The sequence below is a fragment of the Celerinatantimonas yamalensis genome (genome assembly GCF_046054155.1).
Lineage (GTDB): Bacteria > Pseudomonadota > Gammaproteobacteria > Enterobacterales > Celerinatantimonadaceae > Celerinatantimonas > Celerinatantimonas yamalensis.
Map to the genome: position 1 here is coordinate 1 of NZ_JBEQCT010000001.1, position 56,262 is coordinate 56,262.

Consider the following 56,262-nt stretch of genomic DNA (forward strand, 5'->3'; position numbering starts at 1 on the left):
CTCAGGTACGTTACTGATGATGGAGGCTGCCGCAATTTTTCCGATGCCAGGCATGCTTTGTAGTATTTCATTTTTGGCTCGGTAATCAGGACAAGTTTCTATGAGTTTAGCGATCCTAGCTCCTACTTTTTTAATCTGGTTTTTGAGTGCAGTTAAGATAGGTTTGATCGAAGAGACGATGGATTTTGAGAGAATTTGATGTCGATTTTTTTCCATAGTTTGCATTGCCAGTAATTGATTGCATCTGATGACTAAGTCACTCATTAAACGAATGTTTTCACTTTTTAATTGGGTGAGCTTTGGTTTGATGGTTTCGGCATAGTAAGCAATAAGCGCCGCATCTAAACGGTCATTTTAGCTCTATTCCCAAGAGCCCCAGAAAACTTTTTGATGTGTCATGGATTAGCAATGACATAAGGTAATTTGGCGTTGCCACAAGCTAAAATGAATGGCATTTCCAACCGCACAGTCGCTTCGATGACGATGCGTTCAGGTTGATATTTTTTAATGGTTCGGATGGCTTCTTTAATCCCTTTTTCGTCATTGGTGACGTTAAAGTAGATATCGAGAGGTCGGATATAGATGTCAAGTTGTGACTTACCGGTATCAACGCCGACATTAATGTTGTGAACTGTGTTTGTATTCATAATAAGCTAACTCTTGCTTGCGAAATGCGGGCTCGAGACCCAGAAGACTATTCGAGTGTGATGCTTGGAGTTCTATCTGATGTTCGTTCTTGTTATCGGTCTCTCAATAGAGGAGCCAGCGTTCAATCGAACTATCAGATAGAGAACTTTAGTTGCTGCTAAAGTCTGGGTCTCACTTTACCCTTATTCGCTAGTTATTATCCATACAAAGCATTTAAGAGTGATTCCCAACGCTTGGCATTTTTCATTCTACCGTTGGGTTTTGTGTTTACGGTGTGATGGTTTAGTTTTGTGGTAGCGTTGCTCACACATTAATGCGGAGTTATGCACCACTTGATTAAACAAGGAGGAATCGTGATAACTGGGATTAATCATGTTCAGGTGACTATACCTTTTGGTACCGAAGAAGATGCGCGTTATTTTTATTGTGATGTTCTCGGATTGACTGAAATCGAAAAGCCAAATGTTCTTAAGAAGAATGGTGGGATTTGGCTTCAACTAGGCAGCTTGCAGGTTCATCTTGGGTGCGAAAACAATGACCACCGAGCGGATTCAAAGGCTCACATTGCATACAATGTCAGTGACTTGGACATGTTCAGAGCTAAGTTCGATAAATTAGGCGTCAAGATATATGAAAATACACAGATAGAAGGCTTTAAACGATTCGATATACGTGACCCGTTTGGAAACAGAATTGAGCTGATGCAGCCAAATGCATAACAAACCCATCAAGCCGACTCCACAACACCGCCTCTTTTTTGCTAAAAACACAGCAAAAACAGGCCACATTGCTCCTCGGCTTATGGGGGCGTTAGTAACAAAGGAGAATATATGTCCAATCCAGTAGATAGATTTTCTAGTCGTGTTGCTGATTACGATAAATACCGACCTAGTTACCCATTAGACTTGATTAATAAGCTCTTGGAGCAGTCCAACCTAAATCAACGCTCGGTTATTGCAGACATCGGCTCTGGAACAGGGATATTCAGTGAGTTACTTGTTAATCAAGGCGTAAAAGTTATAGGGATAGAACCCAATGACGCAATGAGACATTCTGCAGAAGACAAGCTTAGCCATAAAGTAAACTTTACGAGTTTAAAGGCGACAGCAGAATCGACTTGTTTGAAGGAGAGCAGTGTTGACGTAATCACAGCAGCACAATCCTTTCACTGGTTTAATAAAGACAAAACAATTCCTGAATTTAAACGAATACTTAAGCCAAATGGTATTCTTGCTTTAGTGTGGAACCAAAGGTGTGTCGAACAGGATTTTCAGATTGCGTACGATGAAATCTTAGGTGCGTATGCAAAAGACTACGATTCGGTTAATCATAAGAACCTTAAGGACAATGAAGTGCCTCAATTTTTCGACTCAAATCGAATGGAGACATATACATACAACAATGAACAACTTTTTGACTATGAAGGGCTACTGGGCAGAATGAGGTCATCGTCATACTGTCCATTGCCAGGCACAACGGAATACTCGCGTCTTGTGAAAGAGTTAGAGGTGGTATTTAACCAATTCTCTTTACATGGCCAAGTCAAGTTTAAGTACAAGTCGTCCCTTTTTATTGGGCCAATTTGTTGCTAACAAGCATGTCAACCAGACATCTTTTTGCTACGCACTTTTGTGCACTTCGCTTCGCTACATTATTGCACAAAAGCACTCCACAAAAACCAGCCGGTTACATGGGCGTTAAATTTATGGAGAAATAATGACGAAAAATAAAACTTTAAATCAAGCACTCTTTTGTAGTGCAATCATTCATCAACCGCATGCACTAAAAGCATTTTTAGCAGCTGAAAATCTATCACAGTCGATAGTGTTGACTGACGATATTTGGGTGCAAACAAGTAAGCTAGTATCAGATGGTAGCGTTCAGGTATCAGGACTATTGTCTGATTTGGTTGAAGTTCCAAAACTTTCAGACATTCGGATTCGACGTACTTTGGAGCGTGGAATTTATCCTCTTGCTTATAATGCACTTCTTCAATGGCATGATGATAAAGGATTCAATAATATTTTTAATAATTACTTAAAAATATCAGCTAGCCATCAAGAGTATTTATCACATAATGTTACGATTCTACTTGCATTTAATGCACTATATCCTCGGTTGAATGAGCTTCAGAGAAAGCCTTTTATCGAGAGGGTAACTGAATTCATTACATCTACATTTGGTTCAAAATCAGCGGACTTGGTTCTGAATCATAAAAGGTTTACTTTTAAAGACTTGTTCGATGTTTCAATTCAACAACCAGGATTCTTTGGGCATAATCTCATCACATTAGCATGGATAATGCGCTCTCATAGTATGATCGAGAAAAAGCTGTTAATTGCACTAAATTATAACCTCTATGTTCAATCTACGAGTTCTTTAGAAGATCCTGATGATGGCGTAGATATCGAAATATTTAATAAGAGTGTCGGTTTTGAAAGTAAAGAATATTTCGTTAAAAAAATTAATTCATTAATCTTTGATACACGTAGTAACCTTCATCAAATAACGTTAGCTGACGCTCTAGGGTATTTATGGGAACAATTTCCTGAAGATAGGGAAAGTATAAGTCGATTGGCTGATTATTATCGGCGCACACTGGAAAAATGAATTTAACAAATGCATCAATACGATTTGCTACATTTGGCATTGCAGGTTTGTCTATAGTTTCAGTAAATAAAGCAGTAAAATTCAGCTTAATTTGCATGGTAGCAAAGTAGCAAATGTGTTATGCACGCGTTATATGCCATTATAATTCAGGCGGTCAAATGAATATCTTGGTCGAACAGAAAATTGAAAATTGCATCAATACGACATCCGTCAGAGTGAATCAGTTATGTTTGTTTAATTCATCTTGATTTTTCGGAATTGAGTAAGTTTGGAAATAGCTATGATTTTGCATCTAGCGTCGAAATGATGAAAGCAGAAGAATTCTCTAATTTTCGTATTCACTCTCAAGGTTACGAATACATTCAACTAGAGCCATCTGTTCAGCTTCTAAAGTACAAGTCAGCATTGGTAAGCGATTCTAAACATAAAATGACCCATCTAGAGATAGGTGGGTCCTTTTACCCATATAGGCATAAAGCAGATATTTTTAGATATTAACGGCAATGTTATTTAATTTAGTAATGGCTTCACTCGGTAAAATCAATTTCGCTGCGGATAAGTTTTGTTGTAGATGCTTAGTCGAAGATGTTCCTGGTATTAATAAAATATTATCTGAACGCTGAAGCAACCAAGCCAACGCGACTTGCATTGCTGTGGCATTTAGTGATATCGCAACTTCTTCTAAAGTGGAAGACTGTAGTGGAGAGAAGCCGCCAAGTGGAAAGAAAGGTATATAGGCAATGCCTTCTTTTGCAAGCAAATCAATAAGAGCATCGTCTCTTCTGTGTACTAGATTGTATTGGTTCTGTACACAAACAATAGGGGTAATACTGCGCGCTTCCTCAATTTGATTTGCGGTAACATTACTGACTCCTAAGTGATGTATCAGACCTTCTTTTTGTAACTCGGCCAGTACGGATAATGGTTCTGCTATAGAGCCTTCGGCTGGGCCATGTACATCAAACATAGCTCGCAGATTGACTACCTCGATTTGTTCTATGCCAAGGTTGGTTAGATTATCATGCACAGCTTGAATAAGTTCAGGCTTTGAAAAAGCTGGCAACCAATCACCTTTTTCATTACGACGAGCACCAACCTTAGTTACCAATGACAGTTCTTTAGCGTAAGGGTGTAACGCCTCGCGAATGATTTGGTTCGTAATATGTGGGCCGTAAAAATCGGAGGTGTCGATATGATTGACACCACTTTCTATTGCGGCTTGAAGGACAGCAATGGCTTCTTTTTTATCTTTAGGCGGACCAAAAACACCGGCGCCAGCCAACTGCATAGCGCCGTAACCCATTCGGTTGATTGTTTTATTACCGAGCTTGAATGTACCAGCTTGTTGAATGTTAACCATGATGATTTTCCTATGTGAGATGTTGGGTAGCTGATCTATTCTAGGCCTCACTAATTTGTGCGACAATCCCATTTAATTGGAACGTATTGTGCGAGATTTAGAACAATGAAATCATCTATGAATGACATTGCTGCATTTGTTGCTGTTGCCAAAGCCGGCGGTTTTCGTGAGGCTGCAAGAGTAGAAAATATAAGTGCTTCACGTTTAAGTGATGCCATACGACGCTTAGAAGGGGCGTTGGGAGTCAGATTGTTTCATCGTAATACTCGCAGTGTTGTCCTTACAGAAGTCGGTGTGGTTTTGTTAGAACGTATGAATCCTATTATGAGTGAATTTGATTCTGCGTTGGATATGGTCAATCTATATCGTGATAAACCAGCGGGTAAACTTCGCCTTAACGTACCTGTTAGTGCCGTAAAATTAATATTGCCAGCCATTGTCCCTGCATTTTTGGAGGCCTATCCTGATATTGAACTTGAAGTGACGGCGGAGAGTAATGTTATCAATATTATTGATGCAGGTTTCGATGCTGGTATTCGTTATGACGAGCGACTAGAACAGGATATGATCGCTGTTCCTATCGGCCCACGCCAACAACGATATGCATTAGCCGCTGCACCTAAACTGTTAGATAGGTTAGGTCGACCAACTCACCCTCATGACCTATTAAATTACCCTTGTTTAACGGGGCGGTTACGATCAGGGGTAGCCAACACTTGGGAATTTGAGAAAGATAATAAAATTACAGAGATCAAAGTTTCAGGTCCTTTAGTGGTTAATATAGGTAGTGCTGTTGATCTTGCTGTTGATGCTGCGGTTGCTGGTACGGGTGTTGTTTATTTGTTTGAGGAATGGCTACAACCTTATTTTGATTCAGGGCAACTTGAACCTATTCTTGACACTTGGTGGTTGTCTTTTAGCGGGCCGTATTTGTATTACTCTGGGCGACGGTTGGTGCCTACTCCCTTACGAACGTTTATTGATTTTATAAAAGATATGAACAAAGAATGAGTCATAAGCAGTAACGAGTTTCGTGTTCTATTGTATCTTAGCTCTAAGCGTTGTTGTTTCTTAGGTTTTATTAAATGGAAGGTAGATGGCTAAAATAATACTAATTTGTGGTTTACCGGGAAGTGGTAAAAGTACCCTTGCCCATGAATTGGCTACGATACTTAAATTACCTCTGTTTTCTAAGGATAGGCTAGAAGCTTCAGTAGTGGAGAGTGGCTTGGCTACTGTAGATAATTTGAACGGTGTTGGATATTTCTTATTAAAGAACCTGATTGACGAATGCGAGAAGACGCAGCAAACTGTAATTGTTGATTTTGTTGCTGATAAAAATCGAGTTTTGCAGTTCTGGCCTTCATTGGTATCCAAAGAAGTCATACCAATTGAATGCGTTTGCTCGGATACAAATGAACACAGGCGGCGTATTGAAACTAGAAACCGTAATATTTCAGGGTGGTACGAATTGACTTGGTCAGACGTGGAATTGGCTATAAATAAGTACATTCCATTATTTGCTGAACGACTTACATTGGATTCGCTCGAAAGTATCGAATTTAACACGAAACTGGCTTTGGATTATGTATTACTTCGAATGTAACAATCCATTGCGACTGACTCGGAAAAGACCCTCGCCGTTGAACCGGGGCGTTATCTCAGAGGAGCTCAGTGGTGGATTTAGAGTTAGACCACTTTTTTATACTGACTGACAAACCCAAAGAAGCGGGTGATCTTTTGGTTTCCGTGGGGCTTAATGAAAGTTTCAGTAGGGACCATAAGGGTCAGGGTACTTCAAATCGTCGATTTGCGTTTTCTAATGGAATGCTCGAAATACTATACGTACGTGATAGTGAAGAGTCTAATAATGGCCCAGCTAAAAATTTGAGATTTCTTGAACGGATACAAAAAGAAAATGCCTCACCGTTTGGAATCGTTCTGACTCGAACTAATGATTCAAAACTAGGAATGCCGTTTAGCGGTTGGAAATATCAACCAGATTATTTTGAGCCACCCAATGCATTTCATGTTGGAGATAATTCTGAAATTTTGGAAGAACCTTTATGCATTTACGTGCCTTTTGTTGGTCCAGTTAGCAGAATTGAAGAAATAGGAACATTTAAGTCTATTAGTAACGTTCAAGTATCTGTCCCACTAGGGAAAATGTCAGATACACTGCGTACACTACAAACGGTTGATAGACTTCAAATTGAGCTTGGTAGTGAGCATATGGTAATGGTTACGTTGGACAATGAACGTAGTGGATTATCTAAAGACTTGCGTCCAGTTTTGCCATTAATCATCAATTGGTAGGCATTAAAATATAACAAGTGGCTGCTAGGGACTGCAATACGCTTCGCTCCGTACAGCCCAAGAGCCAATTGTTAGTTGTTAGTCGAAATTGACACGGAAAATCATGCAATTAGAAATAAAAAATTACTATTTACGCTCATTGGAACTAGATGATAGCGAACAATTTTATAAGTGGTCTTGTGACCGTGAAGTTACGTTGTATAGCCTATCTTCATATGCATATCCACAATCAAAGTCAGACATAGGAAAGTGGCTTTTAACCATTAATTCAAGTCCTAAAAATGTGTCGTTTGGCATATGTTGTAAGAAAAAAAATCAACTTATTGGTTATACCGGAATATCAGCAATAAGCACTTTAAATCGTAGTGGTGAATACTTTATTCTTATTGGTGAAAAAGAGTTCTGGGGAAAAGGTGTTGGAACATTAGTCACGAAAGTAGTTACTGATTATGCTATAAGAACACTTGGCTTGCACAGGATACAACTTACAGCTAGTGCCCTGAATTTAGGGGCTGTAAAGGCTTATGAAAATGCTGGCTACAAACATGAAGGTCTGATGCGGCAGTCTGGTTTTCGTAATGGTCAGTTCGTCGATAAAGTATTAATGTCCGTTCTTTCTACAGAGTGGAAAGGCATATAACAAAAAGCTCAATCGGGACACCCACCGTTTGCGACTCATGCGTTGGCTTCTCATTAGCAATGGCGTTAACTGGAAAAAGGAGAGGTAAATGTATCTCGGAAGAATTGTAGCAGTTGGAATAACAAAAACAAATCGTATATCTTTGATGTATCGTGTGTCTTCACGCTCATTTCCAAACAGAGTAATCAAAAAAATTAATGGAGCTTTATCTGTTATTCCAACTCCAGGATCTGAATCAGATATCTATCAAAACCCTTACATCAGTTACAATTGTCTTCGGCACAATTCTGAATTTGCGGTTGTTGGCAACGGTACACATACTGATCCTATATTTGAAAAATTGGAATCAGGTATGAGTATCAGAGATTCATTAACATCAGTTTTATTCGGTATGGATTTCGAACATGATGACTATTCAACCCCTCGAATAGCGGCGGTTGCGTCTAGGATGTCTAAATCATTGGCGTTAGGAATTATTCGATCGGATGGAGTAGAGGTTAAAGTATTCGGATTAGAACCAGATAATTATCGTTATTTATCAACTTATGAGAAAAATCAGATATCAGTACATAATAGTGGTTCTGGATTCGATTTATCCTCATCAGAGGAAGCATCACGGTTTATCGTAGATCAGGGCGAATTCTCAAATTTCATTAATCCTGTTTCTTCAGCGTCAGCAATTGAAACAGATACAGGATTTGAAATAAGTTTCAATAATTTGCAGAAAACCAGTTAACAAATGGATGCAGCCGATTTTACCCGCCAAAAGCGGCGACTAAAACGGCTGGTCCAGGTGTTAGTTGTTTAATTAAGTCACGGAGAAGTCATTGGATATAGTATTTACTCAATCGCCAAGTTCAGATGATATCGATTGTATATATCAGGGTTTGGGAGAGTTTAATCAGAAGTTTTTTCCGGAAATAGCTGATGAATCCTTTGCAATTTTTGCGCGGGACGAAACAGGGGAAATTATGGGTGGCTTAACAGGTTTTATCTATATAACATCAGTACAAATTCGATTCTTGTGGCTATCAAAAAATCTTCTAAATCGAGGGAGGAGTAGGTAATCAGTTAATAAAACAAGTAGAAGAAAAATGTAAAGAGAGAAAAATAAGTAACATTGCAGTTGATACGTATACATTTCAGGCACCAAGATTTTACGAATACAATGGTTTTAAAGAAATCGGGCGTTATAAAGGTTATTTGGTAAAATGAGTAGACAAAATCTTCTACCAAAATGTGTTATAAACAACTACCAAATCGTTACAATTGACAAAATACATATCACGAATTTTGGTACCCAAAATGTCGTGCCAGTACTCATCAACTCAGCTCAGTATTATGATTTTATCAACTAGAGTTAACAATGCCTGTCACTGAATTTTCAAAAATTGATTTTAAAAAGAAATGAGAAGGCGTATTTTTTAAATCTATCACAGGGATGAATTCCCAGTTGATTGTCTTTAAATATGAAAGGGGTGAAAAAACGGATCACTCTCATCCGGTTGAACAAATGGGATATGTGTTGTCTGGGAAAGCAAGTCTGTTTATTGAAGATCAAGAGTATTCATTAAAAGTAGGCGATGCATATTATATTCCTGGAGGCGCTAGACATGGGTTCAATGTGAATTCAGAGGAGGGGTTAGAACTTATTGAAGTTTATACTCCGCCAAAACCAGAAAATACATACTAACTGATAGCGTAGTCGTTCTAGCTAACGACTACGATGTAATTCTAAAAAATCAGAACAAATGCATATAGCTGGACTGCAGCAAGCTGCGCTGCTGATGCGAGGTGTCATGTCTTCAAAGGGGGTCTTATTGTGAAATTCGAGCTCGATAAGTTTAATGGCATTATTATCAGCAAAGAAAAACTGCCTTCTGATGTTGATACATTTAAAACCGAATTAGCTGAAATCGTTTCATTTGCTAAAACTGAAAATAAAAACATTATCTGGTTGACGCTGCCAATCCATTTGTCATTTTTCGTTCCTTCAGCCACTGAATTCGGTTTTGTTTTTCATAACTGTTCTGAACACGAACTCACGCTCGTTCTTAAAGCAGCAACTACGACATTTATCCCGTTTATTCCAACACATATTCTTGGTGCTGGCGCCATCATTAAAAACCAATCTGGGCCAATTGTTGGTGATTAAAGAACACGGTATGAATGGCTATAGGTTGCCTGGTGGCCATATAGAACTGGGTGAAAAAATAGAAACAGCAATCATTCGTGAGGCTCTTGAAAAAACTGGAGTTCAAGCTGAGTTTCAATCAATTCTAGGATTCACTACTTGACATCCGTTCCAATTCGGGAAAACAAATATGTATCTTGTCTGTCGACTCAATGCTGTTTCTGAAACTATACAGATCCAAGATATCGACGAAATAGCCGAAGCTAAATGGCTCGATATTTCCGATTACTTAACTGATGAGTGAAATGCTGGTTTTAATCGGCAAATGATTGAAGCATTACACGAAGCAGACGGTCTCGCAGCCCGAGGCTACTCACAACATTTGGTTGTTTCAACGAACTTTCGAGGACTAAAATTAGGAAGTAATCTCGTATCGAAAGCGGTCAATTCATTATCAAAACTTGGTATCTCTAAGACGCATTTGTTTGTGTATAACGATAACGTGAAAGCTCAGCAGTTTTATGAAAAGTTAAGTTGGCTTCCACGCGATGAAGTTCGAATGTATTCGTTTAACAGTTCGAGCAATAACAACGTTTAGCGTCAGGCGTATAGCAAGGTCGGATATAGATATCAAGTTGTAACTTACCGGTATCAACGCCGACATGAATGCTTTGAACTGTGCCAGTGTGTGGGCCTAGTCTATTTTTTCTTTTGAAAATCTTGCATGAAAAGGCGACAGTTCACCGCCTTTAGTCGTGAGCGGTTGATAGAGTTCTGGTCTGCGACCACGAATCCAACGTCGACCCGTACACATATCTAGCTCTCGCGCTTTTAGGTCTGCGATGACCATATCATCATCGACGCTATCGGTTTCAGCAATGATTTGTCCATATGCATTAAGGATCATTGCGTTTCCTGTTCTGACTTCATCCATATCGACACCAACACCATTACTGAATATTAGAAACATACCGTTGTCATGAGCCCGTGACGGTAACCAGCGCATTAACCATTCACGTCCTTTCTGTCCTTGCATTTCTTTGCGTATGGCCTCAAGGTTCTGTTTACGGTTATACCACAGTTGTGTATCAATGAGTCCCATGGCATTCGGACTGCGGGAATTACAGCCACCTGTTTGATGAGGTGCAACGAGGATATCTGCGCCTTTCAAAGCTGTGATTCTGGTATTTTCAACCAGGTTGTTATCCCAACAGATAAGTATACCTACACGGCATCCATGTGGCGTGTTAAAAACGGTATATTCATTGCCGCTTGCCATGTATTTGCTGACAAAAGTATGAAGTTTTCGATGCTTTGTTAGTCGGCCATCAGGCATCGCCATTATGTAGGAATTATAGAGTTTACCTGTATCGTCTATTTCAATTAAACCCGCACCAATACTGATTTTGTACTTAGTGGACATTGCTAATAGAGTCTGGCATGTCTCTCCCTGAGGAACAAACTCAGAGAGGGCTAGAACCTCCGACTCGCTGAGTTTTGATACATGCCAGTATCCAGTGACGCACATTTCGGGGAACACGATAATTTTCACATCTAGCTTTGCTGCTTTTTCTACATAGCGCTTAATAACTGAGAGATTATAAGGCTTGTCATTGGCTCTATGATTAAACTGGACTGAGGCAACGCGTACGTCTTTCATGGAAAGCTCCTTTTGCTGTTTTGAATTGACGTCGCCAGTATAAAAACTCAGTTACATTCCATATAATGAAAAATATTCTAAATTTAATGACACTATGGAATGGACTTCGATCAATTACGAACTTTTTGTCAGTTAGCTATAGATGGTAACTACCGAGTAGCATCTGAACATCTTTGCATTACACAATCAGCGTTAACCAAAAAGATTCAGCGTCTCGAGGCACATACTGGATTGATTCTGTTTAAAAGAGGAAGACAAGGCGCTTGTTTGACTCAGGCTGGGCTGACGCTTTTACCCGAAGCACAACGTATGGTGGATAACTTCAACGCTTTTCAGACCTTAACTCATCTGGTTGCCGAGGGAACGACAGGATACCTTAAAATAAGCTTCGGAATATCTTCTTATGATCTTGCCCCACAATATATCGCTCAGTTTAAGCAGTTGTTCCCGAATATTCATATTGTGCTCAATGACATGCCATCACAGTTACAAACTGAATCATTACTTCGTGGCGAACTCCAGCTTGGCTTCAACCGACTACCGGTCATTACCCCACTGAAAGGTATGAAGCTTTCCTCAGATCATTTAGTGGTCGCAGTCCATCGTAGCCAATTGATTGACGAAAGCGATCTTTGGGCTTCATTACGTAATTTAGATTATTTAAGACTCACCCCAGAACGTGGACAAGGGTTAGCTAAACAGATAGAAAGGTTATTGATAGAGCAAGATCAAACATTGCATCCAGTACAAGAAGCCGATGATATTCTGACACTGCTAGCACTCGTTTCAGCAAACACAGGCTTTACTATTGTTCCTGCCAGTGTTGAACATATAGCTAATGAAAGTGTTCGCTTTATTCCATTGCGTAGTTCAAGTGCTATATGGGATGTTGGTTTAATTTGGAATGAGGATCTAGATAACGCTGCGAGAGATAGCTTCATTAAATTTATCGCAACAGATGTGGTCAACTAAAATTGACCACGGTTTTAGCGTTTTCCCAAGACAACCGTTCTGATTCATTGGGTGTGTTTTAGAGCATATCTCCCAAGATACGGCCATTCTTTCAAAGTGTTATGTGTTGTCAGAGTTTCAAGGGCAGGGAATCGCTTCAAAGCTCTATGCTTCATTGCTCAATCACACTAAAACAAGTTGCTATAGCACTCTTCATTTATTCGTTTATTCGGGTAATAATCGTGCAAAGTCCTTTTACACAAAGCAGGGTTTTAAGCTTATTGGCACCGATGAATTTTCAATGGAGTCAGAGGTACACAAAGATGAAATCTATGAATTATCTGTTGTATAACAAGTCGGTGCACAGGGCACTCAACACGTTGCTTGGTATGCTATACCTTCGGCATTTTAGTAAACCTTCGCAGCTTAGTTGTTAGCCTGTGACCTAAGCGTATGCCTCTCAGGAGAGATATGAGTAAAATTTCAATAAGTGAAAAGTTTAATCTTTTCACAGAAGAATGGACCCCTAAAATTATTGCTGAGACTAATGGTCAGCTGGTAAAAATTGCGAAGGGGAGTGGCGAACTCGTTTGGCATAGGCACGAAAATGAAGATGAGCTTTTCATTGTTTTCAAAGGTCATCTTACTCTTCAACTTCGAGATGGAAATATTGAGCTCGGTGTTGGTGATATGTATGTTGTCCCAAAAGGTGTTGAGCACTGCCCACTAGCAGAGGCAGACACTCACTTTATGATGATAGAGCCTTCGAGCACAGAGCATACGGGTAAACTCGATTTAAATGTTACTGTATCAATTGAAAACCAAGAATGGATTTAATGCATAAAAAGTCCATTTATGCGGCGTCTTTGGCAGCTCATAATTGGGGCATTATACAAACCAGTGAAAATTGACATGGAGTGTAAATTGAAAGACTATGATGTGTACCTGTTTGATATGGACGGTACTTTAGTGAATTCAGAGCCCTTAAAAGGAAAGGCACTTGCGCTAGCATGTGCAGATTATGGAGTAAATGTAGATTACAACATCTACAAAGACGTAATGGGTGAAAGTTGGTCTGTAGTAACCGGTCACTTTTTTACGACAGCTAAGATTGCTCCTGATTTGGATGAGTTCAATACACACTTTCGCGCTCATTATGAGCAATTGCTCAGCAAACATCTTGAGTTGAATATAGGTGCAAAGGCGTATATTGATAGCTTGAAGAAAGCTGGAAAGTTGTGTGGTATTGTCAGTTCGGCTGCTACTTGGATGGTAGAAAATATTCTAGAATCACTAAAGTTAAGTACAGCTTTTGATATTGTAATAACCAAAGAACATGTGACTAAACATAAACCAGACCCAGAGGCTTATGAATTAGCATTATCTAAGCTATCGGTTTCACCCAGTAAGACGATCATATTTGAAGACTCGACCGCAGGAGTAAATGCCGGTAAGGCGAGTGGTTGTGACGTTATTGCAATTAAACATAATTTTAATGGCAAAAATGACTTTAGTGGGGCGGTAAAGGTTATCGACAACTACGAAGAAATGTTTGTATAAAAAATGTTATAGGCTCAAGGTGATTTCATGAGTGGCAACTGAAGCGTATATTTTTTCAAATGGGCTCATCGAGCGTTCGTTGTCATCCACCCAAATCAAAAAGCCAATCATCCCGTAACAGCCGTGCGTGTATCAACCTTCGGCAGATTGACTTTGTTCAAGTGAGAGAACCATCGTTCTTTGAGTTTGGTTGTTCAATCTACATTTTTAGATTAACAAAGGTTACTAAAAAGTTAGCTAGTTTTAAATGGTTTGTCAGGTTTGGATCGATAGCTAAAGCTGGGTTCGAGTTGATGAGCTATAACAAAAAGATCAATAAGGACACCTGCCGTTTGCGACTCATGTGCTAACTACGCCGTTATAGCGCAATGCGTGGCACGTTGGCTGCCCATTAGCAATGCCATTATACCTCACAAAGAAAAAGGAACTTTCGATGTTTCAGTTAGAAACTAGCCGTCTGGTTCTTCGGGACATGAAGTCTAGTGATGAAGGTGCGTTTGTTACTATGTCTCAGGATGCTAAATATCAGCGTTTCTATGATGAAAATGACTGTGACCCAAGCAAATATAGGGAACTTACTCAGTTGTTTATAGCTGAAGCTGCTGAAGCTCCACGTAAGTCTTATCAACTTGCCGTTGAGTATAGAGAGTCAGGACAGTTCATTGGTGCTGTATGCCTTCGTCTAGAAGCCAATCAACAAGCTTCAATGGGTTGTGCTTTCTCAAGAGCATCCCAAGGTAACAAGCTGAGTTATGAGGCTGCTCAAGCATTAGCGAACTTTGGTTTTTCTGAACTAGGTGTGCATCGAATATATGCGGAAACAATTAGTAAAAATCTCCCGGCAATAAAGCTATGTAAGTCGTTAGGTATGCGGGAAGAGGCTCATTTTAGAGAGCATCGTTTTTTTAAAGGGCAGTGGTGGAATACCATTGTTTTGGCGGTTCTTCGAAGTGAATGGGGCAAGGCATAAGTTGCTGCATGTGGAACGATACAGTTGTCGGGGTTTTTGCTAAAAGAAAAGGCAGCAAAAATAACACCAGCATACTCGCCGGCCCGGTAAGCAAGGTGTTGCGAACTTATCAAAATTCATCGAGACTGTTCATTTATACAGTTGTTGGGCGTACACTCTGAATGCAATTAAAAGAAGCGATATAGCATGAAAATCACATACGAAGAAAATGTCCCTAGTCCGAAAGAATTCTGCGAAATGCGAGTGAAAGCAGGCTTATCACCAAAGTCTTTAAAGGCTGCCGTCATTGCATTGCCAAACAGCTTGTATGGAATCTCAATACGACAGGGCGAGGCTTTGATTGCAATGGGGCGTGTAGTTGGTGATGGTGCGTGTAACTTTGAAGTCGTGGATATTGCCGTTGACCCAACTTATCAAGGGAAAGGGCTAGGACGAAAAGTCATGGAGTATATAGATAACTATTTATCATCAGTTGCTTTAGAAGGCTCGTATGTTTCAATGATCGCGGATGAACCAGCTTTTTACGAAAAGTTGGGATACAAGCTTGTTTCTCCATCTTGTCAAGGAATGACAAAAAAATTCAAGTCGCATGCATAACAAGCAATGAAGGGTGATATCAAAAATAATGTTAATCACCATATAGAACATATTAAATTATCTGCTGAGTCTGGTGCCGATATAGCTGTTTTTCCTGAGTTGTCATTAACCAGCTATGAATTAGACTTAGCAGCAGAACTGGCGATAGACAGCTCAGTATCGATTGTCATTGATTTATCGAATGCAGCTATTGATAACAATGTTGTTATTGTTTCTGGCATCCCATTGGTAAGTGACTCTGATACACCCTACATCGGTGCTTCAGTTTCATTTCCATCAGGGGAAACTAATTTTTATCGAAAACAATATCTGCACCCAGGCGAAGACAAATTTATGTCTGCTGGGTTCGAAAATTATAGTTTTGAATTCAAGCAGAGAAAGGTGTTCTTAGGTATATGTGCTGATTTCACGAATTCACAGCATTGGCTCGATGCAAATGAAGACCACGCAGATATTTATATATTGAGTGTTCTGATCTCTAAAAATAGTTTTGCTCATGACAGTGAGATCCTTAGATGCAAAACTATTGAACACAAATTAAACATTGTCATGACTAACTATATTGGTGAGACGGGTGGTTGGTTATCGCATGGCAATAGTCGAGCATGGGATACTGATGGCAATGTACCTATTTCAGCAAATGATTCTGATCAATGTATTGTTTTATGCACCATCATCGACGGTAGCATTTCAGGCAAAATCATAAATATAACAAAAAATTAATGTGAGACGGTTTTCAACCGACCCATAATTAAAAGCTATGTGACGGCATGAAATCTTCAGTATTTTTTCATTCAGTTCCGAAAGTGGCTCAATATGCTAGCCTTTCCTAAGTAGTATGTGCTTGAAACCACTATATCTACAACGATTTAAGGAAAACAGTTATGTTTAAAGAACTGCATAGAAAGGACGAGCCTCTAATTATTTGTAATGTTTGGGATGTACCTAGTGCTTTGATCGCTGAGCGCAACGCATTTTCAGCGATTGGTACTTCTAGCGCAGCCATTGCAAAAATGATTGGAAAAGAGGACGGTGAAAATGTTCTATTCGAAGAACTAATGTCAATTGTGAGTGCAATTTCTAAGGCTAGTCGTTTGCCTTTAACCGTCGATATTGAATCAGGTTATGGTGAAACGCCACGAATCATTGCTAAGAACATTATTGAACTTGTTCAAGTCGGCGTAGTTGGCGTTAACATAGAAGACAGCATAGTAGTCCAAGGAAAGAGGCAGCTATGTGATAGTACAGCGTTCTCCAAAATGCTTAAATCAGTTAGAGCTTTATTGAGTGAGGCTGGTGTTGAAGTTTTCATTAATGTGAGGAGTGACGCCTACTTACTTAGTGTTAACTGTGCTCTTGAAGTTAGCCTTGCGAGAATTGAAAAGTATCAACAATCAGGTGCTGATGGCATTTTCCTGCCGTGCATTAAAGAGCCTGACGATATAAAAGTTGTTACTGCTAGCACAGCCCTGCCCATAAATGTTATGTGTGTACCAGACCTTCCTGATTTTGTTGTACTTAAAAAACTAGGTGTAAAACGTATAAGCATGGGTAATTTTGTTCATGAAGCAATACTGGCGTCATTGTCTTCTGTTTTGACGTCCGTAGTTAAAGAACAATCGTTTAAACAATTGTTTGTTTAAAGTTGGATGGCGGTACGAGCAGTCACATAACAAGAGACTCTGGCATCAATAGTTAATTTTTAGCCGTGTTTACATCCCACATAACACCGTCTTTAAGCATGAAATTTAGTATGACTACCATCTTTCTGACGCAGGCAATAAAGGCGACTTTTTTGGGTTTTCTGGCCTCAAGAAGTCGCTGATAAGTGGCTTTAAAAACGGGGCTACTTTGAATTGCGGACATCATCGCCATGAATAAAACGGTTCGAACTTGATGACGTCCATCTTGGATAATTCGTTTGTCTTTATATCGGCCACTCGCTTTTGTCATGGGAGCGACTCCGATAAGTGAAGCTGCTTGCTCATTGGTGATGTACCCTAATTCAGGTACGTTACTGGTGATGGAAGCCGCAGCAATTTTTCCAATGCCAAGCATGCTTTGAAGAATGTCATTTTTCGCAGAGTATTTAGGGCATTTACTGATAAGTTTAATGATTAGATTTTCGCCTTTTTGTATTTGATTTTTTAGAGCTGTTAATATAGGTTTAATCGAAGAAGTAATGGACTCGGGTCAGATTTTAAGTCGATTCTTTTCCATCGTTTGCATGGCTAATAACTGATTTCGACGAGCTACTAAGTCACTCATCAGTCGAATTTTTACAGGCTTTAGTTGAGTCCGTTTGGGTTGGATAGCTTCTTAAAAATGAGCAATGAGCGGGGTATCAAGTTGGCTAGTGGCTTCGATAACGACCCGTTGAGGGGCATGTTTTTTGATGGTTGTGATGGCTTTTGAGATCCCAACTTTATTCCTGGGAACAGAAAAATAAATGTCGAGTGGACGGATATAAATTCTAGCTGCGATTTACCGGTATCAACGCCGACACGAATGTTTTGAAGTGTGTTTGTGTTCCTAATAAGCATAACTTATGTTTGCAAAATGTGGGTTCGAGACCCAGAAGACTATTCAGTGTGTTGCTTGGAGTCCTATGTAGTGTGTTCTTACTTGTTACCGGTCTCCTGATAGAGGAGCTAACGTTCAATCGAACTGCCACATAGAAAACGTTCGTTGCAGCGAAAGCTTGGGTCTCACTTTACCCTAAATTTGTTACTTATTATCCATACAAGTCGTTCAAGTTTGTTCTGGCCCTTTGGGCCTCCATTGGACGTGCTTACGCATGCCGCTTGACTCTGCGTTAAGCCTCTCCTATAAATTTGACTCGGAGTTTTATTAAATGGGAAAGAAATTTGCGGAATTGTCAGGTAAACATATTGAGTTTATTGGAGAACAAAAAATTTACTTTGTAGGTACTGCTGCCGAGACCGGTAGTGTTAACTTATCACCGAAAGGTGGCGATTCTTTACGCGTAATTAATCCTACGAAAATTGCGTGGCTAAACTTGACCGGCAGTGGAAATGAATCAGCCTCTCATATACTGAAAAATACTCGTATGACGTTAATGTTTTGTGCATTTGAAGGCTCCCCGTTAATTCTGAGAACTTATGGAGAGGCTAAAATGCTACATAACAAAGATCCTGAATGGGAGGTTTATTCTAAACTTTTTCCAGCAAGTGTCGCTGCTCGTCAGATTTTTATTTTGGATATAAACGTAGTTCAAGCTTCATGTGGTATGTCAGTGCCTTACTATAAATTCGAAGGTGACCGTGAAGATTTAGCTAAATGGTCGGAACGACAGGGACATGAAGGCATCGAGAAGTATTGGCTCAAAAAAAACCAGAAAAGTATCGATGGATTTGAAACAGAAATCGTCGAACGAGCAGGCTTAACAAGTTAATAAACAAGGATAAAATGCAGTTGGCTATTTTCGTTCCTCACATTTTAGCTAACAATATTTTACCTGTTATTAAGACGTTAGGTTTCAGTGGTGTTTGTATATTCTACTTTAGGTTGAAAATGGAAATATTACTAATCAGGCATGGGAAACCCACTGGAGCAATCAATCCAAGATTAACGGCATCAGGTTTTGCTAATTGGGTTCGAAATTATAATCGATCTAAAGTTGATCCTAAAAGTTTGCCACCGAAGCATCTTAGATGCTCATTAGATTCACATTTTATTGTAGCCAGTGATTTAGCCCGTTCCATAGATTCAGTATATTTGTGTTTAAATCGGGAACCTGATTTAAAATTGAAACACTTACGAGAAGTGAATATTCCTCGATATAAATTGCCATTTGTATTCAAAGCTTATACGTGGCTTATTATTAGTCACATTTTTTGGTTGGTAGGTTTTAGCGGGAAAGTTGAATCATTCAAAGCAGCAAAAATTAGAGCAAGGATCTCGGCAGAGCAGTTGCAAGAGTTGGCAATCAAGCATGGAAAAGTAGCATTTTTTGGTCATGGTATGTTAAATAAATACATAGCTAAAGAGTTAAATAAACTTGGTTGGGATGGTTCTCCCCAAGGTAAAAAATACTGGAGCACCATAAAATTAAAAACCTAACAAATGGCTGCACACGGCCTCGATGCAGCCCCATGAACAGTAATCATTTTCAAGGTAAATACGAAGTCGAGCTAAAGTATCGCCTTAATTCAAAATCAGAGTTTTTGGAAACCTTGGGGCTTATGCCTCATGAAGTTATGCTCGAAGAAAACATGGAATGTGATTGGTACTTTGATTTTCCTGACAAAGCACTACAGGCCCAGAATAAAAGTCTTTGCATTCGTACAATGGAACCTTCAGGTATCAAGTTGTGGATTGTAAAAGGCCCTGAATCCGACCGATGTGAGGCTACCAATATCACGGATGCTTATAACGCGCGAAGTATGTTAGAAACAATGGGATATGAAGTCGTATTAAAAGCTAAGAAAACCCGCAGTATATACTTCCTCGGAGAGTTCCATATCACGGTTGATTCTTTAGCTGGTATTGGTGAATTTGCCGAATTCGCCATCATGACAGATGATGAATCTATGTTACCAACGTATAAAATTGAACTGGAAGCGTTAGCGAGTAAGTTTGGGTTAAATCATTTAGTATTACAGACGAAGTCGTACAAACAAATGTTCATGGAAAACGGTGCATAAGAAGTCTATCTGGTGCAGATCAGTATGGAATAATACTGAAGTGAGAATGTAGGGTCACAAAGATTATCCTTTAACAGAAAATGGTAAATTGCAGGTATCTTGAGTATGTGAAGAAATCAATCATATTGACATAGCCTATTTAAGCCCAAGTTCAATGGCCTTTGATACAGCTAAATAATCCTTCAGGACGAAGAAAAACAAATAATCACGCTTCATGAATTAAAAGAAATAAATTTAGGTATTTGGGAAGGAAGATCAAAACAAGCAATAGATAGGAATTATCCAGAAGAACAAAAACTATTTTGGACAAAATCCTCATAATTTTCGATTGAAAGCGGAGAAACATTTACTGACTTTCAGCGGAGGTCTGATCGAGCGTTTGACTCCATATTAGAGAATGAAAAAGAAAAACAAGTGGTTGTGGTTACTCATGCAGCTACCATTACGGTACTATTTGCCTATATTGAGCAAAGACCGATTGATAAAATATGGAATCCCCCATATGTTGGGAATGGTTCATACAGTATTATAGAGCATTCCCCTATTGGTGGATTAAAAATTCGTTCATATCGTGGATAATCCATTTGGTAGAAAAGATAACAAATGCATGCACCGGAGGATCGCATTATGAGTTTTACTTACAGAGGGAGTTGTTTATGTGGTCAAGTCACTTTTGAAGTCTCAGGTTTCAAAGAACATATCGCAAATTGCCACTGTGCAATGTGCCGGAAATTTCATGGTGCTGCTTTTGGCACGCTATCTCAGGTAAAAAATTTAACTTGGCTATCAGGTCAAGAATTACTCAAGGACTATGTTGCGCCCAATGGAACGATCCGAACATTTTGTTCTCATTGTGGTTCAAGTATCGGATTTCGCAGTAAAGGTAATTTCTTACCGGAAATTGAGTTGTCATTGGCATTGTTTGACGAAGATATTCCGATAAAAATCGACGCACATATTTATACAGATTACCAAAGTAACTGGTATGAAATAACTGATGCTCTGCCACAATACAAAGAAGGTTGGGAGTAAAAATTGGCTACATTACAATGTGCTCCAATTGACCTTGTGCTGTCACGAATTTTGGTATCCCAAATTAACGCGAGTATTCAGCAACTGAACTCTGCGCTAATGCCTGCTTTGAAGTATCTTGAGACGGTTACTAAGCAAGTGGTGAACGGCAGGAATGGCACCAATCTGCCCTATAGCGACTAGCTGGTTCGATCGACAGCGGATCATCGATTTAGCTAATGCAAAGTTGATTGATTTTCAAAACTACGTCAAAGAGCTTGAAATAGAGCGAGGTTTTTCGGACCAACGAGTAAAGGATAAGTGCTTACTTCTTGGTGAACAGGGCGGGATCGGACTTTGTTAGCGAATATGATCTAATATCGGAAAGCCCTCATTCATTCAGCCATTTTGAACCTAATAGAACATCTATCCGTAGTCAAAGATACTCGCTCAGACATTAATCAAAAACATGACCTTATCGACGCCATGTTCCTCGTTATCAGCGCCATTGCATCGGGGTGTGAAGGTTGGCAAGATATTGAACTATATGGCGAAGAAAAACTCGACTGGTTGAGAAAGTATCGTCCATTTGAAAATGGTATTCCGCGTCGACATACCATCGCACGCATCCTGCGTTCAGTCGTTGCTGAGTCGTTACTTGAAGCGTTGGCTTGTTGGATTAACGAACAAAGAACTAGCCAAAATAAGCCTGTCATCGCATTTGATGGAAAAGTCCTACGTGGCTCGTACCGAAATGACAGCAAAACAGCGTTACAGCTGGTGACCGCTTATGACACTGAGCGTGGTCTCGTTTTAAGCCAGAAGCCGACAGCGACTAAAAATGGTGAGATCAATGTTGTGCGCCAACTGATTGATGTTATTCATGTAAAGGGCAGTATCATTACTATTGATGCGCTGCATTGTCAGCGAGAAACCCTCGATAAAATTGCAGAGAAAAAGGCCCATGTTGTGGTCCAAGTGAAACACAACCAACCGAAACTCAGAAAAGCGGTTGTGGAGAAATTTCAAGCCGTTTTCGACGCCGGAAAAGAAAAAATCGTTACTGAAATCAAAGAAAAACATCATGGTCGCCAGAAGAACGATATGTATTTCAGTTAAAAGCAAAACTACCCGAAGAACTTGCTCAAAAATGGCCGACGATACGAAGTATTATTGCCGTAGAGCGCCATCGAAGTATCAATGGAAAAGGCAGTGTAGATACTTCGTATTACGTCAGTTCGATGTCGCCTACCCATAAGTTGCTTGGTCACTCTATCCGCCAACATTGGCGGATAGAAAATAGTCAGCACTATGTATTAGAGGTTGTCTTTAAAGAAGATAGCTCAAGAATAACGCTGGATGGCGCGGTAGAAAATATCGCTTTGTTTAGGCGGTTCGTGATGAACATGCTCAAGCAGAGCGGCTGTGGAGCACCAAGCCAGAAGAGTAAACTCAAAAAAGCGGGTTGGAGCGATGACTATCGGGCACGGGTATTCTTTGGGTTATAAATTGAACAAAGTATGCTCGCCCCCTGAACCGCTGTGGGCCTTGAACTCGTTCACGTCCCAAATTTTGGCGTTATAGATCAAGAGGAAATCCATGTCAAAAGTGATATTAAAAGGCTTTATCCTAGTTCCGGAGCAGGATCGGGAAGTTGTAAAAAGTGAGTTAATTAACCATAAACGGTTAACTCTACAAGAGCAGGGTTGCATTACGTTCAGTGTTACCAAAAACTTAAATAACCCTCTCCGTTTTGATGTTTTTGAAGAGTTTGTTGATAAAGCAGCTTTCGAGGAACATCAACAAAGGGTAAAAAACTCTTACTGGGGTAAAGTTACGGCAAACGTTGAACGTTATTATGAAATCTTTGAGTAAACGCATAAAAAAGTTATAGACTCAAGGTAATTCAATCTGCGGTAACTAAAATTTGTATTTTTCAAATTGGTTCGCTGAGTGTTCGTTGTAGCTCACTCAAATCAAAAAGCCAATAATCTCGCAGTGGCCGTGCGTGTATCACCATTGGCAGATTGCCTTTTTAAGTGATTGGGCCATCGTTCTTTCGGTTCGTTGTTTAATATAAACTTGAGGGCTAACTCGATTCATCAGAAAGTTAGCAAGTTTTCACATGGCTCGTCAGCTTTCGAGCACCATCTAAAGCTGGGTTAGAGTTAACAAAAATCTCAACACCGATTGCGGTTAATGTACTTGGCTTCGCCATTTTAGCGCAACGGTGCTGCCCATTAGCTGAGTGTTAGTTTTCAAGGGGGAACAATGACACATTTCAGTACTTCAGAAGCGGCTGATAGATATGAGCAGTTTAGACCCAAAATACACAATGTTATCAAGGGGTGGTTGGCGAGCGTAGATGAATCAAAGCTATATAATAGTGCGATGGATGTTGCCTGTGGTACAGGCGATTCGATGATCCCTTTACTAGACATAGCTAAAAATGTTCAAGGGTTTGATATTTCGAATGTAATGGTTGAAAAGGCATTGCAAAAAAATTTGAATGTAAAAGTCTCTTCTTTAGAAAACATTGATTCAACCCAAAAACATGATTTAATAACAATCTGTATGGCATTTCATTGGTTAAACCCTGATGAAGCTTTTAAAAAGTTTTCAGATATTTCTGGAAGTGGAGCCACACTATTAATTTATAATTTCAACTTTGGTGGTCATGCATCCCAACATGAATTTAACGACTGGTTTGGCAGCTATTTTTTAAATAAATATCCATCGCCTAGTCGCAACAGCACTAAAAGTGAAGTCAGCTCTATGCATGGTTTTAACTTGGTTAAGAAAAGCAGCGGCCTAATCCCAATTGTTTTTTCTAAAGTCGGTTTAGTGAAATACTTAACGACTATGTCAAATGTAGAAAATAAAGTTGTATCAGGGATCAGTTATGAGGAGGTCGAAGAGGACTTGTGTCGAGAGTTGGCAGGTTATGACCTTTCGAATGACTTTGTTTATAACTTCTCATATTCTATCTACAAAAAAACAACAAGAGACTACGGCGTCAATAGTTAATTTTTAGCTGTATTTATATACCACATCACCGTTTCTAAGCATGAAATTTAGTATGCCGACCATCTTTCTGGTGCAGGCAATAAAGGCGACTTTTTTAGTTTTCCGACCTCAAGAAGTCGTTGATAAGTGGCTTTAAAAATGGGATTACTTTGAATTGCCGACATCATCGCCATGAACAATATTGTTCTAGCACATGCTTATCATTGGGAACAGAAAAATAAGTGTCGAGTGGACGGATATAGATATCTAACTGCGACTTTCTGCTATCAACGCCGACATGAATGTTTTGAAGTATGTTTGTATTCATAATAAGCTAGCTCATGCATTGCAAAATGCAGGTTCGAGACCTAGAAGACTATTCGAGTGTGTCGCTTGAAGTGCTATGTAGCGTTCTTACTTGTTACCGGTCTCTTGATAGAGAAGTCAACGTTCAATCGAACTGCTACATAGAGAGCTTTCGTTGCAGCGAAAGCCTGAATGTCACTTTACTCTAAATTTGTTACTTATTATCCATACAAGGCGCTTAAGCAAGAACGCTGCTTAGCTTGGTGTTAGGTGACTCGGAGGTTGCTATGAATTTTGGAATTCTTGTATTCAATCAGGTTGAGGAACTTGATTTTGTTGGACCGTGGGAGATGCTCACCATGTGGCGTAAAAATGCCAATGGCCCTGAGAACTGCATCATTGTGGGCCAATCGATGGAGCCAATCATTTGTGCAAAGGGGTTGTCTATTAACCCACATGCTTCGTTTGCCACGTGTCCTCCACTTGACTACTTACTCATTCCTGGAGGCCAAGGCACTCGTCTTGAAGTTAGTAATCCGGTGTTAATCGATTTTGTTACCGACCAAGCACAAAACTGCAAGGCTATCCTATCGGTCTGCACGGGTTCCTTTGTGCTGCATGCCGCAGGACTTTTATCTGGAAGAAGAGCAACGACTCACTGGGGCTCTTTAGAGCGTTTGCGTGCGCTTGGTGATGTGACGGTTGTTGAGCAAAGATACGTCCAAGATGGTCATATATGGTCATCTGCCGGTGTCTCTGCTGGCACTGATCTCATGCTCGCATTTATTGCCAGCGTTGACGGCGAAGCTGCCGCTGGGGAAGTGCAATTTGCTTCAGAGTATTATCCTTCTTCAGTTAAATACGGCGGTTTTGAAAACCACGCGCTAGCACCTGCTTATGTCAAAACCACCTAACTAAGCATTGCACCGGACGAGCCAGTGAGCGCCGCATTATGTGTCTATTATTTACTTCTGAAGGAGAGATAAACGTGAACATTGTTGTAAGAAAAGATACTGAGTCAACTTTAATCTCTCAGAAAATCCGTCATGAAGTATTTGTCCAAGAGCAAGGAATTCCTTTGTCATTAGATCTTGATGGATTAGATGATAGTTCATACCACTCTTTGGCTTATATCGATGGCATGGCAATTGGTGTCGCAAGATTAGCATTACTGGAAAACAATAATGCAGTTATGGCTCGAGTCGCTATAAAAAAAGATTATAGAGGAAAGGGGATTGCAACAAAACTTATTGAATCTTTAATATCTAAAGCGAAGAAATTAGGTATAAATAGCATTGAAATTCATGCTCATGAATACTTAAGAGAATACTATGAATCATTTGGGTTTAAGTATCATCAACAAGTTGAAAAAGTTGGTGATCATCAATTAATTCAAATGTATTTAACTCAACCAAACATGTAACACATATGAGTCTTCGACCTATCACAATAGACGAATTTAACTAATCTGGCTATTGAGAGTCAGATTCAAATCGAGAGATATCCCTGATTTCATATAAAATGGTGAGCGATAATATTTTGCCGATACTAGGAACGGTTTTGAGCAGTTCGAGATAAACGAGGTTGAGGTCTTGGCCTGATTGAAGCGCCTTGGCAAAAGCCTGAATATCAATTTCGTATTTATCGGACATTGATGTGTCACTCCCTGTTGAGAGTTAACTATGGAAGTGACACAGATTTTTGAACACTACCAACAAATGCACGTAAGGTCATCAAACGTAATTGCTCATGGACATCGGTCCAATAAAGCCACACAACCCGCATGGGGTTTGCGCCACATAGTTGCCGAGCATGCTATTGATATAACGTCAACCGGTCATGATTGAGAGGGTGGGGTAACGAGCAAATGGTTTATTCGCTTAACCGTGTGCTTCGGAGCAATATGGCCTTTGATATGCCGTCCGAATTTCGTAAGCGACAGGCGATTCCTATCAAGTAAGGATTGGGTGGCAACCATCAGACCGTGAAGACGTTTTTTATGAATGTAAGGGCATTGCTCAAGAAGTATTTGGTGTAATATTTGAATTTCGTGCATCTCAGCCGCCTCTGGACAGCGTTTGGTAGGATTATTTTTTGGCGAAATTAATTCGATTAAACCACGGGATGCGTGTCTACCTCATTGAATTCCCCAAAAATTATGAGGAGATTTGCTAGAACGCGGCATTATGTAACAAATCAGAGTGAGGAGTTTCAATGAAAAAGGAACATATAGGCGAGTTGGTATTGAGTGAACAACAGATTCAAGACGGCGTTAAAGTTGTTGCGCAAAAACTCAATGAACGATTCGATAACGCAGTTATAATCAGCGTCGTTCCGGGCGGAATTTTGTTTACGGCTGATTTAGTGCGCGAATTAACTTTTGATGTCTGTATGGATTATATTTCCTGCCCTCATACTCCTGGTGATTGTAATAATTCCTCAAAAATAGTTTATCACCAGAATATAAACATTGAAGGTAAGGATGTTATTGTAATCGACGATGCAATTGAATCTGGCGGTACAATGAAACGTTTGATTAAGCACTTCGCTGATCACTATGAGATTAAATCGTTATCAATTGCAACGTTGTTTGTTAAACCAAGTCGAGTTGATATTCCTGCACATCAATATTTTGCTTATGAAATGTCGAATGATGATTTGCTTGTTGGGTATGGCTTACCTTGGGGAGATAAATTAAGGAATATTCCTTATGTGTCAAAGCTGGTGAAGTAAGTAAAAATTACATAACAAGTTACTCCACTCGGACTTGATCCAGTTGTCGCTGAGCAAGGCTTTATACCCTTTAAAGGAAAAGGATGTATCTGATGATTTCTATAGAATTTTTACTCACTTCTCTTGTCGTAGTGTTAATTCCAGGAACTGGGGTTTTATATACCGTGGCAACGGGGCTATTTGTGGGGAAGCGAGCCAGTCTCTTTGCGGCGTTTGGCTGCACTCTAGGAATTATTCCTGCACTTTTGGCCAGTGCATTCGGTCTTGCCGCCATTTTTCACACGAGTGCACTTGCTTTTCAGATCGTAAAATATGTTGGAGCTACATATTTACTTTATCTTGCATGTCACATGTGGCGATCATCTGCGCCCCTTTCAGTGCCTGAGGGCAAAGCGAACACAAATTACTCAGGGATTATTTTAAAAGGTTTTTTGCTTAATATTTTAAATCCGAAACTTTCAATATTTTTTCTGGCCTTCTTACCACAATTCATCCCAACCACGGTTGATAGCGTTTTAATGAATATGCTTATGCTCGGTGCTGTATTTATGCTTATGACCTTCGCAGTATTTATTGTGTACGGCTTTTTATCTAGTCGTTTCAGTGAATTTATAAAAAACTCAAAAAGAGCGAGTATTGCTATGCAAAAAATCTTTGCTACAAGTTTTGCTGCACTTGGACTAAAGCTGGTTTTTAGCTAGCGAGTATAACATAACAATCGCATTAACTTATTCGCTGCACTCGCTGGGACAAAAACACTGCGCTATGCTGCGCATATTCTAGCGCAGCATTTTTGCTCCTTAAGCGGGCATTATGCCTTAGAGAGGAAATTTCAGTGAAAGGATACAAAATAAGCACAAATATCGATGAGTTAGACTTTGAGGTTATCTATCGATTTATATCTGAAAGTTACTGGGCTGCTGATATCCCCAGAAACACGTTAAAGAAAGCCATTTCAAACTCTCTTTGTTTTGGTATTTTTGATGGTAGCGAAGCTCAAGTGGGGTTCGCTCGTTTAGTCACTGACAGAGCAACATTCGCCTATTTGGCAGATGTCTTTGTTATTGAAGCACATAGAGGGCAGGGTTTAAGTAAATGGTTGGTTGAAAAAATTGTTGCGCATCCCGAATTACAGGGATTAAGACGTATGGTTTTGGCAACACGAGATGCTCACGGTTTGTATGCTCAATACGGTTTCCAACCAATTGAAAATCCGGAAATTTTGATGCAAATTTGGCAACCGAACGTTTATCGTGAGCAAAAGGCATAACAAAAAGCTCAATCGAGACAGCCACTGCTAGCGACTTATGTGCTGGCTTAGCCTTTTAGCGTAACTCGCTGCGCGTTGTCTGCCTATTAGCAGGGCTTATTGAGTAATGAATGCTGGGTTTGCGCAGAGGTACTGTAGCCCTTAAGATTTACATCGATGATTGGGCGAACTTCTTCGAAATCGAAGCTCGGTAGCGGTGTAATAAACTTGGAAGCAGGATTCTTGCTGTCGAGCACATTGGTATCGAGTTCGGTGCGCTTTGCGGGTTCAGTGGGGAACTCTTTATTGCAGGCGTTAGCTTTCAAAGAAAACGAAAGCTATATCAAAGAACTGCATTATTCATTGGATTAAGCTAGTTTTTTTATGAGTAATGACAAGGAATAGTTATGTCGGTAGAAAATGAGAAGCAAGAAGTTATCGTTGTAGACGTAAAAATGCCATTTATGTCGATGGTTATTTTTATGGTGAAATTTGCGATAGCCTCGATCCCTGCTTTTATAATTTTGAGCGTTATTTTTGGAGTTGTGACGGCTTTGTTTGGTGGGATGTTTCATGGGATGGGGCGATATTAAAGCAAACAAACTGCTTAAGTGGGATTCACAGCGCATGGCATTTCAGCATGCGGTGAATTTGGTGTTTAAGGCGGTATTCGGCATCCGTGATAATTAACGATGTGGCGTCTGTTGGCAGACTATCCGCCAGCTCGCGCAGGGAGCGGTTGTGGCTCCGAGGAGAATGGTGATCCCCCAGCGAGCGATACGCTGGATGGTGTGCTTGGCCGAGATGGTTCTCCGAATGCTTCGGCTCAACCCGGTTAGGGACACAGCGTACCCCTCGAGCAACGAAAAGGTAGCCACCATGAGTAAAGCAAGCCATTTTTTGTGAATATCGGGGCACTGCCGTGCCAGCAAATCTTGTAGGATATGGATCTCGCACATCCTGTTCCCTCCTCATTGGGGCGTTGAGAAATAATATGTTTTTGGCGAGATTCATTCGATCAAACGGCAGAGTGCGCCTATTTAATTTTAAAGGTAATCATGAGGGGATCCGCTAGACCTTGGCGTTATGTGGCTATATCAAAGCTTAGGTTTTTAACCAAATTAAGAGGGAATTTAAATTGCATCCAGATCAAGATCCTATGACGGGGTTTAAAACACTAGAATTAGCTTTTTCTCATGGTTTTAGAATGAGAAGAGTTTCATTCACTAACGATATATTTTATGTAAAAGATAAAGGTATATATAACAACCGCTACACTTATGCTCGATTAGATGGTCTAAAAGTACAACAAATAGTTGTATTGGATGAGAATCAGCCTCTTAAAGGACTCCCCTGTTTTTGTTTGTTTTATGGAACACTCGAAGAGTTACGAGGACAAAGAAATACAGTTCCATTCATAGAGCAAATATTGGAGCAATTTAAAAAAGATTTACCTAGGCGCTATAAAGAATTTTATATTGAATCACTCATAGAAGCAGATAATGATGCATCATTAGCTATCGCCGCAAAATTATTTGGTAAACCAAGTCATGACGGTGCAGACGAAAGGTCTGGTATTCCAACAAAAATATGGCAGGAAAAATTTATTAGGTAATGGTGGAGTAGCCATATAAGTTGCTACACGCAGGCTCGATTGGCAAGGGATGTTAATAACTTTCGCTGGGCTTTTGGTGAACATCTTGTGTGCGAGTGGAACTCTCATTATCGGATTTTTGAATAGTAATTTGTCCAAATACCTTTGGATTTTATTCTTTTTCTTTATATCTAGTTGGTGAACACAATTCTCCTTAGCTAGTTCGACAACAAAGCAATGGTTACCCAATTAAAGGGCAATTGTCCTCAGTTTCAGATGAAGCCCTAGCTGCAATAGACATTTTGAAGCGAGTTTATGAATCAGATGGCGACCTCAGAATTTCAACCAAGGTCGTGTGGCAAGGCCTGTTTGATATGTTAGCGAGCCATTTTTTGCATTATTCAGCGATTAATCCAGAACGGAAGGATTCTCGCGAATTATAATTGCTTTCATCTCTTCAAAATGCTGCCTTGAAAAATCGGGAATACCTTCCCAGTCCTGCGCTGTTTTCTCTGCGACTGCATCAGAGAGAACATTCAAAGGTTGCCCGGTTGAAAGGGCGGTCACTAATATCTGGCAGGCACGTTCGAGTGTCCATATGTCATCAAATGCCACACCAATGTCGGTTCCGGTAACCATGACGCCGTGGTTACCCATTATTAACCGGTGATTGTTTGCTAAAAGACCCGCTAGACGCGCCCCTTCTTCGACTGTGTCAGCCATACCGCCATACATTGTGTCAAACGATACTCGGTTAAAATAGCGAGCGGTATTTTGATCAATGGGTAAAATAGCTGGGTTTTTCATGGCAGAAATGGCGGTGGTATAGACCGGGTGCAGATGTAATACAACACGAACTTGTGGCATGCGCTGATGGATTTGTCCGTGAATTGACCAAGCTGTCGCATCGACATCATTACGCTCATTATTGCCTACATCGTCGGCGTCCAATAGCAGCAGATCGCTGGCGCGAATGCGCGAAAAATGTTTCCACTTCGGATTAAGCAGAAACTTTTTACCATCAGGAGATAGGGCTGCACTAAAGTGATTGGCAACTGCTTCATGCATTCCCAGATAAGCGACAATGCGAAAAGTCACTGCCAAGTCGATTCGAATTTGTTCTTCTGTTGAAAGTGGCATTTGGCTACTCCGGTTTCACAAATGCCCAGGAACGCCCTGGGCGGTTTGCTTAGTCTTTTGGCATCATCGTTTTAATATCGGTTTCGCTCAGATCCTGCATGTTATATTTTTTCAGCAGGGCTGCATATTCTGGGCTTTGGCTATATTTTTTAATGCCCTCGATCAGCACTTTACGCACTTCATCATTGCCTTTTTTCACACCAAAGCCATGCAATACTGGGTCAAGCAGCTTATCCGATGAAATGGTAACCCGAGATCCCATTCTCTGGACGACCCCTTGTGCAACGGCTGAATCGGTGATCTGCGCTTCAACTGCATGAGAGAGCATCGCTTGTGTTGTTTGTGGGTCGGTTGGATACATTCTGATTTTGATAGGTTTCAAACCTTTTTTCACGCAGTCGCTTTTCGATACGTTTTGCATCTGTTTGAGCCAGGCTGTTCCTGCCATTGAGCCGATGGTGTGGCCACAGAAGTCCTGCATTGTTTTTGGCTGATAACTGGCACCTTTAAGCGACAGGATCGATTCTCCACTTTTAGAGTATGGGATCATATCGATGACCTTTAAGCGTGGAGCTGTGATGTACATCGACGAGTTAATCAGATCAAACCGGCCGCCCCGTAATCCAGGGATCAGGTTTGCCCAGCGCGTATCAATATTGCTGGCTTTAAGCCCCATGATTTTGGCCAGACCATCTAGGTATTCAATATCGAATCCAGCTGGTTTGTTGTCTTTCATATATTCATAGGGGTAAAACGTCATATCTGAACCGGCAATGATTTTGCCAGGCTGTTTAAATGACGCCAGAGCACTTAATGTCGTGCATGAGAAAACAATACCGACCAGGCTCGTTGTGATTAAGCGGGCTTTAGAACGTTTAGTATGGGCTGAAAACATCATCATAATTCCTCTTTATTGATTGATAGATCAGGCACTGGCCTGGTTTGTCTCGGCTTGCTGAACAAAGAACGAAGCCCCTTCTGGTTTTTGGGGGAGTCGCAGTTGATTGGGGGTTAAGCGGATTTCACCACTTTCTTCGCCCCATACCAGCGTTTCTGCATGGATGCTGGGAAGTGGATTTTCTGCCAGCGGCAGCGCATCTTCAGCAGCATAGACGCTGATAAATAGTGTTCTTGGGGCATCGGTATGGTTCGGCGCTGAGGCATGTAACAGCCGGGTGTGCATAAAACATACAGAGCCTGCCGGACCAAAACATGATACCGGCTGCTGACAATTTTCCTGTTCGACCTGTTCACTGACGTAACCGGTGAAATGGTCGTCTTGCCAGTGTGAAAATAACGAGCCTTTGTGGCTCCCTGGAATCACTTGCAGCGGGCCATTTTCCTCGGTTACATCGCTGATCATTAACAGACTCGTCACTAGATCGTCGTTGCTGTGCGGGGTAAATAAGAAATCCTGATGCCATTTCACTTGGGTCGCAGTATTGGGTAATTTAGAATTTACCTTACTGTGATGCAGCCGAGCACCACTGCTGCCAACTAGTTGACTGGCTATTTGTGCCACAGCTGATTTCAGTGCTGTGTTTTTGAAGACCTCTGAAATTTCTGTCGGGGAGGCGACCCGTCGCAGTGATGGGTGATTGCTCGTGTGGTCGCTTTCAATATCAAACCGTGATCGGCCATCGATGGTTTTCCCCCAGGGAGATTGATGGTGACGGCTCTGTTCAACCCAACTGTCAAAATCCTTCTGAAGCGCCGTAATCTGTTCGCTTGAAAGTACATCTTCAACAATTAGATAACCCTGTTCGTTGTATTGGTCTATCTGCCATTGCTCAATCATGAGTCACTCCTGAAAATCAGTTATTAAGCTAAAGAGACATCTTTAAGAAAGGTTTCTACCCGGGTGTTGTGGCCACTGCGCAGTGCCTGCGGCGTGTCATCACAGATCACTCGTCCCTGTTCCATAAATACGATTCGATCAGAGACTTTGAAGGCAAAATTCATCTCATGGGTCACAATGACCATGGTGATTCCTTCTTTTGCTAAGTCCTCAATGACTTGCAGTACCTCGTTGACTTTTTCTGGATCCAGAGCCGAGGTGGGTTCATCAAATAACATGATTTGCGGACGCATCATCAACGCTCGGGCAATCGCAACACGCTGTTGCTGACCGCCAGATAACTGATGCGGATGTTTCCAAGCATGCTCTAACATGCCGACTTTATTTAACAGCTGATAGGCCTGCATTTTCAGCGCTTCTTTATTACCCATATGATGGTAACTTGGCGCCAGCATCAGATTATGTAATACGCTCAAATGCGGAAATAAGTTAAAGCTCTGGAAGACCATTCCGATGTTATTGCGATGTTCAGGATGTTCAATAAAGCGGGATTTATTCGGACCGTAATGCAATAGTTTTAAGAAAGGTTTCCCGTTGAGATGAATTTCACCGTTGTCCAGCTGTTCCAGCCCGTTGAGCAATCGAATTAGGGTGGTTTTCCCTGAGCCTGAAGGCCCGATCACCGAGACGACTTCACCAGAGTTAACTGTAAGGTTCACCGAACCCAACACTTCAACATTGTTATAGGCTTTGTGCAGTTTGGTTGCCTGCAGTGCCGGGCCGTCAAATTCAGTGGTCGGATTAAGCTGTACGGGGGGAGCGCTTTTAACTTTTGCGATCAGATCTTCGGGCAGCAGATGTGATTTTTTGCTCTGAGTGACATCCAGATAGGCTTCTAACCGTTTGAGTAAAAAGTCAAATATCGTTACGATCATGACGTAATAGACGGCCACAGCGGTCATTGTTTCCATGACTAAAAAGTTCTGGGTATAAAGCTGTTGGCCAACCAACAGGATCTCTGTTAATGAAATTACTGATACTAGAGAGGTGAGTTTCACGATGGCGATATATTCATTGGTCAGCGCAGGCAGGGCAACACGAATGGCCTGCGGAATTACCACCAGCCACTGAATGCCGACATAGCGGACCCCGAGAGCCTGGGCTGCTTCTTTCTGGCCTTTAGGAATGGACAGTAAACCGCCGCGGTGGATTTCTGCAACGTATGCACTTTCGCACAATACCATTGAAATCAGTCCGGACCAGAATGGATTGGAAAGGATCGAGCTGCTAAATGGCAACAGTTGCGGAATGTTATAAACAAAAATGAGCAGTACTAATAGGGGAAGGCTGCGGAAAAACCAGATGTAGAGCTTGGCCGGAATATTTAAAATAGCAAAACGCGACTGTTTTGCTAACGCCAGTACAAAGCCAAAAACAATACTCAGTATCCAACTTGCTATGCTAAGTTTTACGACTGTCCAGCTAGCCCACCAAAAATCGGATAGTTTAAACAGACTGAACAGATAGTCCCAATGAAACGCCATAGAATGTGTACCTTCCCTAAACTAATTTAATAAGAGACTGATTTAGATCAGAACATGAGGGTCTCAAATATGTTTGGTCACTATGGATGGATAGCTGGATAACTAGCAATTACTTTTTTCTTGCCTTTTAGTTTAAAAAAAACTATCTAATCGGCATGCTCTGAAATTAAGCACAACACCTTGCCTAGTGCGCTTGCCTTTACCTATGAAACGCCCCAAAAGAGGGCGTGATTGTCCAAAATGAAGCGCATTTAAAACATTTATAACGATTCTGTAACTTTTAATTAGATAAAAAAACCATGTATGACAATAGACTAAATCTATTTGTTATTTGTATTTGCACTCGTGGTATATGCCTTGCTAATAAAAAGTTATAGAGATGTGACTATAAGCAATATTTTTTCAATAGGTGGAGGGCGCATGAGATATTTTACTTTAAAACAATTGCATTACTTTTCGACGGTGGTTCAGACCGAGAGTATTGCGGGGGCTTCAAGGAAGCTGCATATTGCTCAACCCTCGATTTCGATTGCGATTAAGAACCTTGAAGATTCGTTTGGTCAGCAGTTACTCATTCGCCATCATGCGCAGGGAGTTTCGCTTACGCCCAGTGGCCGACGATTTTATGATAAGGCCAGTGAGCTGCTGCGTTTATCTCATGAATTTGAGCAAAATACGTTAGCTAGCAGTGAGATCACCAGTGGGAAAATATCGATTGCCTGTTTTGAGTCGGTGGCGCCGCTGTATATTCCACAGCTTATCGCCGGGTTTAAGAAGAACTATCCGGATATTGAGATTCAGTTGCACGATGGTGAGCAGCATGAGTTGATGGTCGGTCTGCATCGCGGCCAGTTTGATCTGGCCTTTCTCTACGATTTAGAGCTGGATAATTCAATTTGCAAAGATGTGTTAAACGCGCCTCATAAACCTTATGCCCTGCTTCCTGCCAATCATCCTCTGGCGTTTAAAGAGAGCGTGTCATTAGCAGATCTCAGCTGCGAGCCCATGATTTTGCTCGATATTATTCCCAGCCGAAATTACTTTCTAAATATTTTTACTGAAAAGGGATTATACCCACAGGTTGCTTATACCTCTCCATCGATTGAAATGGTGCGTTGCATGGTCGGACAGGGACAGGGCTTCTCGGTGTTAGTGACGCGGCCTCACTCAAATGTTACCTATGATGGTCAACAGTTAGCTTGTGTGGATATCAGTGATGAAATGGAAAGTTCAACGTTGATCATGGCGTATCTGAAAACCAATGAGCCCACTAAACCGGCTCGATTATTTATGGATTATTGCCGACAATGCAATTTGAATGTGAATACAAACAAAGGTCGGGTTTATCCGATTAAAGAATCTTTATCGGCCTGATTCATTTTATAGAGTCCGATATTTTTTCTATTTAGGTCGTAAATTTATACTAATTTACGGCATTTATTTTGTGCCATAAGCTGAATTTATCCCCTTAGGGAATTTGAATTCAGAATTAAAAGGCGCGAATAAATGATCAAGAATATGACACAAATCGATACGCTCGTTGTCGGGGGCGGGCAGGCTGGCGTTGCCATGAGTGAGCATTTAAGCCGTCAGAACATACCGCATCTGGTTTTAGAAAAGAATCAGATTGCACAGGCCTGGCGAGATGTTCGCTGGGATTCGCTAGTCGCTAATGGCCCGGCATGGCATGACCGTTTTCCAGGGATGGAATTTGCTTACACCGAGGCTGACGGGTTTATGCCCAAAGAAGAAGTCGCGGATTATTTTCAAGCATATGCCGAGAAATTTGACCTACCGATCCGAACCGGGGTAGAGGTTAACCGGGTCATTAAAAATGCCGAGCGCAGCGGGTTTCGCGTAGAAACCTCTGAAGGTGTGATAGAGGCTCAGCGCATTGTCTCGGCAACGGGTGCGTTCCAGATCCCAACGATTCCGACGATCGCGCCCAAAGATCCTGAACTGTATCAGATCCATTCGGCGAACTATCGCAATCCTGAGCAATTGCCAGAAGGTGGCGTGCTGGTCGTTGGGGCGGGTTCTTCCGGCGTTCAGATTGCCGATGAATTGCAGCGCTCCGGCAAAGAGGTTTATCTGTCGGTCGGGCCGCATGATCGCCCGCCACGGAGTTATCGAGGTCGTGATTTTGTCTGGTGGCTGGGTGTGTTGGGTCTGTGGGAAGCTTCAGCGAATGAACCAGGCAAAGAACATGTCACCATCGCGGTCAGCGGTGCATACGGTGGACAGACGATTGATTTTCGAAGGCTCGCCGCGCAAGGGCTTCATCTAGTCGGACGCACAGAGTCCTTCGCTGATGACATTGCTTATTTTCGCCACGATCTGGGTGACAATATCCGCGGCGGTGATGAGAATTATCTGTCACTGCTGGATAAGGCTGATGAGTATATTGCCCGCAATGGACTGGATTTACCGCCAGAGCCACAGGCAAGAGAATTTTTAAGCGACCCCCAATGTATGACGGAGCCGACTTTAGAACTGAATTTAAAACAGCAACATATTCGTACGATTATCTGGGCGACTGGTTTTACCTCCGATTACAGCTGGCTGCAAGTGGATGCCCTTGATGAGGAGCAGCAGCCAAAACATCAACGCGGTGTCTCCAGTGAGGCAGGGGTCTACTTTTTAGGGTTGCCCTGGCTGTCACGGCGTGGCTCAACCTTTATCTGGGGGGTTTGGCATGATGCCAAATACATCGCCGATCAGATTGTGATTCAACGACAGTATCAGCAGTATCGCCGTCAAAACTAAAACAGGAGTTATTATGCCAACACATACTCGTATTCGTATGTTCAATACTAAAGAAACTTATCCTAATCAATCGATTGACAATGATCTTTGCCAAGCGGTAGTGGCTGGTAACACCGTGTATGTCCGCGGTCAGATCGGGACTGATTTCGAAGGCAATTTAGTTGGATTGGGTGATCCTCGCGCGCAGGCTGAACAGGCCATGAAAAATGTAAAACAGTTATTAGAAGAAGCGGGTAGCGATCTGTCGCATATTGTCAAAACAACCACTTATATTACTGACCCACGTTATCGAGAGCTTGTTTATCAGGAAGTCGGTCGCTGGCTCAAAGGCGTTTTCCCCATTTCAACCGGTCTGGTTGTCTCTGGGTTAGCCCAGCCTGAATGGCTGATGGAAATTGATGTAATCGCTGTTATTCCTGAGTCAGTTTAAATGGAGTTTTTATGACTATCTCAATTGCAGGGTTATGCCTTAAAACAGGTCAGTTGGGCATTGCAATTAGCTCTTCGAGCATCGCGGTGGGCGCGCGCTGTCCATGGTTGCGCTCTGGCATCGGGGCCGTTTCCAGCCAGAATATTACGTTGCCTTCATTAGGGCAGGGAATTCTTTCACAGCTCAGCGATGGCAAAAGTGCTGAACAGGCGTTAAATATTGCGGTCTCTGGTGATGAATTTAATGCTTACCGACAGGTGACGGTTCTGGATATCCATGGTGATTCAGCCTGTTTTAGCGGTAGTGAAACTCTGGGCATTCATCACAGCGTGAAAGGCGTAAACTGCGTCGTTGCCGGGAATATGTTGGCTAATCAGCAAGTGATTAATGCGATGGCCAGCGCTTTTGAGTCTTCAACCGGTGCGCTGACTGCTCGCTTGATTAGCGCACTTAAAATAGGCATAGCACATGGCGGGGAAGCCGGTCCCGTTCATTCGGCTGCGGTCAAAATAGTCGAAAAACATAGCTGGCCACTGGTTGATCTACGAGTTGACTGGGCCGATGAAGACCCGATAGGGGAACTCTCTAAGCTGTGGCAGGCCTATGAACCACAGATGATTGACTATGTGACTCGTGCTATCGACCCTCGCCAGGCACCAAGTTATGGGGTCCCGGGTAATGAGTGACAGTGACACGCTAAGCTGCGAACTGCGAGCACATCTTAGCCAGCTATTGGCATTTGATACAACCAGTCGGGAATCGAATCTGGCACTGATTGATGCGATAGCTGACTATCTTGCCAAGCTTGGCATTGAGTCAACCCAGATTTATAACGATGAGCGCACCAAAGCTAATTTATATGCGCGGCTGGGACCATCCGGCAACGGTGGGGTGATGCTCTCTGGCCATACCGATGTGGTGCCTGTTGATGGGCAGGACTGGTCGGTTGAGCCGTTTAAGTTCACTGAGTCAGATGGCAAATGCTATGGCCGTGGTAGCGCCGATATGAAAGGTTTCCTTGCTTGTGTGCTTACAGCTTTGCCCAAGTTTGTTCAGGCGAATCTGCGTATGCCACTGCATCTTGCTTTTTCTTATGACGAAGAAGTTGGGTGCCTGGGTGTTCGCAGCTTAGTGGACCATTTAAATGCTTCGCTTGAAAAACCAGCAATGTGCATTATTGGTGAACCGACCAGTATGCAGCCAGTCTATGGACATAAAGGCAAAGTAGGGATGCGCTGTAAAGTGCATGGTCATGCCTGCCATTCGGCTTATGCGCCCAGCGGTGTGAATGCCATTGAGTATGCGGCTAAGTTGATTGGTAAAATCACCGAGTTGACCGAGCCGCTCAAAGCACAGTGTGATGAGCGCTTTGAACCACCCTATAGTACATTGCAGACTGGGGTGATTTACGGTGGCAGTGCGCTGAATATTGTTCCGCAGTATTGCCAGTTTGATATGGAAATGCGTTATCTGCCGAAAATGGAGGCTAGCACTACATTTCATGCCCTTGAGCAATATGCTCATGAGACTTTGCTACCTGCCATGCAAAAGGTTCATGAATCTGCCCGGATTGAGTTTGAGTCGTTATCAGCTTACCCTCCGCTGCTAACTGATCCTCAGTCAGAATTTGCTAACTGGCTGCGTCAGTGGAGTGAAAGCTCCGAGTTCGGCACGGTTGCGTTTGGTACTGAAGGCGGGCTTTTTGATGAGGCCGGTATCGCGACCTTAGTCTGTGGTCCGGGAAGTATGGATCAGGGACATAAGAGTGATGAATTTGTGAGTGTTGCGCAGCTGAATCGTTGCTTGGCAATGCTCGATAATCTTTGTCATTGGATGAGCCTTTAGGCTTTATCTGGCTGCTCTTAGTGTTTTTAAAGCACATGGTTGGCACGGAAAATCCGATGGGTTCTTCTTTTTTATGGTTGTTTTCACCAAATTACTGGCCTGGATCAACGTCTGATTCTATCAGCGTTTTTCGATTGACTGGTCTGTGTTAAAAACATCTCATGAATTATTTTGGGAACATGGAGCATTTATGACACAGAGTATTCACGGCCATGAAGTGATGAAAATGATGTTGAGTAGCGATCAATCTTATAGCAGAGAAAGTCTCTGCGCGGCCATTTTAGCAAAATATGGACAGAACACGCGATTTCATACCTGTTCAAAAGAAAATATGCGCGCCGATGAGCTGGTGGATTTTCTGCAAAGTAGGGGGAAATTCGTAACCACGCAAAACGGCTTTACCACCTTAGCTGAAAAAATATGTAACCATTAAATACACTTATCCAAGATTTGTTGCTGCTATCCGTTAGCAGATAGGCCCGCTTGATCACACCTTCAGTGGTTTTTTCGTACCCGGTGATAGTACTTTCTAGGCGGAAATGCTCATTTTGCGCTTTCCGTTCGATGGGCAGGCTAGATACTTTAGCCTTTTCAAAAACACTTTCAGTGGTATTGACCAGCAAAGAGCTTAAGAAAAAAGCTTATGAACAGTGATTTGTCTTTTTAACTACGCATGTGGCTTGCCCCGTTTCCAGCAGTGGTTTGTGTGACAGTGTTCGATTCAATTAAAGGGAGTTATTGATTGAAGACATGCACGAATGGCAGGCACCATCTGAGACAGGGATTAGAAGCGTTAAAAGAGAAGTATGGTTGCTCGGAGCCTAGGCTATTGCTAGGGTTTAAATTGTTACTAACAAACAAAGTGAGTAGCCAGCCACCGAATTGGGTGACAAATTGCTTATGAGACCTGCATTTTTGGCTTGAGTATGAGAGTGGTACGCGTTCTATGGATTCAGCCTTTCGTGTTAGCTCGCCACTGCCATCTTAGAAGCGGCGATTAACCAGATTGGATATTATCGATCAAGCTATTGGTGCAACGATTGAATCGATGACAAATAATTAAGCGATTATTCTTCGATTCTATTATGCTTGATGGCGTAAATAAGCAGCACAACAGGTACTGCTCTCTTCAGCTTATTTGCCGGTTTGACCAATGCGATCTGTTTCGAGAATCGCTTCGATGAATTTTTCTTTACTGGGAGTGCCCGGCGCAGATTTCCATTCAATAACTGATGCGGCAACGTTTGCAACGGTTGCTAGATCATCACGGGTTAGTCCAATTTCAGCCATGGTGGTGGGTAGTCCGAGGGTTTTGTTAAAAGCCTGAATACGGTTAAATTCCTGATCGTTCTGATCATATTTTAATAAGCACAACACGCCAAAGGCGACGATTTCACCGTGCAGATGAGATTCACAGGCAGGGATGAGCGAACAGCCATAATAAACGCAGTGCGCCAGGGAGCTGTTGTAGTAATACTGGTCTTGTTCGGCGATTTGCGAGCTGATGTGAACCGCACAGTTCGAGACAATCCCGGTGAGCATTATGATGTCTAAGACAACCTCTTCAAGCTCGGCTGAAACCCGATTATGACGGCAATCTTCAAGCGCTTTTTGCCCATGCTTGAGAAGTGGGTCTGTGCAGGTTTTGGCAATACCCAGCCCTAACAAGGGCAGGTGAGACAGTTTTTTCTCTCTGCAGCAATATTCGACTTCATACTCCTTACTTAGCGCGTCCCCAATTCCTGCCCAGAACATTTCAGCGGGTGATTCGGTAATAATTTTCGTGTTAATAAAGGCATGTAGTGGTGGATGATCTTGATAGAAATACTCTTTAAATGAACCATCACGGTTGTACATGACACTTAACGACGTACAGGCTGCGCAGTTGGACGCCAGAGTTGGAAAGGTGAAGACGGGTTTATCGATTATTGAGCCAAGGGTTTTAACCGCATCGCAAGCGCGTCCGCCACCCACAGCAAACAGCATCTGGGCTTGCTGAACCTGTGGGTTGTTTTTAAGCTGTTCGACATTTTCCATGGTGGCATTACCGCCATACCATAGAAAATCCAGCAGAGTAATTGTTGAATCTTTAATGCCATCTTCTAGTGCAGTTCTGGCTTTTTCGATCGCTATTTTACCGCCGATCACAACGGCCTTATTCCCATAGACTTTCGTCATATCGGCGATCTTGCGGTAAGCATCCTCACCAACAGTGTAGTTGGGAAGATAAATGGTTTGGTTTGACATTGTGTTCTCCTTGCTACTTTTTTATTGTTATTGATGTGGCTTCGCGTCACTGAAATTACGTTTAGTCTCGTTTCGGCGTGAATTTTGCGGGCAAATGTGCAGGTTTAGACGCATCATTAAACGATATTAAACGCAAATTTGTGTAATTTAGGAAAATGACCAGAGAATCTATCCGTAAGCGAGGTATATGGCTTAGTGCCGTCATATTTCGCAGCGATCGAGGCGAAAGTGTTGACTGATTTTTCCAAATGAATGAAAACCGTATAACAATCATTGCCGACTGACAATTTTTTTGTGGTAATTTTTGTTTTTGCCGCTTAGTTGGTGTACTGGAACAGCCATTTTGCCCCTGTCGTATTAGCATGATTGCAAAGCTCAATAGCGATAAATGACATGTCCTCGCTATAACATACACACAACAGCCATAGGTTTTGGTGGAAATGATTGAACAAGCATTAAAGCAGTATTTTAAGTTTGACAGCCTTCGCAAAGGGCAGCGTGAGGTCATTGAAAATATCCTCAATGGCCACTCGGCTGCCGCAATTTTTCCGACGGGTTCAGGCAAATCGCTCTGTTATCAGCTTAGTGCATTACTCTTACCTCATCTGACATTAGTGATTTCGCCACTCCTGGCATTGATGAATGATCAACTGGAATTTCTGAGTGCAAAGGGTATTGCTGCAGCCAGTATCGATTCAACACAGAGTCCTGAGCAGATGCATCATGTCATGCAACGCGTTCGCCGAGGCGAGCTTAAAATATTGATGATTTCGGTTGAGCGTCTTAAAAATGAACGATTTCGTGAATTTATTGCTCATGTGCCGATTTCGCTACTAGTTGTTGATGAGGCGCATTGTATTTCTGAATGGGGACATAATTTTCGCCCTGACTATTTGAAATTGCCTCACTATAAAAAATCGCTGAACATCCCGCAGGTTTTATTGCTTACGGCCACTGCCACCGAAGCGGTTATTGCAGATATGTGCAGCAAATTTGCCATAGCTAAAACCGCAGTCACCCTTACTGGCTTTTATCGCGCTAACTTGCACTTAAGTGTCATGCCCTGTGTCGAAGGGCAAAAAATAATGGCGTTAGAAAAATTGATTAAGCAAGCACCACGGGCCGCTACCATTGTTTATGTGACATTGCAAAAAACAGCTGAGCGGGTTGCCAAGAGGCTCACGCAGGCAGGTATTCAAGCGGTCGCTTACCATGCAGGTTTAAAAAGTGATGTTCGCGAATCCATTCAGCAACAATTTATGCAGGATCGCTCAACCTGTATTGTGGCAACCATAGCATTTGGTATGGGGATTGATAAAGCGGATATTCGCTGTGTGATCCATTACGATTTACCTAAATCGATTGAAAACTATTCACAGGAAATTGGCCGAGCTGGCCGTGACGACAAACCAGCACAGTGCATTACGTTGGCCAATATGGACCATTTAAATGTGCTAGAAAACTTCGTCTACGGAGATATGCCAGATCAATCCGCGATTGCGCAAGTGGTCGATGATATTTATAACAGTACGGGTGACTGGGAGGTGGTTTTAAACCAGCTATCTCGAGATTATTATATCCGTCAGTTGCCACTTAAAACATTGCTGGTTTATCTAGAACTGAAAGGAGTGATTGCTGCTCTTTACAGCTATTTTGCATCTTATCGGTTTAAATTTATCGAAAGTGCCACAGCGATTGTTGACAAGTTTGATGGTGAACGGCGCGTGTTTGTGGATGCAATTTTCACCACCGCGACGCAAGCTAGAACATGGTATAGCCTTGATTTTGATCTATTATGGCAACATTATCATGCACCTCGGCAACGTGTTGTCGCAGCGCTTGATTATTTTCATGAAAATGGCTGGATTGATCTACAGACGAAGCAATGTACGGATGTATACAAAGTTCTGAGTCGGCAAATTCCGCGTGAAGTTCTCACTGCGGATCTCTATCAGCTCTTTGTGCAAAAAGAGCGTAGCGAAATTGAACGAATTCATTCTATGGTGGACTTTTTCCAAAGCTCGCAATGCCTTAGTTTCCAGCTGGCCCGCTACTTTTCTGATGAGAAGGCGCCGCAGCATTGCGGTCATTGCAGTGTGTGTAAAGGGCATGTCGCCAAGCTTTCGGTACCTCAATTACCTAAAGTCCATCCAGACCAGATCAACAACTGGTTGCATCCCTTTATAAGTGCCTGTCCACACAAGGCGAGCAGCGAAGTGCTGACTCGGTTTTTATGTGGGATATCAAATCCGCTGAATAGCCAGATAAAGGCAAATAAAATGGCGGGGTTCGGTCAGCTAGAGCGATATCCATTTCAATGGGTAAAAAGCCAGGTAGATGCCTTGTTAACCCCATAGAATAAACAGATAATCGAAGAGAAACAGGTCGTTGTTAAACAAGCCAAAATTGTTTTAATGCGACTTACATAATAGCTGTTTTGTGGTGTTGCTAAGTTGCGCTTTAATGGCAATCTCAACGTTTAAATCACTACTTTTTATCGCACACCAATGTGTCGCAAGGTGCATCGGCCTGAGCGTTGCGCGATTTAGTGGTGTTGCGAATGGTTCTCAGAGCCGACTCTACCTGCTCAACAAACCGTTTGTCTGATTTGCTCAGAGCAACAGAGCAGGTGGTGCGATTAAATACCCGAATTTGAGCCTGTTTCTTTGTCGGTAACGCATCCATCATGTGAGGAGGATAGAGAATACAACAGATTAATACGTTTTATGTCAATGGGGAATTTGTTTCGCCTCACGGTGAAGCATCGTGTGGCGTGCCTCATCTTGCCACCGGTAATGTGTTCGGATAGATACAACTGGCTGATGCTCTGCAGGCTATTGCTGTGGCTAAAGTGGCATTATCTGCTTAAGTCGGGCTGAATGAATGACACAAGGCTGGTGTGCCAAACGGTCACTGTTTACTGATGTTCCATGATATTCCTGAATTTCAATCCAAGTACTTTAATCTGGATAATTTGGCGTGGGTCGAGGAGCACTTAAAATTTGAACGATTTATTCCAAGTTTAATCAGTGAAGTAATTGACGATACTTATCATTGAATACACATTCACAATCAAGATATCGTGGTGTACCAGCTTTTGGTCAGAATGAACGACTAACAAATATGCGCAGTGGATTAAATTTGCTTCGCTACATTTAACCGCTAACGTAGACGTTAGATGTCAACATTTTTATCACTGAGAGGACTTATGCTTACAGTCTTAGCATCTACCGATCGTGCGAATAGTGACGATCGCCAACAACAGTTTGCAGTCGCCCGAGCATGGGCCTATGGCTGGGCCGTATCGCGAGGTACCGATATGCCGATGGAGAAGACAGGTTGTTTCCAGATCATGGTCAATCGGTCTGATCGAACAATGCGGTATGTCGTACCGGTCCTTGACGAGAGCCTCGTTCAGAAGCTTGTCAAGGAAGAAGCACAAGCAGGAACTTGGTTGAAGATCTGTGCTGATCCTGATTGTGTTCTGCCACTTCTAAGCAATGATTGGGACATTCACAAACCGGAATTCTTGATGTGGTCAAAACTTGCACGAGATGCTCCACAAGCAATCGACGGCTACCGCGCTACTACACAGATTGAAGGGAAATTCGCCTCTATTGAGTTGATTGCCAAATCTGGGGAAATTGCGGCTAGCGGCCAAGTGGCAGTTGTGGATTCATATGCCGCCTTTGACAAGATTGTCACCGCTAAGGATCATCAACGACGAGGACTTGGCCGGTACGTCATGAGCATGCTTTCCAATCTCTCTCTTGAGCTAGGCGCTCAGTTCGGAACGCTGGTTGCAACTGAGGCGGGTGTCGCGCTTTACACCGCATTGAGCTGGTCAATCGTATCGCCTGTTGTAGCGGCGTTTTGCCCAACTGTTCGCAACGCGGGCGCAAAGGATGCCTAACCTTTTCTTCAAGCGGCTTGCCTGCGGTAGGCCGCTTAAGTTAAACGTTAGAGCTTTAAGGTAGATCTTGCCATATTCAAAAACTACGTTCTCATTGATCGCCATTCTTGCCGGTGCTCTACGCACATTTGGATTGCTAATTAGACGCCATCGGAATGTCTTTGCGAATGCTAGCCACAGCTTCATGCAACCGATAGACATAATCAGTCTAATTGATGCGCTATCCAAAACTGACGATGTCGATTTATTGATAGAAAAGCACATATTCACAAGTAGGTTAATCAATATTCGAGTGTTGATGGTGAAATGGGTTTTGTGTTAACGGATCTTGAAGAAAATGAATTTCATCGAGGCGCATTGAAAGTCAGAATATCTCATGATGGAGATATGATTGGGCTTTCTGGTGTTGATCCAAGTCCATGAATTGGATACTTGATGTGAGCATGAATGACGGATCTACAAAGACCATGGAGCAGAAAATCTCTCTTATTTACGTCATATTAGCCTAAACATGCTTCAAGCAGAGAAAACTAAGTTCAGCATAGTTGGGAGACAAAAGCGCTGTATGATGAATACATTAATGTTGGAGCAAGTTCTGAGTACTGGATTTAATGCAATGATTAAAAATCAAGCGCTCGCGCTTTTACCCTACCATCTCTGTAAGCTTATTATGTAATAAAGCATTATTTTTCGGGGAATTACGATTACTAGGGCGAGATAGAAGGTCTTTCTACCTCGTATGGAGTTTGCGACTTTTAGCGGTTACTTTTTCGAACATAATTCAAGATGGAAACTGGTACGACTTTTCTCACTGGAAAGCCTGCAATCTCTTTGCGCTCAATGATGTGTGTTAGTCGTCTTTCAATAGCGCAAAGGTTTTTAAAGTCGCCCATGGCAACAAAGGATATGGCTTCACCTGAAGCGCCAGCGCGGCCGGTTCGGCCTATTCGGTGAATGTATTCTTCCGGTTTAAAAGGTAAGTCGTAATTGACCACTCGGCTCAGTTCACCAATATCTAAACCGCGAGCAGCCACGCCGGTTGCGACTAAGTATTTTAGTTCGCCAGATTTAAATTCAGCTAAAATCTTTTCGCGCATGGCTTGGCTTCTATCGCCATGAATGGAGTCCGCTTTTATGCCGCGTTTTGCTAGTTGGTCGACAAGTTTGGCCGCACCGTGTTTTTTCTCGATAAAAATAAGCGCTTGATCCCATTTTTGCTCGTTAATTAAATGGCTCAGCAAGGCGGACTTAGTGTCTTTATCGACTGTAATTAACCACTGTTTGATATTGGTGGCGGCCTTGATGTTGGGTGAAATGGATATTTCAGTCGCTAGATCGCTCATTTTATTATCAGAAAAATCGCAGGCTAGGGTGCGAACGTCATGGGTCATGGTCGCTGAAAATAGTAGGTTCTGACGAGTTTCTGGTAAGAGCTCAATAATTTTATTGATATCACCGATAAAGCCCATATCCATCATTCTATCCGCTTCATCGAATACCAGCACTTCCAGTTCATCAAAATGCAGTGCACGCTGATGAGCTAAATCAAGCAATCTGCCGGGCGTTGCGACGAGAATATCCACCCCTTCAATTAAACGCTCTTTTTGAGGTTCGCTACCCACACCGCCATATACAGCCATAGAGCTGAGATTTAGATGTTTACTGTACAGAGCAACGCTGGCCTCGACTTGAACGGCTAACTCACGAGTTGGCACCAGAATAAGCGCACGTATACGTTTACCACGTAAAGTGCGTACTTTATTGAATCTTTCTAATATGGGTAGAACAAAGGCACCCGTTTTACCTGTCCCAGTTTGTGCCGTTGCGATTAGGTCTTTACCTGAGAGAATGACAGGAATCGCTTGTGTCTGGATTGGCGTAGGGGTTTTGTAACCCAGTTCGGTAATAGCTTGAACAAGAGGACTGGATAATCCTAGTTTTGCAAATGGCATAAGGTGCTCTGACAGATTGTCGTAAGGTGTGTCGAAAAGAAAAGATGTGCAGTATAGCGTAAAAGTACCTGTACATTGGCGAAAATCAAGCGAGTGTTGATAATTATTGGCTAGAAGGGATAATATTTCGTTTTCTCATATCTTTAATGTCGCTCTTATGCGCCTTGATAAATTTGTTTGTAAAAGTACTGAGCTAACCAGAAAGGAAGCGATTCAATGTATTCATTCTGGTGAGTTGAGCGTTAACGGCAAAGTAACGACGAATGAAGCGGTTCAGGTGCATGAAAACAATTTAGTGCTCTTGAATAGTGTTAAGCTGAAAGCACGCGATTTTCGTTATATCCTGATGCATAAACCAGCGGATACAGTTTGTTCCAATATCGATGAAGTCTACCCATCGCTGTTCAATTATTTAGAGGTTGATAAGCTCTCAGAGCTTCATATTGTAGGGCGCTTGGACGCCGATACGACTGGTTTGATTCTGATTACGGATGACGGGCGTTGGTCTTTTCATATTACGCAGCCAACGAATGATTGTCGCAAAGTCTATCGAGTTCAATTGTCCCAAGCCATTCCTGCAGAACGGAGTAGCGACCTTGTCACTCAGTTTAAACAAGGCTTACAACTGCAAGGTGAGCTGGGGTTAACTCGTCCTTCCAAATTAGACATTATTACTCCAAAAGAGGTACTGTTAACCATCACCGAAGGCAAGTTTCATCAGGTAAAGCGCATGTTCGCTGCCGTAGGGAATCGTGTAGTGTCACTTCATCGAGAGAAAATCGGCGATATTTGTCTTGAGCTTGAGGTCGGACAGTGGCGTTATTTAACTAAAGATGAAGTAGAGTCTTTCAGTAACCATCTAAATTGATTGAGGTAACTATAATGACAGCGAAGCGTATATTATTCACAGGCGGGTCAGGAAAAGCAGGACAGCATGTTGTTACCTATCTTCTCGAACAAGGTCATCGAGTGCTGAATGTGGACTTGGTGCCTTTAGATCATCCGAGAGTGGATAATTTGATTGCCGATATCACCGATTCTGGACAAGTGTTCAATGCCTTGAGCGCTTATGCTGGGTTTGATGAGTTGGAGCCTGGTCATGGCGTACCCATATTTGATGCCGTGGTTCATTTCGCCGCTATTCCGCGTATTTTAATTCATCCTGATAATGAAACCTTTCGGATTAATACGATGGGGACCTACAATGTGATTGAAGCTGCGGTTAAGCTCGGCATTAAGAAAGTGATTATTGCGTCGTCAGAGACGACTTATGGTCTTTGTTTTTCTGACGGGAAAACCGACCCTCATTCACTGCCATTAGAAGAAGATTACGACGTTGATCCTATGGACAGTTATGGACTGTCTAAGGTGGTGACTGAGAAAATAGCACGCAGTTTTCAGCGTCGTTCAGGTTTTGACATTTATGCTCTTCGTATTGGTAATGTGATTGAGCCTCATGAATATGCTGAATTGTTTCCGGGGTATTTCAAACATCCTGAAGTGCGCCGCCGAAATGCGTTTTGTTATATTGATGCTCGTGATCTTGGGCAGATTGTGGATTTATGCTTGCAAAAAAACGGCTTAGGTTTCCAAGTATTTAATGCGGGTAACGATCACAATGGCGCGATTATTCCGACGAAAGAATTAGCTGAACGGTTTTTTCCAAATGCCCCATTTACCCGAGAAATGGGCGAGCATGAAGCCTTGTTTTCAAACCGTAAAATCCGCGATGTGCTGGGCTTTAAAGAACAGCATAATTGGCGTAAGTACGTAAGCGCTTCTGACGAGTAAAATTTAAAGGTGTAAAATCCTAACCTTTTGGGGTCTACACCTTTAACCGTAATCAAGGTTAAGACAAAACCGCGCTGAAAATGTCGTTTTTCAGGCGGTTTTGGATTCCGTTTAGTCGAGCGGCGAGCCGGCGCCTGGCGAGAGAGTCTGGACCTCGACTCTCGTGATCTGCGACATGTCGAAGCCAGTCATATCCTGCGCAAAGCCCGGACTTGCCATGTAGTCCACAATGGCCTGCTCTGGGTCGAGGCCCTCAGTGAAGCGGAGCAGAGCCACTACTTCGCGAGAGTTATCTGCAACCGTGAAAAAGCCTTCGGTGGTGATGCCTAATGCACCTAGGCTGGTGATATGGGCACGCCAGATCGCCAGGTAAGCGAGGGTGGCGTCTTCGGACGCCAGAAAGTAACGACGTAAGTGATAAGTTGTCATTTAACGATCCTCTATGTATCGATAGTTCCAAAAATGGAATGCGCTATACCGTGCATTAGGATGCTGTGTGGAGATGTTTCCACACCGCGCCATAAGTGCCAAGCTCACTGAAACCGCCATCAGCGGCGAGGTCGATGCCGGTGATGAAGCTGGCGGCGTCGCTCGCGAGAAAGAGAACCACCTCAGCCATCTCCTTTGGACGGCCCGCGCGTCCTAGCGGTGTCAGCTCAACCAACTCGCGAATTAGCGTACCAGCAGAGTCCATCATTGGCGTTGCTATGACTCCGGGATGGAGCGCGTTGACACGGATGTTGGCGGGCGCGAGCTCGATTGCCGCTGATTTTGTCAGGCCGCGCACCGCCCATTTGGATGTGGAATAACCCGCGACCGGGTGGCCCATTATGCCGGCAGTAGAGCCTAGGTTGACAATACTGCCGCCACCACTGCGCTTCATCAGCGGCGCACACGCCTGTATGCCAAGAAATTGCCCCGTCAGGTTGACGTTCAACATGCGATCCCATTCCTCCCTCGTGGTATCGGTGAGTGCATGGCGAACATTGGTGCCCGCGTTGTTAATGAGAATATCAAGCCTTCCTGTCTGTTCCTCTATTTCGCCTACCACCCTCTGCCAATCCGCGGCATCAGTGACGTCGAGACGTTCGAAACTGGCACCCTTACCAATCTCTGCGGCGAGTGCATGGCCCTCCTCCTCCAGTACGTCACACAGGAATACGCGCGCGCCCTCACGGACGAATAAGCGCGCCTCTGCCTCACCTTGCCCGCGTGCGCCACCCGTTATTAACACTACCTTATTTTCAAGCCTACCCATGTCGTTTCTCCTGGTTCTGTCGTACTCTGTCGATTTCGATTAATCGGCGCAAACGCGCCTAGATCCCAAGCGAACACTATAATTGAGAGCTTTCATTTAGATAATCCGCTAAATTATGCGAACATAACCAACCAGGAGTGTGGAATGGATCGACTAGAAAGCATGTCTGTGTTTGCCCGCGTAGCCGAAGCGGGCAGCTTTAGCGCAGCAGCCAAGGTGTGTGGGTTGTCCCCTACCATGGTTGCAAATCACGTTCAGGACTTAGAACGCCGGCTTGGTACCAAGCTGATCCAGCGCACGACTCGTCGGCAAAGCCTGACGGAGGTGGGTCAAACTTTCCTCTTCGATTGCTTAGATGTGCTTGCCCGCGTCGAAGCGGCGGAGGACGCAGCACGAGAACGGCATAGCTCTCCCTCCGGATGTCTGCGGGTAAATGCCACTGTGTCATTCGGCACAAACGTCGTGACGCCGCTTATTCACGATTACCTCAAGCTCTACCCAGACGTGGAAGTCGACCTACGGCTAACCGATCGGGTTGTTGACTTGACCGAAGAGGGCATAGAGGCCGCATTCCGCTTTGGAGATCTACCCGATAGTGGACTGATTGCCCGGCCACTGCGCCCTCGCTTTAGGTTGGTTTGTGCATCGCCCGACTATCTAGCGGAGCATGATGTGCCGCTCACGCCAGCTGACTTGGCACAACACAATTGCCTCTTGTTCCGGGATGGTGCTCCGCGCAATTACTGGCAGTTCTCCGGTTTGCCGCCCGTCCGCGTGTCGGGCCGCTTCGTTGTCGATAATGGCGCGGCATTGCTGTCGGCGGTGAGGGATGGCTTAGGTGTGGCGCTGCTGGCGGATTTCGAAATAGCTGATGATATTGCTGCGGGGCGCCTGGTTAGGTTGTTGTGCGATACTGCCACTCCGGCATGGCCGCTGGCCCTCGTTCACTTGGCTGACCGGCGCATGACGGCCAAGCTAAGCCGGTTTGTTGAATTCGTGCTTCAACGATTGGGATGATCCGTTACTGACCCGATAGATCCCAGTGTGCGCCCACCGATTTAGGAAATAATGGCAGGCGAAGAATTATCCTGTCGCCGTAAAGGCCGGGAATCGATATCTTGCAATGACCCTATGTGTGCTTGCGCCAAGATTTTCTAACATTGCAGCACTGCTTTCATTACGTGCTAGTCCCACAATATCGTAATGATTGTCTAGACGATTTTTTACGATCGCTTGTCCAATAAACCCTGTCGCGCGAGTCACAAATATACGTTTCATAGTCTGCCCTACTTTGTGTTGATCAATAAAAGTCATCGTATGAGGCACTGAGCTTTACTAAAGTAATGATCTTATCGTGGTATAGCAGCTAATAGGGCAATTGTGAAACATACGACAGAGCAGCACCTTGCGATATTTTTAAAGAAAAAACGTTAACGCATTGATCCTATTTCATTGGGCTTCGATAGTGTGCGACGGCGTACACCGGGGTTGCGACGTGAAGAAGTGGCTCAGCGGGCTCACATTAGCGTGACTTGGTATACTTGGTTAGAGCAGAGTCGTGGTGGCGCCCCGTCTTCCAATAGCTCTGTACGATGAGTAGAACCTTCTGGGGCGTTACGCTTTTCGATGGGAGAATTCAGCTTATACATGGCTCTACGGGTCTTGGCGCACATGGGCAAGCGGCGAATTGGTAGAGTGAGACGTGTTTCAGCTCATTGTTAACCTCTAGCTGCTTTTCAGGCGCTCGTTTTTTCTTAGCACCGCGGGTAACAAGGTTAAGGGCAATGATGATGCCGCCTAATAGATTACGGACAAGGTTAATAAGTACTTTCATGGAGATGACTCGTTCGTTATCTGATCAGTAAAAAGGATGGATACCGAATTGAGGCCATTCTAGCGGTAAAGTGGTGATTATTTAAGTGCTAGAGGGCGATTGTTTATAAATCTTCTCATTGTTTGTGTCATTATGTCGGTGTGATATGCAGGCATTTTTAACCCATTGGAGTTCGCATGAATAATAAAATTATTGGTCTCATTCTGATTGTTGCCGGTGTTGCTTTAGCGCTATGGGGTTATAACATTTATGATGCTGCGGCTTCCCAAGTGACTCGTGCCTTAAGTGGTGACACACCTGTTAAAGCGTGGGTGGGTATGGTCGGCGGTGCTATCTGTATTGTGGTTGGTCTGTCTAGAATGCGCTGAAAAATAACTAGAGTCAGACCATGATAGACATTTTTGTCTGACTCTAAATTATACTCAATGCGTGTGTTCTTCTATCAATATGAAGCGTGAAGTTTGTTTTCATTTTACTGGTATGTCTTGCAAGCTGGTTTCCAATACTTTCGTTGGCGGATGATGGTCTTTTAAAGCAAACTTTTGAGTCGCATCAGAGTGATCTTTAGGTTGAAGGGACAGGTCATGTGGTTTATCTGTTGAAATTAGAAGAAGATTATGACGATCACCAATGGCTTGCATAATAGTTGTAAATGGGATGTTTTCTTCGTTTGACGCTATGTATTTATGACCACTTTCCCCGTTTTCTAACACTAGGCGGGCATCCGATAAATGAACTGCGGCTAACAACCGCATGAGTGTTTATTTTTTATTCACATTATTAAAATCAGCAGTTAAAACTGCCTCTAATATGGAAGTATTCATTATGCAACGTTTCTTTTTTCCAACAAGACTGACTTGAGTCGGTTCTGCTCGAAGCATATGAAGGCTCATATGACACAGGCAGGCTAAGTTCTCTTCACCATGCGCCTTATAAATCTGGCAAGCATCTTTGCCCCAATTCTCTCTAACTGATGGCAAGGCTTGCTTTGCACTGAGCTCTTTTAAACTAATATAGTAGCGATAATCCAGGTCAACTTTCTTTCCCTTTTTTACTCGGAAATTCTCGACTATTACGATACTTTTTAACCCTTTCCAACGAGAGAAATTCCCCTCGAATTGATCGCTGTTATAAACATAACATTGGCGGGATCCAATACGCCCATACCCTTGTTCTAATGAGAGATTTTCAGCAGTACATGCACGTTCCATCGCAAAGGCTTTTTCTACAGCTTGACGTAGTTTTCCCTCATTATTTTTACAGCAAGTAGATAATCGCCGCCTTGATCAATAATGGTTTTTGCGATTTTGGTTTGGCAAGCCATTGCATCAATTGTCACTAAGGTTCCTTTAATATCGAGCATTTTTATTAGCTCAGGAATTGCAGTCATTTCATTGTTTTTTGTTCAGTTTTTAGCTGACCCAATGCCAATTTATTTGATGATGCATACGAACTTATCATATGAATGGTGCTTGTACGGTCTTCACAATTATATGAGCCTCGAAGAGTTTTTCCATCAATGGCTATCACTTGACCGTAAGTCAATGTATGGATGGAGGCCATCCAATTAATAAAGCACTCATGAAACTCGTTGGGTTCGATAGTTGAAATAATCCGAGCAATCGTGTCATCAGCGGGAATATTTGTTAAAAACAGACCATTACGCTGAAACCAATCATGATGCCCCTAGATATATTCCAGAATATCAAACCATTCCTTGGCACCCGCGATAACCGCACATAAAGGACCGAACAAAACCTCGAATAAACAATAAGTTAATTTTTCACTTTGACGTTGGTTTGTAATCGGTTTTAAATGTTCTTTAAAGTGATGAATATGCATAGCGCTTCCAGAAAAGGCGCATAAGATCACCATGAAAGGTGATCGTTAAAGCGATCTGTTTGTTTGACTAAAAAACGTTCACGATCTCATTCTGGTGAATGTATTGCGCAAAAATTGGTTTTTATTTGAGAAAATGAAACGTATGTTGCAATCACAGTATTAAAAATTCCCACTGCCAGTTATAACGATACAGCCTGACGATAGCCAGGCGTATGGGATAGCTGGGTAAACGACTAATGATAACGGCTTATGATGAGCGATGCATTGACACCACCAAATCCAAAGCCATTACACAACGCGTGTTCAGTCTCATGGACTTTTGCTCGATTAGGTACGACATCTAAGCCTTTGACTGAGTCATCCGGATCCGTGTGGTTGAGCGTTGGTGGCAATAGATTGTGTATCACAGCCATGGCAGTAAAAATCGATTCGATACCACCGGCGGCGCCTAACAGGTGGCCCGTTGCAGATTTGGTCGCGGAAATGGGTATGGCTGCTAATTGTTCACCAAAGACACTTTTCAGGCTGGCAATTTCCGCATTGTCGCCCACAAAAGTAGACGTCGCATGAGCATTGACGTGCGCGATGTCGGACGTTGATAACCCTGATTGCTTCAGAGCACGTTTAATCGAAAGTGCTGCACCTGAGCCATCTTTGGGTCCAGACGTGATATGGTGAGCGTCAGCACTGGTACCATATCCGCTGATCACTGCCTGTGGAATTGCGCCACGTTGTAACGCATGATCTAAGGTTTCAATGACCATTAGACCTGCGCCTTCACCCATTACAAAACCTGAACGATTCTGGTCAAAAGGACGTGAAGCTTTAGTAGGGTCTGTACTGGTGGAAAGGGCTTTAAGTGCATTAAACCCTGCCAGAGAAAGAGGGTCTACGCATGCTTCAGCACCGCCGACTAACGCCACGTCTGCTTCATTATTCCGTATCATTCGAATGCCATCGCCAATAGCTTGGATGCCTGCAGCGCAAGCGGTGACCGGACAGCCTATTGGACCTTTAAAGCCATATTTTATTGAGACGTTCCCAGCAGCGAGATTTGCCAAAAAGGCAGGAATAGTAAATGGAGAAATCCGTTTGTAGCCTTTGTTATCTAAGATTTTTTGTGCCTGTGTGATCGTGGTGAAGCCGCCGACACCTGATGCAATAATGGTCGCTGTGTTTTCTTTGTCTTGATCGTTTTCTGGAAACCAGTTGGCTTGGGTCAATGCTTCCTGAGCAGCGGCTAGCGCATAACAGGTAAAACGGTCGAGTTTTTTAAGTTCTTTGATCGCGACTATATCCGAAAAATCAAAACCTGCTTTAGCGTCTTGCTCTTTAGTTGGGACCAATCCAGCAATCTTTACTGGGAATCCTTCTGTATCAAATCTGTCTATAAATCGAATGCCTGACTGCCCAGCAGTCAGTCGCTGCCAAACTGAATTAATGCCGCAGCCGAGTGGACTAACAATCCCCATACCAGTGATAACTATCGGTGAATTCATATCCGTCCCAATAAATGTTACAGTAGATGCAGACGGTAGCACTGCATTATATATGATCAAGATAATATTTAGTTAGTGAGCGAGGTAAGTGTCGTTATGCCATATGACAAATCACACAAAGGAAAATCTCGTATCCGCATTATTGAAGCGGCGACGGAACTGTTTAGCCGCTTCGGCTTTGATAAAGTTGCAATCGGTCAGGTGATGAAAGAAGCTCACATGACTCACGGAGCGTTTTATTCTCATTTTGAATCTAAAGAAGCACTTTACGCAGAGTGTTTTTCTGAATTATTAAAAGAGAGTAGCCGAGCACGATTAGTTAAATATCCCCTGACAATGAATAAATTATTGGCGTTGACAGATAACTATTGGGGACTTCATCAGTTTCATA

60 protein-coding genes and 11 pseudogenes (1 of these 71 only partly in view) are annotated in these 56,262 nt (G+C 42.6%); 52 read left to right on the plus strand and 19 right to left on the minus strand.

Annotated elements, in window-relative coordinates:
- Positions 1-647, minus strand: a pseudogene (locus tag ABUE30_RS00005) (IS110 family transposase); the annotation flags it as partial.
- Between the two features lie 354 nt (positions 648-1,001).
- Here ABUE30_RS00005 and ABUE30_RS00010 point away from each other — a divergent pair.
- From ABUE30_RS00010 to ABUE30_RS00020, 3 genes are all read left to right on the plus strand, one after another.
- Positions 1,002-1,367: a VOC family protein gene (locus tag ABUE30_RS00010; protein ID WP_408621595.1), complete on the plus strand. Its 366-nt coding sequence runs from the start codon at positions 1,002-1,004 to the stop codon at positions 1,365-1,367.
- Positions 1,368-1,478: 111 nt separating this feature from the next.
- On the plus strand, positions 1,479-2,240 hold the full coding sequence (locus ABUE30_RS00015; protein WP_408621596.1) for a class I SAM-dependent methyltransferase: 762 nt from the start codon (positions 1,479-1,481) through the stop codon (positions 2,238-2,240).
- 124 nt (positions 2,241-2,364) lie between these two features.
- On the plus strand, positions 2,365-3,258 hold the full coding sequence (locus ABUE30_RS00020) for a hypothetical protein (protein ID WP_408621597.1): 894 nt from the start codon (positions 2,365-2,367) through the stop codon (positions 3,256-3,258).
- A 487-nt stretch (positions 3,259-3,745) separates the two neighbouring features.
- Here ABUE30_RS00020 and ABUE30_RS00025 read toward each other — a convergent pair whose 3' ends face one another.
- Positions 3,746-4,618: an aldo/keto reductase family oxidoreductase gene (locus tag ABUE30_RS00025; protein ID WP_408621598.1), complete on the minus strand. Its 873-nt coding sequence runs from the start codon at positions 4,616-4,618 to the stop codon at positions 3,746-3,748.
- A 105-nt stretch (positions 4,619-4,723) separates the two neighbouring features.
- Here ABUE30_RS00025 and ABUE30_RS00030 point away from each other — a divergent pair, with 105 nt between their 5' ends.
- The 10 genes and pseudogenes from ABUE30_RS00030 to ABUE30_RS00075 form a co-directional block, all read left to right on the plus strand.
- Positions 4,724-5,629 carry a LysR substrate-binding domain-containing protein gene (locus tag ABUE30_RS00030; protein ID WP_408621599.1) on the plus strand — a complete coding sequence of 302 codons (906 nt, stop codon included), beginning with the start codon at positions 4,724-4,726 and terminating at the stop codon, positions 5,627-5,629.
- A gap of 85 nt (positions 5,630-5,714) precedes the next feature.
- Positions 5,715-6,224 (plus strand): AAA family ATPase, encoded by a 510-nt coding sequence (locus ABUE30_RS00035; RefSeq protein WP_408621600.1) that lies wholly within the window; start codon positions 5,715-5,717, stop codon positions 6,222-6,224.
- A 71-nt stretch (positions 6,225-6,295) separates the two neighbouring features.
- The gene (locus ABUE30_RS00040) at positions 6,296-6,934 is read left to right on the plus strand and encodes a hypothetical protein (RefSeq protein ID WP_408621601.1); all 639 of its coding nucleotides are present in this window, start codon (positions 6,296-6,298) and stop codon (positions 6,932-6,934) included.
- A 103-nt stretch (positions 6,935-7,037) separates the two neighbouring features.
- On the plus strand, positions 7,038-7,574 hold the full coding sequence (locus ABUE30_RS00045) for a GNAT family N-acetyltransferase (protein WP_408621602.1): 537 nt from the start codon (positions 7,038-7,040) through the stop codon (positions 7,572-7,574).
- 88 nt (positions 7,575-7,662) lie between these two features.
- Entirely contained in the window at positions 7,663-8,310 is a 648-nt protein-coding gene (locus ABUE30_RS00050; protein ID WP_408621603.1) for an IMP cyclohydrolase, read from the plus strand.
- Between the two features lie 374 nt (positions 8,311-8,684).
- Positions 8,685-8,789, plus strand: coding sequence for a hypothetical protein (locus tag ABUE30_RS00055; RefSeq protein WP_408622504.1), 105 nt, complete (start codon positions 8,685-8,687; stop codon positions 8,787-8,789).
- Positions 8,790-9,027: 238 nt separating this feature from the next.
- Positions 9,028-9,267 (plus strand): cupin domain-containing protein, encoded by a 240-nt coding sequence (locus ABUE30_RS00060; RefSeq protein ID WP_408621604.1) that lies wholly within the window; start codon positions 9,028-9,030, stop codon positions 9,265-9,267.
- 129 nt (positions 9,268-9,396) lie between these two features.
- Positions 9,397-9,729, plus strand: coding sequence for a hypothetical protein (locus tag ABUE30_RS00065; protein WP_408621605.1), 333 nt, complete (start codon positions 9,397-9,399; stop codon positions 9,727-9,729).
- Between the two features lie 10 nt (positions 9,730-9,739).
- On the plus strand, positions 9,740-9,871 hold the full coding sequence (locus tag ABUE30_RS00070) for an NUDIX domain-containing protein (RefSeq protein WP_408622505.1): 132 nt from the start codon (positions 9,740-9,742) through the stop codon (positions 9,869-9,871).
- Between the two features lie 201 nt (positions 9,872-10,072).
- Positions 10,073-10,306, plus strand: a pseudogene (locus ABUE30_RS00075) (GNAT family N-acetyltransferase); the annotation flags it as partial.
- 96 nt (positions 10,307-10,402) lie between these two features.
- Here the strand turns inward: ABUE30_RS00075 and ABUE30_RS00080 are convergent.
- Positions 10,403-11,368 (minus strand): nitrilase family protein, encoded by a 966-nt coding sequence (locus ABUE30_RS00080; RefSeq protein ID WP_408621606.1) that lies wholly within the window; start codon positions 11,366-11,368, stop codon positions 10,403-10,405.
- A 99-nt stretch (positions 11,369-11,467) separates the two neighbouring features.
- Between ABUE30_RS00080 and ABUE30_RS00085 the strand changes: the two genes are divergently transcribed.
- The 8 genes from ABUE30_RS00085 to ABUE30_RS00120 all read left to right on the plus strand — a co-directional run bounded on the left by ABUE30_RS00085 (position 11,468) and on the right by ABUE30_RS00120 (position 17,089).
- Complete coding sequence (locus ABUE30_RS00085) at positions 11,468-12,340, plus strand: LysR family transcriptional regulator (protein WP_408621607.1); 873 nt, start codon at positions 11,468-11,470, stop codon at positions 12,338-12,340.
- Between the two features lie 46 nt (positions 12,341-12,386).
- Positions 12,387-12,671, plus strand: a complete 285-nt coding sequence (locus ABUE30_RS00090) for a GNAT family N-acetyltransferase (protein ID WP_408622506.1) — start codon at positions 12,387-12,389, stop codon at positions 12,669-12,671.
- Positions 12,672-12,790: 119 nt separating this feature from the next.
- On the plus strand, positions 12,791-13,156 hold the full coding sequence (locus tag ABUE30_RS00095) for a cupin domain-containing protein (protein ID WP_408621608.1): 366 nt from the start codon (positions 12,791-12,793) through the stop codon (positions 13,154-13,156).
- Positions 13,157-13,231: 75 nt separating this feature from the next.
- Positions 13,232-13,879, plus strand: coding sequence for an HAD family hydrolase (locus ABUE30_RS00100; protein ID WP_408621609.1), 648 nt, complete (start codon positions 13,232-13,234; stop codon positions 13,877-13,879).
- Between the two features lie 433 nt (positions 13,880-14,312).
- A complete protein-coding gene (locus tag ABUE30_RS00105; RefSeq protein WP_408621610.1) occupies positions 14,313-14,849 on the plus strand; it encodes a GNAT family N-acetyltransferase in 537 nt (178 codons plus the stop codon).
- 186 nt (positions 14,850-15,035) lie between these two features.
- Positions 15,036-15,446, plus strand: a complete 411-nt coding sequence (locus ABUE30_RS00110; protein WP_408621611.1) for a GNAT family N-acetyltransferase — start codon at positions 15,036-15,038, stop codon at positions 15,444-15,446.
- Between the two features lie 6 nt (positions 15,447-15,452).
- Positions 15,453-16,169 (plus strand): carbon-nitrogen hydrolase family protein, encoded by a 717-nt coding sequence (locus ABUE30_RS00115; protein WP_408621612.1) that lies wholly within the window; start codon positions 15,453-15,455, stop codon positions 16,167-16,169.
- 161 nt (positions 16,170-16,330) lie between these two features.
- Positions 16,331-17,089 carry an isocitrate lyase/PEP mutase family protein gene (locus ABUE30_RS00120; RefSeq protein WP_408621613.1) on the plus strand — a complete coding sequence of 253 codons (759 nt, stop codon included), beginning with the start codon at positions 16,331-16,333 and terminating at the stop codon, positions 17,087-17,089.
- A gap of 52 nt (positions 17,090-17,141) precedes the next feature.
- On the opposite strand, the pseudogene ABUE30_RS00125 reads toward ABUE30_RS00120, so the two are convergent.
- A pseudogene (locus tag ABUE30_RS00125) lies at positions 17,142-17,989 on the minus strand (transposase).
- A 311-nt stretch (positions 17,990-18,300) separates the two neighbouring features.
- Here ABUE30_RS00125 and ABUE30_RS00130 point away from each other — a divergent pair.
- From ABUE30_RS00130 to ABUE30_RS00165, 8 genes and pseudogenes are all read left to right on the plus strand, one after another.
- Positions 18,301-18,861 (plus strand): pyridoxamine 5'-phosphate oxidase family protein, encoded by a 561-nt coding sequence (locus tag ABUE30_RS00130; RefSeq protein ID WP_408621614.1) that lies wholly within the window; start codon positions 18,301-18,303, stop codon positions 18,859-18,861.
- A 14-nt stretch (positions 18,862-18,875) separates the two neighbouring features.
- Entirely contained in the window at positions 18,876-19,529 is a 654-nt protein-coding gene (locus tag ABUE30_RS00135; protein ID WP_408621615.1) for a hypothetical protein, read from the plus strand.
- A 32-nt stretch (positions 19,530-19,561) separates the two neighbouring features.
- Entirely contained in the window at positions 19,562-20,113 is a 552-nt protein-coding gene (locus ABUE30_RS00140; RefSeq protein WP_408621616.1) for a class IV adenylate cyclase, read from the plus strand.
- 177 nt (positions 20,114-20,290) lie between these two features.
- A pseudogene (locus ABUE30_RS00145) lies at positions 20,291-20,692 on the plus strand (histidine phosphatase family protein).
- Between the two features lie 48 nt (positions 20,693-20,740).
- Positions 20,741-21,145, plus strand: coding sequence for a GFA family protein (locus ABUE30_RS00150; protein WP_408621617.1), 405 nt, complete (start codon positions 20,741-20,743; stop codon positions 21,143-21,145).
- A gap of 387 nt (positions 21,146-21,532) precedes the next feature.
- A pseudogene (locus tag ABUE30_RS00155) lies at positions 21,533-22,632 on the plus strand (ISAs1 family transposase).
- Positions 22,633-22,723: 91 nt separating this feature from the next.
- Positions 22,724-22,999, plus strand: a complete 276-nt coding sequence (locus ABUE30_RS00160; RefSeq protein WP_408621618.1) for a putative quinol monooxygenase — start codon at positions 22,724-22,726, stop codon at positions 22,997-22,999.
- A 396-nt stretch (positions 23,000-23,395) separates the two neighbouring features.
- Positions 23,396-24,151 carry a class I SAM-dependent methyltransferase gene (locus ABUE30_RS00165; protein WP_408621619.1) on the plus strand — a complete coding sequence of 252 codons (756 nt, stop codon included), beginning with the start codon at positions 23,396-23,398 and terminating at the stop codon, positions 24,149-24,151.
- On the opposite strand, the pseudogene ABUE30_RS00170 reads toward ABUE30_RS00165, so the two are convergent.
- Positions 24,148-24,339: pseudogene (locus tag ABUE30_RS00170) on the minus strand (IS110 family transposase); the annotation flags it as partial. The gene ABUE30_RS00165 and the pseudogene ABUE30_RS00170 sit on opposite strands and share 4 nt — an antisense overlap.
- An 8-nt stretch (positions 24,340-24,347) precedes the next feature.
- Positions 24,348-24,458, minus strand: a pseudogene (locus ABUE30_RS00175) (IS110 family transposase); the annotation flags it as partial.
- A gap of 265 nt (positions 24,459-24,723) precedes the next feature.
- Here ABUE30_RS00175 and ABUE30_RS00180 point away from each other — a divergent pair.
- Positions 24,724-25,350, plus strand: a complete 627-nt coding sequence (locus tag ABUE30_RS00180) for a DJ-1/PfpI family protein (RefSeq protein ID WP_408621620.1) — start codon at positions 24,724-24,726, stop codon at positions 25,348-25,350.
- Between the two features lie 74 nt (positions 25,351-25,424).
- The gene (locus ABUE30_RS00185; RefSeq protein WP_408621621.1) at positions 25,425-25,859 is read left to right on the plus strand and encodes a GNAT family N-acetyltransferase; all 435 of its coding nucleotides are present in this window, start codon (positions 25,425-25,427) and stop codon (positions 25,857-25,859) included.
- A gap of 61 nt (positions 25,860-25,920) precedes the next feature.
- Here the strand turns inward: ABUE30_RS00185 and ABUE30_RS00190 are convergent.
- A pseudogene (locus ABUE30_RS00190) lies at positions 25,921-26,022 on the minus strand (transposase); the annotation flags it as partial.
- Positions 26,023-26,650: 628 nt separating this feature from the next.
- On the opposite strand from ABUE30_RS00190, the gene ABUE30_RS00195 reads away from it, so the two are divergent.
- From ABUE30_RS00195 to ABUE30_RS00220, 6 genes are all read left to right on the plus strand, one after another.
- Positions 26,651-27,169, plus strand: a complete 519-nt coding sequence (locus ABUE30_RS00195; RefSeq protein ID WP_408621622.1) for a phosphoribosyltransferase — start codon at positions 26,651-26,653, stop codon at positions 27,167-27,169.
- Between the two features lie 92 nt (positions 27,170-27,261).
- Complete coding sequence (locus tag ABUE30_RS00200; protein ID WP_408621623.1) at positions 27,262-27,870, plus strand: LysE family translocator; 609 nt, start codon at positions 27,262-27,264, stop codon at positions 27,868-27,870.
- A gap of 134 nt (positions 27,871-28,004) precedes the next feature.
- The gene (locus ABUE30_RS00205) at positions 28,005-28,439 is read left to right on the plus strand and encodes a GNAT family N-acetyltransferase (protein WP_408621624.1); all 435 of its coding nucleotides are present in this window, start codon (positions 28,005-28,007) and stop codon (positions 28,437-28,439) included.
- A gap of 386 nt (positions 28,440-28,825) precedes the next feature.
- Positions 28,826-29,011: a hypothetical protein gene (locus tag ABUE30_RS00210; RefSeq protein WP_408621625.1), complete on the plus strand. Its 186-nt coding sequence runs from the start codon at positions 28,826-28,828 to the stop codon at positions 29,009-29,011.
- A gap of 99 nt (positions 29,012-29,110) precedes the next feature.
- A complete protein-coding gene (locus ABUE30_RS00215; protein ID WP_408621626.1) occupies positions 29,111-29,257 on the plus strand; it encodes a hypothetical protein in 147 nt (48 codons plus the stop codon).
- A gap of 299 nt (positions 29,258-29,556) precedes the next feature.
- Positions 29,557-30,033 carry a hypothetical protein gene (locus ABUE30_RS00220; protein WP_408621627.1) on the plus strand — a complete coding sequence of 159 codons (477 nt, stop codon included), beginning with the start codon at positions 29,557-29,559 and terminating at the stop codon, positions 30,031-30,033.
- 387 nt (positions 30,034-30,420) lie between these two features.
- On the opposite strand, the gene ABUE30_RS00225 is transcribed toward ABUE30_RS00220, so the two are convergent.
- Genes ABUE30_RS00225 through ABUE30_RS00240 form a run of 4 tightly spaced genes read right to left on the minus strand, consistent with a single transcriptional unit; the run spans position 30,421 to position 34,494 of the window.
- Positions 30,421-31,152, minus strand: a complete 732-nt coding sequence (locus ABUE30_RS00225; RefSeq protein ID WP_408621628.1) for a class II aldolase and adducin N-terminal domain-containing protein — start codon at positions 31,150-31,152, stop codon at positions 30,421-30,423.
- 49 nt (positions 31,153-31,201) lie between these two features.
- Positions 31,202-32,053, minus strand: coding sequence for a transporter substrate-binding domain-containing protein (locus ABUE30_RS00230; protein ID WP_408621629.1), 852 nt, complete (start codon positions 32,051-32,053; stop codon positions 31,202-31,204).
- A 24-nt stretch (positions 32,054-32,077) separates the two neighbouring features.
- On the minus strand, positions 32,078-32,950 hold the full coding sequence (locus ABUE30_RS00235) for a phytanoyl-CoA dioxygenase family protein (protein ID WP_408621630.1): 873 nt from the start codon (positions 32,948-32,950) through the stop codon (positions 32,078-32,080).
- A gap of 23 nt (positions 32,951-32,973) precedes the next feature.
- A complete protein-coding gene (locus ABUE30_RS00240; RefSeq protein ID WP_408621631.1) occupies positions 32,974-34,494 on the minus strand; it encodes an amino acid ABC transporter permease/ATP-binding protein in 1,521 nt (506 codons plus the stop codon).
- A gap of 420 nt (positions 34,495-34,914) precedes the next feature.
- On the opposite strand from ABUE30_RS00240, the gene ABUE30_RS00245 reads away from it, so the two are divergent.
- The 6 genes from ABUE30_RS00245 to ABUE30_RS00270 all read left to right on the plus strand — a co-directional run bounded on the left by ABUE30_RS00245 (position 34,915) and on the right by ABUE30_RS00270 (position 39,968).
- Entirely contained in the window at positions 34,915-35,868 is a 954-nt protein-coding gene (locus ABUE30_RS00245) for a LysR family transcriptional regulator (RefSeq protein WP_408621632.1), read from the plus strand.
- A 132-nt stretch (positions 35,869-36,000) separates the two neighbouring features.
- The gene (locus tag ABUE30_RS00250; RefSeq protein WP_408621633.1) at positions 36,001-37,260 is read left to right on the plus strand and encodes a flavin-containing monooxygenase; all 1,260 of its coding nucleotides are present in this window, start codon (positions 36,001-36,003) and stop codon (positions 37,258-37,260) included.
- 13 nt (positions 37,261-37,273) lie between these two features.
- Positions 37,274-37,690, plus strand: a complete 417-nt coding sequence (locus ABUE30_RS00255) for a RidA family protein (RefSeq protein ID WP_408621634.1) — start codon at positions 37,274-37,276, stop codon at positions 37,688-37,690.
- 11 nt (positions 37,691-37,701) lie between these two features.
- On the plus strand, positions 37,702-38,376 hold the full coding sequence (locus ABUE30_RS00260) for a DUF1028 domain-containing protein (protein WP_408621635.1): 675 nt from the start codon (positions 37,702-37,704) through the stop codon (positions 38,374-38,376).
- Entirely contained in the window at positions 38,369-39,535 is a 1,167-nt protein-coding gene (gene argE, locus ABUE30_RS00265) for an acetylornithine deacetylase (RefSeq protein WP_408621636.1), read from the plus strand. Before ABUE30_RS00260 ends, argE begins: the two co-directional genes overlap by 8 nt.
- 190 nt (positions 39,536-39,725) lie before the next feature.
- Positions 39,726-39,968, plus strand: a complete 243-nt coding sequence (locus ABUE30_RS00270; protein WP_408621637.1) for a YecH family metal-binding protein — start codon at positions 39,726-39,728, stop codon at positions 39,966-39,968.
- A gap of 701 nt (positions 39,969-40,669) precedes the next feature.
- Here the strand turns inward: ABUE30_RS00270 and ABUE30_RS00275 are convergent.
- Positions 40,670-41,782: an iron-containing alcohol dehydrogenase family protein gene (locus ABUE30_RS00275; RefSeq protein ID WP_408621638.1), complete on the minus strand. Its 1,113-nt coding sequence runs from the start codon at positions 41,780-41,782 to the stop codon at positions 40,670-40,672.
- A 440-nt stretch (positions 41,783-42,222) separates the two neighbouring features.
- On the opposite strand from ABUE30_RS00275, the gene ABUE30_RS00280 reads away from it, so the two are divergent.
- The 3 genes and pseudogenes from ABUE30_RS00280 to ABUE30_RS00290 all read left to right on the plus strand — a co-directional run.
- Positions 42,223-44,139 carry a RecQ family ATP-dependent DNA helicase gene (locus ABUE30_RS00280; RefSeq protein ID WP_408621639.1) on the plus strand — a complete coding sequence of 639 codons (1,917 nt, stop codon included), beginning with the start codon at positions 42,223-42,225 and terminating at the stop codon, positions 44,137-44,139.
- An 851-nt stretch (positions 44,140-44,990) separates the two neighbouring features.
- Positions 44,991-45,695 carry a GNAT family N-acetyltransferase gene (locus ABUE30_RS00285; protein WP_408621640.1) on the plus strand — a complete coding sequence of 235 codons (705 nt, stop codon included), beginning with the start codon at positions 44,991-44,993 and terminating at the stop codon, positions 45,693-45,695.
- A 413-nt stretch (positions 45,696-46,108) separates the two neighbouring features.
- Positions 46,109-46,371: pseudogene (locus ABUE30_RS00290) on the plus strand (hypothetical protein); the annotation flags it as partial.
- A 79-nt stretch (positions 46,372-46,450) separates the two neighbouring features.
- On the opposite strand, the gene ABUE30_RS00295 reads toward ABUE30_RS00290, so the two are convergent.
- Entirely contained in the window at positions 46,451-47,647 is a 1,197-nt protein-coding gene (locus tag ABUE30_RS00295; RefSeq protein ID WP_408621641.1) for a DEAD/DEAH box helicase, read from the minus strand.
- 157 nt (positions 47,648-47,804) lie between these two features.
- Between ABUE30_RS00295 and ABUE30_RS00300 the strand changes: the two genes are divergently transcribed.
- Positions 47,805-48,515: a pseudouridine synthase gene (locus ABUE30_RS00300; RefSeq protein WP_408621642.1), complete on the plus strand. Its 711-nt coding sequence runs from the start codon at positions 47,805-47,807 to the stop codon at positions 48,513-48,515.
- A gap of 14 nt (positions 48,516-48,529) precedes the next feature.
- The gene (locus ABUE30_RS00305; protein WP_408621643.1) at positions 48,530-49,438 is read left to right on the plus strand and encodes an NAD-dependent epimerase/dehydratase family protein; all 909 of its coding nucleotides are present in this window, start codon (positions 48,530-48,532) and stop codon (positions 49,436-49,438) included.
- Between the two features lie 111 nt (positions 49,439-49,549).
- Here ABUE30_RS00305 and ABUE30_RS00310 read toward each other — a convergent pair whose 3' ends face one another.
- On the minus strand, positions 49,550-49,867 hold the full coding sequence (locus ABUE30_RS00310; RefSeq protein ID WP_408621644.1) for an NIPSNAP family containing protein: 318 nt from the start codon (positions 49,865-49,867) through the stop codon (positions 49,550-49,552).
- Between the two features lie 55 nt (positions 49,868-49,922).
- Entirely contained in the window at positions 49,923-50,696 is a 774-nt protein-coding gene (locus tag ABUE30_RS00315) for an SDR family NAD(P)-dependent oxidoreductase (protein ID WP_408621645.1), read from the minus strand.
- 144 nt (positions 50,697-50,840) lie between these two features.
- Between ABUE30_RS00315 and ABUE30_RS00320 the strand changes: the two genes are divergently transcribed.
- Entirely contained in the window at positions 50,841-51,713 is an 873-nt protein-coding gene (locus tag ABUE30_RS00320; RefSeq protein WP_408621646.1) for a LysR family transcriptional regulator, read from the plus strand.
- 66 nt (positions 51,714-51,779) lie between these two features.
- Here ABUE30_RS00320 and ABUE30_RS00325 read toward each other — a convergent pair whose 3' ends face one another.
- Positions 51,780-51,974, minus strand: a complete 195-nt coding sequence (locus ABUE30_RS00325; RefSeq protein WP_408621647.1) for an NAD-dependent epimerase/dehydratase family protein — start codon at positions 51,972-51,974, stop codon at positions 51,780-51,782.
- Between the two features lie 159 nt (positions 51,975-52,133).
- Here ABUE30_RS00325 and ABUE30_RS00330 point away from each other — a divergent pair.
- Together ABUE30_RS00330 and ABUE30_RS00335 are read left to right on the plus strand one after the other, a co-directional pair.
- A pseudogene (locus ABUE30_RS00330) lies at positions 52,134-52,277 on the plus strand (helix-turn-helix domain-containing protein); the annotation flags it as partial.
- Between the two features lie 429 nt (positions 52,278-52,706).
- A complete protein-coding gene (locus ABUE30_RS00335; RefSeq protein WP_408621648.1) occupies positions 52,707-52,898 on the plus strand; it encodes a DUF3185 family protein in 192 nt (63 codons plus the stop codon).
- Between the two features lie 99 nt (positions 52,899-52,997).
- Here the strand turns inward: ABUE30_RS00335 and ABUE30_RS00340 are convergent, their stop codons facing one another.
- From ABUE30_RS00340 to fabF, 3 genes and pseudogenes are all read right to left on the minus strand, one after another.
- Positions 52,998-53,243: a hypothetical protein gene (locus tag ABUE30_RS00340; protein ID WP_408621649.1), complete on the minus strand. Its 246-nt coding sequence runs from the start codon at positions 53,241-53,243 to the stop codon at positions 52,998-53,000.
- 48 nt (positions 53,244-53,291) lie between these two features.
- Positions 53,292-54,372, minus strand: a pseudogene (locus ABUE30_RS00345) (ISAs1 family transposase).
- A 233-nt stretch (positions 54,373-54,605) separates the two neighbouring features.
- Positions 54,606-55,871, minus strand: a complete 1,266-nt coding sequence (gene fabF, locus ABUE30_RS00350) for a beta-ketoacyl-ACP synthase II (RefSeq protein WP_408621650.1) — start codon at positions 55,869-55,871, stop codon at positions 54,606-54,608.
- A gap of 96 nt (positions 55,872-55,967) precedes the next feature.
- Here fabF and ABUE30_RS00355 point away from each other — a divergent pair, with 96 nt between their 5' ends.
- Positions 55,968-56,262 carry the 5' portion of a TetR/AcrR family transcriptional regulator gene (locus ABUE30_RS00355; RefSeq protein WP_408621651.1) on the plus strand. 317 nt of this gene lie beyond the right edge of the window, so the window shows 295 of its 612 coding nt (coding positions 1-295); the start codon lies at positions 55,968-55,970; the stop codon falls past the right edge of the window.

Coding starts and splice junctions, on each gene's coding strand:
- ABUE30_RS00235 (WP_408621630.1), bottom strand. CDS start 32,950: ATGATTGAGCAATGGCAGATAGACCAATACAACGAACAGGGTTATCTA.
- ABUE30_RS00285 (WP_408621640.1), top strand. CDS start 44,991: ATGCTTACAGTCTTAGCATCTACCGATCGTGCGAATAGTGACGATCGC.
- argE (WP_408621636.1), top strand. CDS start 38,369: ATGAGTGACAGTGACACGCTAAGCTGCGAACTGCGAGCACATCTTAGC.
- ABUE30_RS00305 (WP_408621643.1), top strand. CDS start 48,530: ATGACAGCGAAGCGTATATTATTCACAGGCGGGTCAGGAAAAGCAGGA.
- ABUE30_RS00130 (WP_408621614.1), top strand. CDS start 18,301: ATGGGAAAGAAATTTGCGGAATTGTCAGGTAAACATATTGAGTTTATT.
- ABUE30_RS00250 (WP_408621633.1), top strand. CDS start 36,001: ATGATCAAGAATATGACACAAATCGATACGCTCGTTGTCGGGGGCGGG.
- ABUE30_RS00120 (WP_408621613.1), top strand. CDS start 16,331: ATGTTTAAAGAACTGCATAGAAAGGACGAGCCTCTAATTATTTGTAAT.
- ABUE30_RS00050 (WP_408621603.1), top strand. CDS start 7,663: ATGTATCTCGGAAGAATTGTAGCAGTTGGAATAACAAAAACAAATCGT.
- ABUE30_RS00110 (WP_408621611.1), top strand. CDS start 15,036: ATGAAAATCACATACGAAGAAAATGTCCCTAGTCCGAAAGAATTCTGC.
- fabF (WP_408621650.1), bottom strand. CDS start 55,871: ATGAATTCACCGATAGTTATCACTGGTATGGGGATTGTTAGTCCACTC.
- ABUE30_RS00295 (WP_408621641.1), bottom strand. CDS start 47,647: ATGCCATTTGCAAAACTAGGATTATCCAGTCCTCTTGTTCAAGCTATT.
- ABUE30_RS00180 (WP_408621620.1), top strand. CDS start 24,724: ATGAATTTTGGAATTCTTGTATTCAATCAGGTTGAGGAACTTGATTTT.
- ABUE30_RS00105 (WP_408621610.1), top strand. CDS start 14,313: ATGTTTCAGTTAGAAACTAGCCGTCTGGTTCTTCGGGACATGAAGTCT.
- ABUE30_RS00045 (WP_408621602.1), top strand. CDS start 7,038: ATGCAATTAGAAATAAAAAATTACTATTTACGCTCATTGGAACTAGAT.
- ABUE30_RS00025 (WP_408621598.1), bottom strand. CDS start 4,618: ATGGTTAACATTCAACAAGCTGGTACATTCAAGCTCGGTAATAAAACA.
- ABUE30_RS00035 (WP_408621600.1), top strand. CDS start 5,715: ATGGCTAAAATAATACTAATTTGTGGTTTACCGGGAAGTGGTAAAAGT.
- ABUE30_RS00325 (WP_408621647.1), bottom strand. CDS start 51,974: ATGAAACGTATATTTGTGACTCGCGCGACAGGGTTTATTGGACAAGCG.
- ABUE30_RS00085 (WP_408621607.1), top strand. CDS start 11,468: ATGGACTTCGATCAATTACGAACTTTTTGTCAGTTAGCTATAGATGGT.
- ABUE30_RS00020 (WP_408621597.1), top strand. CDS start 2,365: ATGACGAAAAATAAAACTTTAAATCAAGCACTCTTTTGTAGTGCAATC.
- ABUE30_RS00240 (WP_408621631.1), bottom strand. CDS start 34,494: ATGGCGTTTCATTGGGACTATCTGTTCAGTCTGTTTAAACTATCCGAT.
- ABUE30_RS00160 (WP_408621618.1), top strand. CDS start 22,724: ATGTCAAAAGTGATATTAAAAGGCTTTATCCTAGTTCCGGAGCAGGAT.
- ABUE30_RS00210 (WP_408621625.1), top strand. CDS start 28,826: ATGTCGGTAGAAAATGAGAAGCAAGAAGTTATCGTTGTAGACGTAAAA.
- ABUE30_RS00095 (WP_408621608.1), top strand. CDS start 12,791: ATGAGTAAAATTTCAATAAGTGAAAAGTTTAATCTTTTCACAGAAGAA.
- ABUE30_RS00195 (WP_408621622.1), top strand. CDS start 26,651: ATGAAAAAGGAACATATAGGCGAGTTGGTATTGAGTGAACAACAGATT.
- ABUE30_RS00030 (WP_408621599.1), top strand. CDS start 4,724: ATGAAATCATCTATGAATGACATTGCTGCATTTGTTGCTGTTGCCAAA.
- ABUE30_RS00315 (WP_408621645.1), bottom strand. CDS start 50,696: ATGGGTAGGCTTGAAAATAAGGTAGTGTTAATAACGGGTGGCGCACGC.
- ABUE30_RS00320 (WP_408621646.1), top strand. CDS start 50,841: ATGGATCGACTAGAAAGCATGTCTGTGTTTGCCCGCGTAGCCGAAGCG.
- ABUE30_RS00150 (WP_408621617.1), top strand. CDS start 20,741: ATGAGTTTTACTTACAGAGGGAGTTGTTTATGTGGTCAAGTCACTTTT.
- ABUE30_RS00115 (WP_408621612.1), top strand. CDS start 15,453: ATGAAGGGTGATATCAAAAATAATGTTAATCACCATATAGAACATATT.
- ABUE30_RS00230 (WP_408621629.1), bottom strand. CDS start 32,053: ATGATGATGTTTTCAGCCCATACTAAACGTTCTAAAGCCCGCTTAATC.
- ABUE30_RS00215 (WP_408621626.1), top strand. CDS start 29,111: ATGTGGCGTCTGTTGGCAGACTATCCGCCAGCTCGCGCAGGGAGCGGT.
- ABUE30_RS00280 (WP_408621639.1), top strand. CDS start 42,223: ATGATTGAACAAGCATTAAAGCAGTATTTTAAGTTTGACAGCCTTCGC.
- ABUE30_RS00300 (WP_408621642.1), top strand. CDS start 47,805: ATGCGCCTTGATAAATTTGTTTGTAAAAGTACTGAGCTAACCAGAAAG.
- ABUE30_RS00255 (WP_408621634.1), top strand. CDS start 37,274: ATGCCAACACATACTCGTATTCGTATGTTCAATACTAAAGAAACTTAT.
- ABUE30_RS00275 (WP_408621638.1), bottom strand. CDS start 41,782: ATGTCAAACCAAACCATTTATCTTCCCAACTACACTGTTGGTGAGGAT.
- ABUE30_RS00335 (WP_408621648.1), top strand. CDS start 52,707: ATGAATAATAAAATTATTGGTCTCATTCTGATTGTTGCCGGTGTTGCT.
- ABUE30_RS00245 (WP_408621632.1), top strand. CDS start 34,915: ATGAGATATTTTACTTTAAAACAATTGCATTACTTTTCGACGGTGGTT.
- ABUE30_RS00200 (WP_408621623.1), top strand. CDS start 27,262: ATGATTTCTATAGAATTTTTACTCACTTCTCTTGTCGTAGTGTTAATT.
- ABUE30_RS00135 (WP_408621615.1), top strand. CDS start 18,876: ATGCAGTTGGCTATTTTCGTTCCTCACATTTTAGCTAACAATATTTTA.
- ABUE30_RS00270 (WP_408621637.1), top strand. CDS start 39,726: ATGACACAGAGTATTCACGGCCATGAAGTGATGAAAATGATGTTGAGT.
- ABUE30_RS00100 (WP_408621609.1), top strand. CDS start 13,232: ATGGAGTGTAAATTGAAAGACTATGATGTGTACCTGTTTGATATGGAC.
- ABUE30_RS00070 (WP_408622505.1), top strand. CDS start 9,740: ATGAATGGCTATAGGTTGCCTGGTGGCCATATAGAACTGGGTGAAAAA.
- ABUE30_RS00140 (WP_408621616.1), top strand. CDS start 19,562: ATGAACAGTAATCATTTTCAAGGTAAATACGAAGTCGAGCTAAAGTAT.
- ABUE30_RS00015 (WP_408621596.1), top strand. CDS start 1,479: ATGTCCAATCCAGTAGATAGATTTTCTAGTCGTGTTGCTGATTACGAT.
- ABUE30_RS00225 (WP_408621628.1), bottom strand. CDS start 31,152: ATGCCACTTTCAACAGAAGAACAAATTCGAATCGACTTGGCAGTGACT.
- ABUE30_RS00165 (WP_408621619.1), top strand. CDS start 23,396: ATGACACATTTCAGTACTTCAGAAGCGGCTGATAGATATGAGCAGTTT.
- ABUE30_RS00260 (WP_408621635.1), top strand. CDS start 37,702: ATGACTATCTCAATTGCAGGGTTATGCCTTAAAACAGGTCAGTTGGGC.
- ABUE30_RS00310 (WP_408621644.1), bottom strand. CDS start 49,867: ATGACAACTTATCACTTACGTCGTTACTTTCTGGCGTCCGAAGACGCC.
- ABUE30_RS00080 (WP_408621606.1), bottom strand. CDS start 11,368: ATGAAAGACGTACGCGTTGCCTCAGTCCAGTTTAATCATAGAGCCAAT.